A 56,795-nucleotide genomic window follows, 5' to 3' on the forward strand; every position below is an offset into this window, starting at 1 on the left:
GGCGGCACGCGCAACATCGGCGGCAACACCCATTATCATGTCGACCTGGAAGGCGAGCTCGCCGACCTGCACGGCAAGGAAGCGGCGCTGCTCTTCACCTCGGGCTATGTGTCGAACGAAGCGACGCTCTCCACGCTGGCAAAGCTGCTGCCCGGCTGCGTCATCTTTTCCGATGAACTCAACCACGCGTCGATGATCGCGGGCATCCGTCATTCCGGATGCGAAAAGCGCGTGTTCCGCCACAATGACGTCGATCATCTGCGCGAACTGCTTGCCGCCGAAGATCCCGATGCGCCCAAGCTGATCGCCTTTGAAAGCGTGTATTCGATGGACGGCGACATCGCCCCCATCGCCGCCATCTGCGACCTGGCGGACGAATTTAACGCGCTCACCTATCTCGACGAAGTCCATGCAGTCGGCATGTATGGCGCGCGCGGTGGCGGCATTTCGGAACGCGACGAAGTGGCCGATCGCGTCACCATCATCGAAGGAACGCTGGGCAAGGCGTTCGGCGTCATGGGCGGCTATATTGCGGCCGACCAGATGATCGTCGACGTGATCCGCAGCTATGCGCCCGGCTTCATCTTCACCACATCCCTTTCGCCCGTGCTGGTCGCGGGCGTCCTGGCCAGCGTGCGCCATCTCAAGGGGTCCAGCGAGGAGCGTGAGGGGCAGCAGGCATCGGCCGCGCTCCTCAAGCAGTTGATGCGCGACGCGGGGCTGCCTGTCATGAACTCCGTCACCCATATCGTCCCGCTGATGGTGGGCGATCCGGTCAAGGCCAAGCGGATCAGCGACATCCTGCTCGCCGAATATGGCGCCTATGTTCAACCCATCAATTATCCCACCGTCTCCCGCGGCACCGAAAGGCTGCGCTTCACGCCAGGCCCCGCCCATACGGAAGAAATGATGCGCGACCTGGTCGGCGCACTGGTGGAAATCTGGGACCGGCTGGACCTGGAACTGCTGGAGCGCCAGGCGGCTTGAGATGCGTTGGAGTGGGTTGCGAGCTTTGGTGATCGAGCGCTTCGCTCCTGAAGTGCGTGGCCGACTGGATATCCAAAGCACGCGTTATGGCAATTGCAGCTGTGGCCATGCCTGGATGACCTTTGACGGCGAGGTCATTGCCAATTTCTGCACGCGCGCAAATTACATTGCGGGTGGCTATGAAGGTGGATCAGCCAGTCGCAATCCCATGTATCGCTCGCAATTTGCTGACTTTGGCGAGCTAAGTCGGCAGGATGCGTATCGCGCCTGCTGGGATTTCGTCCATGAACTCTCGATCGAACAAGCGATGCAGGATGATGATCCGCTGATCCAATCCCTGGCGATGGCTGATGGCCGGATCGGAACGCGACGACTTGAGCAGATTGATGGGAGCAAGTTACACCGACTGGCGGCCCATATCTTGGATATCCGTCGTCAGACAAGAGGCGTAAAGACCCGTAACGCTGCCTGAAGCCACTTAGCGGTGCCTACGCGCCCCATAATTAAACCCGGCTCAACCCGCCGCGCACCGCATAGCCGCGATAGAGCGGCCGGCTCTGCGCCACGCCGCCGACATCCTGCGCCAGCTGCTCGATCGCCGCGTGCAGGCCCGCGCGCGGCGACACATGGAACGCCCCCAGCCAGCCGAACAGCGCGCGCTTCCAAAATCGCGGCAGGCGCTCCTGCTGCCCGAAATCGACGATCTCCAGCTTGCCGCCCGGAGCAACGCATCGCGCTGCTTGCCGCAGCGCCGCTTCCCAATCCGGGATCATCGACAGCGCATAGCTGATGAACACCCGGTCAAAGGTCGCGCGCCCGAACAGCGTAAGCGCATCAAAGCCACGAGCGTCGCCCTGCGCCAGCGTGACGCGCTGCGCCATGCCTGCCTTCGCCACGCTGCCGCGCGCCGTGTCCAGCATCGCTTCCGATATGTCCACACCGTGTAATGCCGCCCGCGGCCACGCCTTACCCACTGCGATCAGGTTCCGCCCCGTGCCACAGCCGATTTCCAAAACCGTCCCGCCGTCCGGCACGGCGAGATCAGCGATCAACCGGTCCCGCCCCAGCAGATAATATTTGCGCGTCAGGTCATAGATATGCCGCTGGTAGCGATAGACCCCGTCCATCAGCCCCTTATGATCGTTCACACATCATCCCTCAGCACATAAAGATGAACGCCGCCATAGATGGCCGAACGATCACGCGCTGTGTAATCGCGCGAGGCGTCGGCGCGATACTGCCAGCGCCCCAGCACGTCGTCGCTGACACGGCCCGGCAGGATGCTCGGCTCACCCGCAGTGCGGAACAGAACCCGCGCCCCCGGCTTCGCCGTTCGCGTAATCTGCGCCCACAGCGCATTCAACTGGTCGTCATCCATCCAGTCCTGCGCATCGAGCAGGATATAGCGGTCGCAGGACGCTGCCGACTGGCTGGCGAGAAAATCGGTAAAGTTGACATGACGGACATCCACGCGCCCGGCCCGCGTCCGCACCGCCTCATGGTTTGCCGCCTGCAAATAGGGGGGCAACGGCCCTTCACCCCCTGCATAGCCGCGCCCGAAGGCCTGCACCGCGAAATAATTGTCCTTCAGATCAAAATCGCATGCCAGTTTCTTCAGGCGCGTCTTCAACACTGCGTCCATGCGCGCGTCCCCGGCAAGTGCCTCGAACTGCGCGGGCGGGATGCCAAGGCCGAACAGCGACGCCGGTTGACTGGTCAGCCAGCGCACAAAGCCCCTGTCGAAGATCGGCGCCAGTTCGCGCTCGAAAATTTCCAACTGCTCCTCACGCGTCCGCGCGTCCAGCATCCGCCGGGGATTGACGCCATGCAGCCGCGCCAGCAGATGCGCCGCGCCGATAAATCGGCCCAGCAAGCCGTGTTTGTAGATGCCACGGGCAAATCCGCCGATGCGCCGCCGGCCGATCAGGTCGCGCCCTTCCCAGTAACGCCGCGTTGCCTCGTCCAGCTGCGGCGCGACCAGTTCGCGATAGGCCGCCACATTGGCGCGATCGTCGGCTTGCGCGAAGAATCGATGGAAACTGGCATGATCGGGCAGCGTCCGCGCCGCCATCAGCTTCAGACGATTGAGCGCGATATGCGCGGTATTCAGGTCCACTGCCGTGATCTTCGCCGGGTCCGCGGTCAGATAGGACAGCACATTGCACCCGCCCGACGCGATCGTCACCACATGGTTGTCGGGCTGAATCGCCAGCGCCTCCATGTCCACCGCCGGATCCTCCCAGATCTGGGCATAGACCAGCCCGCGAAAGGCGAAGGTGAAGGCGCGTTCCAGCAAGCCCTGTTTCGACAGATGGCGATGCCTGTGCACCGCCTTGGTGATGGTCCTGTGGGCTGAAATGGCCATGATCGCGACTCCCCGCTGCGCGTTCCTATCCTCGCGCGATAGGGCAATGGCGTGTCGGCGACGTGACGCTGGCGTTACCATGCGGTGACTCGCCTTTCTGGTCGGGCTTGCGGAACCGCCATGCCCCTTCCCATCTTCTTGCCCCATGGCGCATTGGATCGAACCGCACCCGACAGGCATCTATGTCCGTCCCGCCGACGCGTGGATCGACCCATCGCTGCCGCAGGAGCGCGCGCTGGTGACGCATGGCCATGCCGATCATGCGCGCGGCGGCCATGGCCATGTCTGGGCGACGCGCGAGACACTGGCGATCATGGGCCTGCGCTATGGCACGGCCAGCGGGACTGCGGTCGATTATGGCGAAGACGTGCGGCTAGGCGGCGTGACGATCCGCTATGTCCCCGCCGGTCATGTGCTGGGATCGGCGCAGATCATCCTCGACCATGCCGGTGAGCGCGTGGTCGTGACCGGCGATTATAAGCGCCGCCCCGACCCTACCTGCCTACCCTTCGAACCCGTCCCCTGCGATATCTTCGTGACCGAAGCCACCTTCGGCCTGCCGGTGTTTCGCCATCCCGACACCGGCAGCGAGATGGATCGGCTGCTCGCCGCGCTCCACGCCAATCCCGACCGCTGCGTCCTCGTCGGCGCCTATGCGCTGGGCAAGGCGCAGCGCGTCATCGCCGAACTGCGCGGCCGCGGCCATCATGACGCCATTTACATCCATGGCGCGCTGGAGCGGATGTGCGCGCTTTACCAGGATTTTGGCGTCGAGTTGGGCGCATTGCACCCTGCCACCGGCGTTCCGGCCAAGGAGATGCGCGGGCATATCATCCTCTCGCCCCCATCCGCGCTCAACGATCGCTGGAGCCGCCGCCTGCCCGACCCTATCACCGCCATGGCGTCAGGGTGGATGCGGGTGCGCCAGCGCGCCCGGCAGAAGAATGTCGAATTGCCCCTCGTCATTTCCGACCATGCCGACTGGGACGAACTCACCGATACGATCCGGGAAGTCGCCCCCAACGAAACCTGGATCACCCATGGCCGCGAGGAAGCTCTGCTCCACTGGTGCATGACCCATCAGATGCGCGCCCGCGCACTCGCGCTGGTCGGCCGTGAAGACGAGGATGAAGGCTGATGCGCGCCTTCTCCCACCTCCTCGACGGCCTCGTCTACACCCGCTCGCGCAATGGCAAGCTTGGCCTGATCGCCACCTATCTGCGCGACGCGCCTGATCCCGATCGCGGCTGGGCGCTTGCCGCGCTTACTAGCAGCCTCGATCTCAAAACGGTCAAATCCTCCGCCATCAGCGAAATGATACGCGCCCGCACCGACCCCATTCTTTACGAAATGAGCCGCGACTATGTCGGCGACCTCGCCGAAACCGTTGCCCTCCTCTGGCCCAAACGCACCGACCAGCCTGCGGAACTGGATGATGGATCGCTCAGCCTCTCCGCCGTAATCGACCGCCTCCACAATGTCAGCCGCGCCGCCGCGCCCGACGCGCTCGCGCACATGATGGACCATCTTGATTCATCGGGCCGGTTCGCGCTCTTGAAACTGGCGACCGGAGGCCTGCGAGTCGGCATTTCGGCGCGGTTGGCCAAGACAGCCTTTGCCCAGGCCTTCGACCTTGACGTCGATGATGTCGAACAGGTCTGGCACGCCCTCTCCCCGCCCTATGCTGCCCTGTTCGATTGGGCCGAAGGCCGCGCCGGTCGCCCAGACCCGGAGGGCACGCCCTATTTCCGCCCGTTCATGCTCGCCCATCCGCTCGAGGCCGACAGCGTTGACCTCACCGACTATGCCGCCGAATGGAAATGGGACGGCATCCGTATCCAGATTGTGGGCACCGGCAGTGAGACCCGACTCTATTCCCGGGCCGGCGACGATATTTCCGGCAGCTTTCCCGAAATCGCCGCGGCCTTCACCGGCCAAGCCGTACTGGACGGCGAATTGCTGGTCAAAGGCGAGTTCCAAGGGGGTGAAGCCGCCAGCTTCAATGCACTGCAACAGCGCCTGGGACGCAAGGCCGTTACCACCAAGATGATGGAGGACTATCCCGCCTTCGTGCGCCTCTACGACCTGCTGATCGAAGGCGAGGACGACATTCGCGCGCTGCCCTGGCACCAGCGCCGCACGCGGCTGGAGGCATTCGCGCCCACGCTCGATCCACACCGCTTCGATCTGTCGCAAGTGATCGAGGCTGCGGACTTCGCCGCCCTCGCCAACATCCGCGCCGGTGCCCGCGATGCCGCGATCGAGGGGGTGATGCTCAAACGCCGCGACAGTCCCTATGTCGCCGGACGCAAGGCGGCGCTCTGGTATAAGTGGAAACGCGATCCGCTGACCGCCGACTGCGTCATGATGTACGCGCAGCGTGGCCACGGGAAACGCTCATCCTATTACTCGGATTACACTTTTGGATGCTGGACGCCCGACGGTGAATTGCTCCCCGTGGGCAAGGCCTATTCGGGATTCACCGACGAAGAACTGAAATGGCTCGACCGCTTCGTCCGCCAGAATACGGTCAATCGCTTCGGCCCGGTGCGGGAGGTGGAAAAGACGCTGGTGCTGGAGGTTGCGTTCGACAGCATCCACGACAGCAAGCGCCACAAGTCCGGCCTGGCCATGCGCTTCCCACGCATCGCCCGTATCCGCAAGGACAAGCCCGCGCATGAGGCGGATATGATTGAGGGGCTAAGAAAGCTGGTGGTCTAGAATCGGAAAGCGGCCGGCCCGCATGCAGTCGGGTCGGCCGCCTCCCTCACATCATCGGAACGGTCAGGGCATCAGCACCGTATCGATGACATGGATAACGCCGTTCGACTGATTGACATCTGCGATGGTCACCATCGATTTGCCGCCCTTGGCATCGGTCAGATAGACAGAATTGCCTTCCACCCATGCCGTCAGCGGTTCGCCCTGAACGGTCGTCAGCATCGCCTTGCCGCCATTGGCCTTGGCCTGCGCGATCAGGTCGGCCGCGTTCAGCTTGCCCGGCACGACATGATAGGTCAGGATCTTGGTCAGGTCGGCCTTGTTCTCAGGCTTCAGCAATGTGTCGACCGTGCCGGCGGGCAGCTTGGCAAAGGCCGCATTGGTCGGCGCGAACACGGTGAAGGGACCAGAGCCTTTCAGCGTATCGACAAGGCCAGCCGCTTTCACCGCCGCAACCAGCGTGGTGTGATCTTTCGAATTGACCGCGTTGTCGATGATATCTTTGGTCGGCGACATGGCCGCGCCCCCGACCATGGGGTTGGTCGCTGTCTGGGCCATTGCCCCGCCGCTGACGGATAGCAACGCGCCGGCCAGCGCGATCGTTAGGGTGGATACTTTCATGTCGTCATCCTTCCTCTGTCACTCCCCGTCATGCGAGGATGCTGATATTACGCGCCAGCCGGCGGGAGGATGCGCGACTGCCCCAAAGGACAGGCCGGATGGCGCGCCCAGGCGCATCTGACTTTGCGCTGTCATGCCCGCACCCTATATGGACGCTTTCGCGCGGGCACGCGCAGCAGGCATATGGAGACACAATTGAGCAAGGTTCTGGTCATCGGCGCGGGCGGCGTCGGTTCTGTCGCGGTCCACAAGATGGCGATGAACAGCGACATATTCAGCCATATCACGCTGGCCAGCCGCCGCATCGTCAGTTGCGAAAAGGTCGCCGAATCGGTGAAGGCGCGCACTGGAGTCACCATCGACGTGGCGCAGGTCGATGCCGACAATGTGGACGAGACGATCGCGCTCATTGAGAAGGTCCAGCCAAAACTCGTCGTGAACCTGGCCCTGCCCTATCAGGATCTGGCGATCATGGACGCCTGCCTCGCGACCAGGACCGACTATCTCGACACCGCCAATTACGAACCGCGCGACACCGCCAAGTTCGAATATAGCTGGCAGTGGGCCTATCAGGAGCGCTTCAAGGACGCCGGCATCATGGCGCTGCTGGGTTCGGGCTTCGACCCCGGCGTCACCAGCGTCTTCGCCAGCTACATCAAGAAGCATCTGCTCGACCGGATCGACACGCTCGACATATTGGACTGCAATGGCGGCGACCATGGCCAGCATTTTGCCACCAACTTCAATCCCGAGATCAACATCCGCGAGGTGACCGCGCCCTCGCGTCACTGGGCCAATGGCGAATGGGTCGAAGGCCCGGCGCTCAGCCACAAACAGGTCTTCGACTTCGACCAGGTCGGCGAGAAGAACATGTACCTCATGTATCATGAGGAACTGGAAAGCCTTGCCACCCACTATCCCGAAATCAAGCGCATCCGTTTCTGGATGACCTTTGGAGACGCGTATCTCAAACATCTCGAAGTGCTCCAGAATGTCGGCATGACCCGGATCGACCCGGTCATCTATAATGGCCAGGAAATCATCCCGCTCCAGTTTCTCAAGGCCGTGCTGCCCGAACCGTCGAGCCTGGGCTCGACCACCAAGGGCAAGACCAACATTGGCGACATCGCGACGGGTCAGAAGGACGGTCAGGAAAAGACCGTCTACGTCTATAATGTCTGCGATCATGAGGACGCCTATGCCGAAACCGGCAACCAGGCGGTCAGCTACACGACGGGCGTGCCCGCGATGATCGGCGCGGCCATGATGCTGACCGGCGCCTGGCGCGGAGAAGGCGTGTTCAACATCGAACAGTTCGATCCCGATCCCTTCATGGACATGCTGAACAAGCACGGCCTGCCCTGGCAGGTGAAGGAACTGGACGCGCCGCTCGACTTCTGACGATCCCACGCAGGATCGTCATCCCGGCGAAGGCTGGGATCTCGTGCGGCATCGCCGTGCCCTCTCGCCTGAGACCCCAGCCTCCGCTGGGGTGACGGAGTTATTGTTATGGAAACCCGCGCCGGCGATCCCGCCGCCTTTGCCCGCTTCGACCTCTATCGCGTCCCCTCGCCCGCCTTTGTGGTGGACGAGGCCGCGATCCGCCGCAACCTTTCGATCCTGCGCGACATTGGTGATCGCGGTGGCATCAAAGTGCTGGGCGCGCTCAAGGCTTTTTCCATGTGGTCGCTCGGGCCCGTCATCGGCGAATATCTTGACGGCGTCTGCGCCTCGGGCATCTATGAAGCGCGCCTCGGCCGAGAGGAATATCGTGGTGAGGTCGCGACCTATTGCGCCGCCTACAAGCCCGATGATCTCGCCGAAATTCTGCGCATTTCCGATCATGTCATCTTCAACAGCCCCGGCCAGATCGCACGCCTGCAGCCGGTCATCGACGCTGCACGCAAGGACGGTGTGAACTTCGACATCGGCCTGCGCCTGAACCCGCTCCATGCCGAAGGCGAAGTGCCCAAATATGACCCCTCGCAGCCGCATAGTCGGCTCGGCTTTCCGGTCGACCAGTTGCGGCCGGAGCATCTGGAAGGCGTGGATGGCCTCCACATCCACAATCTGTGCGAACAGGATTTCCTCCCGCTCCAGCGCACCTGGGCAGCGATCGAATCGCGCGTCATGCCCCACGTTGCCAATCTTAAATGGCTGAATTTTGGCGGCGGCCACCATGTTACCCGCGCCGACTACCAGATCGACGACCTCGTCGCCTTTCTTCAGACCATCAAGGCGCAGACCGGGCTCGATCTCTATATCGAACCCGGAGAGGCGATGGCGCTGGACGCGGGCATATTGGTCGGCGAAATCCTGGACGTCATCGACAATGGCATGCCCGTCGCTATCACCGACATCAGCGCCACCTGCCACATGCCCGACGTGATCGAAGCGCCCTATCGCCCCGCCATGTTGCATGAGGACAGCAACGGTCCCGTGACCCGGCTCGGCGGCCCGTCCTGTCTGGCGGGGGACATCATTGGCGACTATCGAGTCCCCGGTGGCGCAGAGCCGGGCGCGCGTATCGCCTTCCTGGATCAGGCCCATTATTCGATGGTGAAGACCAACACCTTCAACGGCGTGCCCCTGCCATCCATCTGGCTTTGGAACAGCGACACGGACGAACTCAAGGAAATCCGGTCCTTTTCCTACGCTGATTTCAAGGCCCGTCTCTCCTGAGGCACGGCTGACGGCAAGCCACGCAACAAAATTTCCACCGATGCTTTACAGAGGGGAGCCCGCCGCATATATCGGCCGTCCGCTGCCCCATGGGACTTCCACCGCAAGGCAGCTTTTTTACTGCCAACGACTACACTGGAGGTCCCTTGAATTGCACAAGCATCCTAGCGCGCTGGGGGTAGCGACCACCCTCAAACCGGCAGCACCGGTAACGCTGATTCGCCCCGAAGCCGCTGCTCGGGCCGCCCGCTTCTTTGCCGAGAAGTTTCCGGGTCGCTCACTTTATGCGGTTAAGGCGAATCCGTCTCCTGATCTGATCCGCACTCTGTTCGCATCGGGCATCACGCATTTCGACGTGGCCTCGATCGCTGAGGTGCGTCTGGTTGCCGAAGCGCTTGCCGGGCAGGATGGCGCGAAGCTGTGCTTCATGCATCCCGTCAAGGCAGAGGAAGCCATTGCCGAAGCCTATCATGTTCATGGCGTGCGCACCTTCTCGCTCGACACGATCGACGAGCTGGACAAGATCATGCGCGCGACTGGCCATGCGACCGATCTGGAATTGTGCGTTCGCCTGCGCGTGTCGTCGGAACATGCCGAACTCAGCCTGGCATCCAAATTCGGCGCTGAACTGGGCGAAACCCGCGAACTGCTGATGGCCACGCGTCAGGCCGCCGATGCGCTCGGCATATGCTTCCATGTCGGTAGCCAGGCGATGAGCCCGCAGGCCTATAGCGACGCCATCGAACGCGTACGCGCGGCGATCGTCGATGCGGCCGTCACGGTCGACATCATCGACGTAGGCGGCGGCTTCCCTTCGGTTTATCCTGGCATGGAGCCTGTGTCGCTGGAGCGCTATTTCGACGCCATCCACCGCGGTTTCGAAAGCCTGCCGATCAGCTATTCTGCGGAACTGTGGTGCGAACCCGGCCGCGCGCTGTCGGCCGAATATAGCTCGGTCGTGGTGCGCGTCGAGCGTCGCCGCAGCAATGAGCTCTACATCAATGACGGCGCCTATGGCGCGCTGTTCGATGCGGCGCATATCGGCTGGCGCTTTCCGGTCGAACTGCTGCGCGAAGAAGCAAGCTTGGAATCGCTGGAGGGCTTTTCCTTTTACGGCCCGACCTGCGACGATATGGACCATATGGTCGGCCCCTTCATGCTCCCTTCGGATGTAAAGGCCGGCGACTATATCGAAATCGGTATGCTCGGCGCCTATGGCGCGGCCATGCGCACCGGGTTCAACGGCTTTACTTCGGAATCGACGATCGAGGTCGAGGATGAGCCGATGGCGAGCCTTTACGCGGAAAACTCGCTGCCCCGCAGGCGCGCGAATGTGGTGAAGCTCGGCTCTTCGCTCTAAGCGACAAGAAAAGGCCCCGCTGGCAGATGCTAGCGGGGCCTTTCTCTATTTACGGAAGATGCCGACCAGTTCGACATGGGTCGACCAGCGGAACTGGCCCACCGGCCTGACGCTTTCCAGCCGATAGCCCGCTGCCGTCAGATGCGCCGCATCCCGCGCAAAGCTGGCAGGGTTGCAGGACACATAGGCGATTGTCGGCACATCCGCCTGCGCCAACTGCAACACCTGCTCCCGCGCACCCGCGCGCGGGGGATCGAGAATGACGGCGGCAAAGCGATTTAGCTCCTCGGGTGTCAATGGCCGCCGAAACAGGTCGCGATGATCGGCGGCCAGCCGCCGTTGCGCCCGGCCCGCCGCCATCTTGAGCTGAAGAATCACATCACGCGCGGCCTCCCCCGCATAGACGGGCCGCCCTTCGCCAGCAGCCAGAGCAAAGGTGCCAAGTCCGCAAAACAGGTCTGCGACCGCGCCTGTTGCCGGCAAAGCAGCGCGCACTGCATCGGTCAAGGCCGCCTCCCCGTCTGGCGTCGCCTGGAGGAATGAAAAAGGCGGAAACGCCACCGGCACACCGCCGAAGCTGATTGTTGCCGCGTCCGGCTCCCAGCGTGTCTGCGGCCCGTCCCCCTCGTCGATCGTCAGCCGCGCCAATCCATGCATCCGGGCAAAATCGCCCAGCCCTTCGTCCGCCGCCAGCCCCTCGACCCGCACGCCCTCCAGCAGCAGGTCAACGCCCTGATCGATCAGGGACATCTTCACATGCGCCGCCCGCTTGTCCGGCAGGATCAGCGCCAGCAAGGATCGCAGAGGTTCCACCAGCGCAAACAATCTGGGGTCGAGCACAGCGCACATCTGAAGGTCGATCAGGCGATGACTGCCCTCCTCGGCGAAGCCGATCGTCACGCGCTTGCCCGCCCTTGCCGCGCGCAGCGATGCGCGCCGCCGCGTCATCGGCGGAGACAGGTGCGGCGGCAGCACCGCGGCCGCCGTCACGCCCTGACCTGCCAATGCGCCGACCACCCGCGCGATCACGAAATCGGCATAGCTTTCCTCGTCCAGATGCTGGAGCTGGCAGCCCCCGCAGGCCGGAAAGTGGGTGCAGGGCGGTTGCGCATGATGGACACCAAAGACGACAGTTCCATCGGGCAGCACCCGGTCGCCCGGCGCTGCCAGGGGCACATGCCGCCCGTCGCAGGTGACGCCATCACCGCGCGCGGCAATCCGGATGATGCTGTCGGCTTCGCTGTCTGTCTTGCTATCGGTCACAATCGCGCGGCGATAGCCGCTGGCAGCGCGTCAAGCAAATCATCCGCGACAAAGGCCGGTCGGCAGCGTCGCGCCGCATCGCCGTGCAGCCAAACCGCCTGACAGGCGGCACGGAATGGATCGCCCGTCACCGCCAGCCGCCCGGCCGCCAGCCCCGCCAGCACATCGCCTGTCCCGGCGGTCGATAGCCAGCTCGACGCACCCACCGCGACCGCCACGCGACCATCAGGCGCGGCCACGACGCTATCCGCGCCCTTGTAGACGATGATGGCTCCAGAGCTGTTGGCCGCAGCGCGGGCACGATCAATCTTGCTGCCTGACAACTGTCCAAACATGCGCCCGAACTCACCTTCATGCGGCGTCAGGATCGCACCGGACGGAATGGACGGCATATGTTCCTCGGCAAGCAATGTCAGCGCATCGGCATCGATCACCATAGGATGTCCGCTCTCCAGCGCCGCTTCCAGACGCGCCCGCGCATCAGCGCCAAGGCCCAGGCCCGGCCCCACCAAGAGCGCGGCAATCCGCCGATCGTCCAGTTCGCTCGCCAGAGCCTCAGGTTGCGCAACGTGCCGATCGATGATGGCATGAAGCCCGCCAGCCGGCCCATCGGCAGCCAAAAGTCGCACCGCGCCCGCGCCAGAACGCGCCGCCGCCTCGCTCGCCAACAGGCTCGCCCCCGCCATGCCGCCGCCGATGACGGCCACCAGACCCCGACTATATTTATGCGCGGTAACGGCCGGAACGGTAAGATCAGGCGCGCCCAGGCGCTCGACCTGACTGGCTAGCGGAATGTGGAGCGGCGCCAAAACCAGTCGCCCGCACCGCTCAGCCGCCGGTTGCAACAGATGCGCCGGCTTCCAGGCTGCCAATGCGATCGTGACGCCAAACCGCGGTACATCCGACAGCAACGTGCCACAGTCGGTCCCCACTCCGCTTGGCAGGTCGACCGCATAGGAAGCCACTGCACTCTCCACCAGCGCGCCCAACCTCTGCGCTACCGCGCCGTCCAGCCCGCGGCTCAAGCCAATGCCGAACAGGGCGTCCACCACCTGCGTCGCGGGCGCGGTGGTCATCACATCTTCGACCGGCCCATCCCATGCCGCCCGCGCCCGTCGCGCGGACTCGGTGCCGCTCTCGCTTAAGGCCGCCACACGCACGGGAACGCCGCGCTCGCGCAGCAACCGCGCAACGACAAAGCCATCGCCGCCATTATTGCCCGGACCGCACAGGACCAACAGGTCGCGCCGGTGTCCTGCACGCCAAATGATCTGCGCGACCGCCTTCCCGGCGCATTCCATCAGCGCATAAGGATCGACACCCCTATCGAAAGCCGCCTGCTCTGCCGCTCGCATTTGCGCTGCCGTCAGGACAGACGCGTGGCTCATTGCGCCGGACCGGCGATCTTCACCGGCAGCCGATAGCGATCGTCGCCCACGCTGGCTTCAAGCATATGGTCGCCAACTATGCGCAACTGCACAGCTTCCGCGCCATCGGCCTCCTTCAGTCCGCGCCCATCGGCGAGGACGCGGAATCGGCGAAAACCACCATCCGGGTGACGGATCGTCAGCAGGTCGCCATCGCGCTCCAGCGTGCAATCGGGCGACCAATCCTGCGCTCCTCCAATGCTGCACACCGGCGTGTCATCGCCCTGCGCCGTCGCCGCCTCCTGCTCAGCAGCCGTCCGATCGCCGCTACAGGCCGCAAGCAGCGGCAGCAGACAAAGGCCGGGGAACAGACGCGTCATATCAACCGACCCCGGCATTCCAGCAGCACCGGCCCGATCAGGTCCGCAAATCGCTTCTGGCCGGCGGCGTCCGCCACAAGGTCCTGCCGCATCTCGATCCCAAGATAGGGAATGCCATTGGCTTCGGCATGGCGGTTCATCGTGGCGTTGAGCAATCGACCCGAATAGGGCAACTGGTCGCCAACGATCAGTCCGGCCGCCTCCAGCATGGGAATCGCCATGCGGGCGGCGCGATCATCCTCATTATACAATATGCCGATGTCCCAAGGACGTTTCTGCGCCGGATCGCTCTCCAGTATCGGCGTAAAACTGTGCAGCGACAGGATGAAGGGCGACGTCATCCCATCCAGCAGCACGCCGATGGCGTGATGGTAAGGATGATAGAAACGGATCATCCGTTCCGCCAGGTCCGCGTTGCGATTGCCCGGAATGGCATGGCCATCGCTCATCACCGGTAACAAACCGGCCGCATCCTCTTCCCGGTTGAGGTCGATCACCAGGCGCGACACACCGGCCAACAGGGCGGTGCAGCGCAATTGTTCGGCCAGCAACCCGCTCACTTCCGCCACACCAATATCGATGGCGATATGCTTGCGCAGCAAAGCCGGGTCCACGCCGAGGTCAATATCCTCCGGCACATGCGCTGACGCATGATCAGCGACGATCAAAAGGTCAGTCGGCCCGCCGTCGATGCGGGTGAAGGCTTGCGTCATGCGCTTCTGATCCGTGTTTCCATTATCCACCATTCCGGCCGATCGGCGCCGATCGCCGCAGCGGCCCGGCCCATCGCTATGTCATCATCAAACAGCGCAAAGCAGGTTGCGCCTGACCCCGACATACGCGCTAAGGTGAGCCCCGCCTGTCCATTCAGCATCGCCAACACATCGGCAATGGCGGGCGCCAGCGCAATTGCCGGCTCTTCCAGATCATTGCGTCCCTGCGTGACCAGACGCTCTATGCTGTCAGCCGACAACGGGCCGCGATCCTGCCGGTCCCAGCCCGCAAAAACCGCAGCGGTGGAAACCGCCACACCCGGATTGACCATCAGCATCGGCCGACCTTCCAAACCGGCCACGCCATGGCGCGCCAGTTCCTCGCCACGCCCGCTCACCATCTGTGTCACGCTGGCGACGCAGGCCGGGACGTCCGACCCCAGATCCAGAGCCAGCGCAGCCAGTTCCGCCGGTTCGACCCGTACGTCCCACAGCCGCACCAGCAGGCGCAGCGTCGCGGCCGCATCGGCCGAGCCACCGCCGATCCCCGAAGCGACGGGCAGCATCTTGGTCAGACGCAACCGTGCGCCACGCTCGGTGCCCAGATAATCCTGCAAAGCCTTGGCGGCACGTATGACCAGATTGCGCGGCCCCGCATCCAGCGCGGTGGCGAACGGCCCGTCGATCACCAGATCGATTGCGCCATCGTCAACCGCTTCGCCTTCCAGCCGATCGCCATGATCGGCAAAGACGAACAGACTTTCGAGCGCATGATAGCCATCGTCCCGTCGCCTGCGCACATGCAGAGCGACATTGACCTTGGCATAAGCGGTTTCGACCAGAAGATCGGCTGGAGCCTCCAGATCAGGGTGCGGCATATTCGGGCTTCAATCCCTCGCGGGCCTTAGCGGCCAGCCGCTCGGCAACATCGCCTTCGGCAAAGATGGCCGCCGCGTTCCACGCATAGCGCGCTTCATACCGACGCCCCGCGCTCCACAACGCGTCGCCCAGATGCTCGTTTACCGTGGGGTCGTCTGGTGCGCCCGCCGCCGCGCGTTCCAGCACAGGGACGGCCGCTGTCACATTCCCTGTCACATATTGCGCCCAGCCCAGAGAGTCCGTGATGGACGCGTCCTGCGGTTTCAAGGCACTGGCGCGCTTGAGCAGCGTCAGCGCCTGATCCACATTCTGCCGCCGCTCGATTTGTGCATAGCCCAGATAATTGAGGATGACAGGCTCGTTGGGCGCCAGTCTCGCCGCACGCTCCAGCACGGCGCGCGCGCCGTCCCACTGCTCGCCTTGTTCCAGCGCGCTGCCTTCAAACAACAGCAACGACCATGGCATGGTTTCATCGGTGTAGCCGGCCTGAGCGGCGCGGAATGCGGCGGCAGCCCCGGCGAAATCCTTTTCGTCGGCCAGCAACCGACCCAGCTGCACATGGCGCGCCGCATCCGCCCCAGGCTGCTGCGCCCGGCTGCGCGCCAGAACGATCGCGCCCGCGCGATCGCCCGCTTCGGCCAGCGCGACGATCAATTCCGCTTCGGCCAGCGGACCATACCATCTGTCGCCCGTGGATTTTCGGGCCTCCGCCACGCCAAAGGCCGGATAGCTTGCGGCGGTCAGCAGCCGGGCAGCGATGATGTGACCCTCCGCACTGGTCGGGTCGGCAAAGGTCGCAATTCGCGCGAGCCGCATGCCAAGCGCCACGCCCGCCTCATCCGTTGCTATGTCCGCCGCCAAACGCGCCACCAGCCGCGCATAGCCTTGTGCGGGGGATAGCAGCGCCCGTTTGCCCTTGGGATATTTCCCGCGCTTCAGATCTGATCGCGCCACCGCGAAATCCGCCGAGCCATCCGGCAACATCGCCAACGCTTCATCACGAAAGCCCCGAGCTGCGAACTGGCCGGCAAAATTGAGACGCAGTGCAGCGCCGTCGTTCCCGCCCCGCAAGGCCAGGGCCCGCCGGGCGGCTGGCATGGCCGTCTCCAGATCGCCACGGCTGATAGCCTGCAACGCAACATGCTCGTCAACATAACGCCGCGCCAGATTGGCGAACGGATCAGCGTCGGAAATGACCGGCGGCGCGGCGCGACCTTCGCCCTGCGCGATCCAGCTGCGGATCATCGGCGCCAGAAAAGCGAAATTACCCTCCTGTTCCAGCCTGTCCGTCGCGCGGGCCGCCGCCGTCCAGTCCCGTCGCTCCAGCGCCTCGCCAATCCACAAGAGCGTCCCGTCGCGCGGCAATATCCCTTCTGAATCCAGCATGGTCGCTGCGCGCACCGACAGGTCCTGGTCCCCGCTTTCCAGCGCCTGTGCGAAGGAACGACGTGCGATGGCGATGCTATCAGGGTCCAGCGTCATCGCCGCCCGATAATTGGCCACTGCCGCCTGTAAAGCGCCATCTCCATCGGCCAGCCGCGCTTGCGCATAAGCGTGAAGCGCGCTGTCAGGATCGACGGCCGCGCCAGCGACCGCCGGCATGGCCAGCAGCAAGGCGGGGATGAGGCGCTTACATATTGGGATAATTCGGCCCTCCGCCACCTTCCGGTACGACCCAATTGATGTTCTGGGTCGGGTCCTTGATATCGCACGTCTTGCAGTGAACGCAATTCTGCGCGTTGATCTGGAAACGGGGATCACCCTCTTCCTCGCCGACCACTTCATAGACGCCCGCCGGGCAGTAACGCTGCGCCGGCTCATCATACAGCGGCAGATTATAGCTGATCGGGATCGCCGGGTCCTTGAGCTGCAAGTGGACCGGCTGGTCCTCCTCATGATTGGTATTGCTCAGAAACACTGACGACAGCCGGTCGAAGCTGATGACGCCATCGGGCTTGGGATAGGCGATTGCCGCGCACTGTTCCTTGCGCCAGATTTTCGCATGATCAGGCTTGTGCTTCATGGTGAAGGGCAATCCGATCTTCAACGTGCGCATCCACATATCGATACCCGCAAGCAGCGTGCCGATTGTGTTGCCGAACTTTGCAAGCAGCGGTTCGGCATTCTTGACCAGCTGCAATTCGGTCGCGATCCAGCTGGTCCGTACGCGATCATCATAGTCGGACAGAATGTCGCCCGTGCGCTCTTGCCGGATTGCTTCGAACGCGGTTTCAGCCGCCAGCATGCCGGACTTCATCGCCGTGTGCGTGCCCTTGATCCGGGGCACGTTGACGAAACCGGCGGAACAGCCAATCAGCGCGCCGCCAGGGAACGCCAATTTGGGAATGGATTGCCAGCCGCCTTCATTAATGACGCGCGCACCATAGGACACGCGACGGCCGCCTTCCAGAAACTGCCGGATATCCGGGTGCTGTTTCCACCGCTGAAACTCTTCGAACGGATAGAGATGGGGGTTGCGATAGCCCAGGCCGACGACGAAGCCGAGCGCGACCTGCCCGTTGGCCTGATGATAGAGGAACCCGCCGCCATAGGCATCGGTCAAAGGCCATCCCTGGCTGTGGATGACAAGGCCCGGCTGGTGCTTGCCGGGATCGATATCCCACAATTCCTTCATGCCAAGGCCATAGACCTGCGGTTCGCATTCTGCATCCAGCGCGAACTGCCGCTTCAATATCTTGGTCAGATGGCCGCGCGCGCCTTCAGCGAAGAAGGTATATTTGGCATGAAGCTCCAGGCCCGGCTGATAATCGGGTTTGCGATTGCCTTCCCGATCGATCCCCATGTCACCGGTTGCCACACCCTTCACGCTGCCATCCTCATGATAAAGGATTTCGGCGGCGGCAAAGCCGGGGAAGATTTCGACACCAAGCCCTTCTGCCTGCTCCGCCAGCCAGCGACACAAATTGCCCAGCGACCCGGTATAGGTGCCCTTATTGTGCATCCAGCCCGGCGTCATGAGATGTGGCATGGTGATCTTGCCGTTTCTCGTCAGAAACCAGTGCCTGTTGTCCGTCACCGGCGTATCGGCCAGGCTGCATCCCTGCTCTCGCCAGTCGGGCAGAAGCTCATCCAGAGCCTTGGGATCAATGACCGCGCCGGACAGGATATGGGCGCCGATTTCGGAGCCCTTCTCAAGAACGCATACCGCCAGTTCGTCGCCCGCTTCACTGGCAAGTTGCTTCAATCGAATCGCTGCTGACAGGCCAGCCGGCCCGCCGCCCACGATCACGACGTCATAGGGCATCGATTCCCGTTCGCTCATTCATCCCTCCTTGGCGCGACCGGCGGGCTGCACCCCGGCTGTCCGATCACCGCATTAGTCCAACAGTTTGTCATCCCAGGCGATGAAGCAGCTTGACCCCCTCGTCAACCTCTGGCCCTAGATGACGGCGATGCGGGGAATAATACAGGATGATGGCCAAATTGCCGCCCAGGCCTATCTGACCTGGTGGCAATCGGCCGGCGTGGACAGCGCCGTAGCGGAAGCGCCGATCAATTGGCTGCGCCCTGCTGTTGCGCCGGTTTCCGGTCATTCGGCAAGCCGCCCTACGTCCGTTGTTACTAACCAAAAGCCCAAAGAGCTCGAATCGTTCCAACGCTGGCTCCAGGACGATTCCGCGCATCCCGAACATCATTGGCCGGGCCGCGCCATTCTCCCTGCCGGATCGGTCGATGCCCCGTTGATGATCGTGACTGACATGCCCGATCCCGCCGATCTGGATGCCGGAACGCTACTGGCCGATCGCGCTGGGGGGCTGTGCGACGCCATGTTGCGCGCGATCGGATTGGATCGCGCGGACGTCTATGTCGCCTCCCTGTTTTTTCGTCGCCCGCCCGGCGGCATGGTGGAAGCGGCCGACCTGGCAGCCGCTGCAGATCGTATGCGCACACATGTTCATCTGGCCCGGCCTCGCCGTCTGCTGCTGCTGGGCGACAGGACGGTCCGTGCGCTGATGCCGGTGAGCGGTGAAGTGCAGCCGGATAGTTTACGCAACTTTAATCATGATGGCGGCATCGTGCCCGCTGTCGCCACATTCCACCCGCGCCTTCTGCTCAGCCAGCCCGCGGCAAAGGCGGAATGCTGGCGCGCCCTGCAAAGCCTGATCGAGGAAAACCGTCCGTGATTCGAGCCGCGACCCGCCTGTCTTGTCTTGCCATGCTTGCCGCAGCGGGGATCGCGGCCGCGCCCGCCCGCGCCGAAACCGCCGACGTACTGCCGGATATGAAGACGATCGGCGCGGCCGCGTCGCCCTTTGACCTGCGCGATGGCGACAAGGCTCGTTACAGCGCGATCTTCGGCGCGCTGAAGGGCGAACGCTGGGCTGAGGCCAAGGCGATGATCCTGGCGCTGGACCCGCAGGACGCGGTGCGCCCGGTCGCTCTGTCGGAACTCTATCTTGCCCGCAATTCCCCGCGCGTGGAACTGTTCGATCTGCTGGATCTCATCAACAAGGCGGCCTGGCTGCCCAGAGCCGATCAGTTGTCTCGCCTCGCCCAAAAACGCGGCGCGACGATCCTGCCCGCACTTCCCCAGATCCAGAAAATGGTCTGGCTTGGCTCGGCGCCCCGCCGCCAATATGTCGCGGCCGTCAAGACCGACATGCTGGCGCAGGCGCTGACCGGCAAGATTCAGGGCTTCATCAATGCCGATGATCCGATGGGCGCCGAAGGCTTGTTGTCGACCGGGGAGGCGGGCTTGTCGCCGGAAGGCCTGACCGAAGTACGGCAGCGCGTGGCCTGGGCCTATTATATTGAAAATGACGATAGTAACGCCCGTCGTATGGCCGCCCGCGCGCTCGAAACGCGGACCGGCGGTGATTGGACGGTGCAGGCGCACTGGACCACTGGCCTTGCCGCGTGGCGCCAGAATGACTGCCGCGCGGCCGCGCCGGCCTTCGCCAATGTCGCCGCGCTGGCCGGCAATAGCGACATGCGCGCCGCCGGGGCCTATTGGGCGTCGCGCGCCTATATGGTTTGCGGCGAAGCAGAAAAGGTCGAGAATTATCTGAAACTTGCCGCCCGCTCGGATGAAACCTTCTATGGGCTTCTGGCGCGGGAGTCGCTGGGCATGCCGCTGGGCGGAGCGCCCCTCGCCGCCCGCTTTGGCAGCAGCGAATGGCAAAAGCTCAAGGACAGCCCCAATGCCCGTGCAGCGATCGCATTGGCTGCGATCGGACAGCAGGACGAAGCGGACGAGTTGCTGCGCTATCAGGCAAAACTGGGCGGCGCAGACCAATATGATGCCTTGCTGCGCCTTGCCAGCACGCTCAACCTGCCCGCGACCCAGCTATGGTTGGCGCATAACGGCCCTGCTGGCACGCAGCCCGGTAGCTTCGCCCGCTTCCCCGCGCCCGACTGGCGTCCCGATGGCGGATGGCGGGTCGATCCGTCGCTGATCTACGCCCACACGCTTCAGGAATCCGGTTTTCGCACCAATGTCGTCAGCAGCGCCGGCGCGCGCGGCCTGATGCAGGTGCGTCCCGGCACGGCAGGCGATGTTGGCCTGACCGACGCCGCGCAGCTCTTTGTTCCCTCCACCAACATGGAATTTGGCCAGCGTTATCTGGAGAGCCTCCGCGACATGAGCGCGACCGGTGGCCTGCTGCCCAAGGTGATGGCCGCCTATAATGCCGGGCCGCAACCGGTCGAGCGGTGGAACACGCAGGTGCACGACAAGGGCGATCCCCTGCTGTTCATGGAATCGCTGCCCTATTATGAAACCCGCGCTTATGTGAACATCGTCATGCGCAATTACTGGATGTACCAGATCCAGGCAAAGGGCGCCGCCGAGTGTCTGACCGGCATGGCGCAGGGCCTGTGGCCGACCTTTCCGACAGCCAATGGCATGAAGCTCGTGCGCCTCAGCAAAGCCGATGGGCAAGGAAGCATTGGCGGCGGCACCGACTGATGCCGATCGACGACAGCCGGCCTTTCGTGCCGGTCCGCATCGCCGTGCTGACCGTGTCCGACACGCGCGGCCCGGCCGACGACCGTTCGGGCGATACGCTGGTCGAGCGGCTGGAAACGGCGGGGCATGTCCTGGCCGCCCGCTATATCGAGCGCGATGACAGGGCCGCCATCGTCGCACGGCTGCACGCCTGGATCGACGATCCCCAGATCGACGTCATCCTGACGACCGGCGGTACGGGCGTTACCGGCCGCGATGTGACGCCCGAAGCACTGCGCCAGGTGCAGGACAAGGAAATACCAGGGTTTGGCGAGCTATTTCGCTGGTTGAGCTTCCAGACCATCGGCACATCAACCATTCAGTCACGGGCCACGGCATGCGTTGCGCGGGGCACCTATATCTTCGCCCTGCCCGGCTCAACCGGCGCGGTGAAGGACGCGTGGGACGGCATTCTCGTCAGCCAACTCGACAGCCGGTTTCGTCCCTGCAACTTCGTCGAACTGATGCCGCGCCTGACTGAGCAGTGACGGCACGGCATCTTCGCGCCATCCGCCCAACCGGCCTCTCGACTCTGTGCCTCCCTGCCGACTAAGGCAAAGGTCATGACAAGCATCGGAATCTTTGGAGCAGGCGGCCGCATGGGCCGCGCGATCGCCGCCGCAGCAACGGACGCAGGCCTTTCCATCGCCGGAGGCACCGACCGCACGGCCGACGGCGAAATCACGCCGGGCGTCGCCATGTCAGACGATCCGCTCGCACTGGCTGCGCGATCCGACATCCTCATCGACTTTTCCGCGCCCGCTGCCTTGTCTGCCCATCTCGAGGCCTGCATCACGGCGCATAAGCCCATCCTGATTGGCACGACCGGTCTTGATGCGACCCACCACGCCCTGATCGACGAGGCGGCGGCGAATATCCCCGTGCTCCAGACCGGCAACACCTCGCTTGGCGTCAACCTGCTCGCGGCGCTTGTGGAACAGGCGGCGGCCGGCCTGGGTGAGGACTGGGACATCGAAATTGTCGAGATGCATCACCGCCACAAGGTCGATGCGCCGTCCGGCACGGCGCTGTTGCTGGGAGAGGCAGCAGCGCGCGGTCGCGGCATCGTGCTGGCCGATCATAGCGAGCGCGGGCGCGATGGCATTACGGGGCCACGCACGCCCGGAACAATTGGCTTTGCCGCGCTGCGTGGTGGATCCGTGGCGGGCGATCATCAGGTCATCTTTGCCGCTGAAGGCGAGCGGATAGAAATAGGCCATCGCGCGGAAAATCGCACCATCTTCGCTCGCGGCGCTGTGAAGGGCGCGCTCTGGCTCGCCGGCCAGCCTGCCGGTCGCTACGACATGAAAGCCGTGCTGGGTCTCTAAATGAACAAGACGCAGATTTTCGACTTTTTCAGCCGCCTTGCCGACGCCAATCCCGCCCCGCAGACCGAGCTGGACTATGGCAATGACTATCAGCTTCTCGTGGCGGTGGTGTTGTCGGCACAGGCAACCGATGTCGGCGTCAACAAGGCGACCCGCGCCCTGTTTCGTGAAATCCATACGCCTCAGCAGATGATAGACCTGGGCGAGGACGGCCTTAAACAGCATATCAAGACGATCGGCCTGTTCAATGCGAAGGCGAAGAATGTCATTGCGCTGTCAGCCATTTTGGTGCGCGATTTCGGCGGACAGGTGCCGCAGGATCGCGATACGCTCACGACCCTGCCCGGTGTCGGGCGAAAGACCGCCAACGTCGTTGTGAACACGGCCTTTGGTCAGGAAGCCTTTGCCGTCGATACCCATATCTTCCGCGTCGGCAACCGCACCGGCCTTGCGCCCGGGAAAACTGTGTTGGCCGTCGAGCAGAAACTCGACAAACGCGTGCCCGCCCCCTTTCGCCGCGACGCGCATCACTGGCTGATCCTGCATGGCCGTTATGTGTGCAAGGCGCGGCGGCCGGAATGCTGGCATTGTATTGTGGCGGACCTGTGTCGCTACAAACCCAAGACGCCTCCGCCCGCATCCGCAGCGGGAACCCGCGGCAGCCGCGCCCGTTCTCGTGCCGTTCAGGAGCCTCCTGCCAAATAATGACGGAAGACCCTGCCCCGCGCCGTCGATCCGGCGGGAGATGAGGAGAAAGATGATGGCCGTCAGCACCCCGATCCGTCTATTGTCGGCTTTTGCCGTTATCGCGCTCGCGCAGCCGGCGATCGCCAAGGATAAGCCTGACCCCTATGTCGCCAAGGGCGAACCGGTCGATTGCATCAACATCCGCTCGATCCGCTCATCCCGTGTGCGGGACGACCGCACGATCGACTTTGAGGTCAGCAACCGGAAAATCTACCGCAACACGCTGCCCAACAGTTGTCCCAGCCTCGGTTTCGAAAAACGTTTTTCGTATCGCACCAGTATATCCCAGCTTTGTTCTGTCGATATCATCACCGTGCTTTGGAATGTCGGCCCGGGCCTGCAACCGGGCGCAAGCTGCGGACTGGGCAAATTCCAGCCGATGGAAAAGCCTGCAAAATAAGCTGCCATCAGGCGATTTGATGCTGGCACAGCGCGCCGGGCTTTGCTAAGCGCCGCTCCTGACCTGCGTCACGCACCCATAGCTCAGCTGGATAGAGCGTTGCCCTCCGAAGGCAAAGGCCAGTGGTTCGAATCCACTTGGGTGCACCATTATTTCAATCACTTAGCCGACCCGAACGAAGCCAACACAGCCACGGGTGTGCGGTAATATGCATGCTATTATCAATTTCGGCGGTTGAAAGCATCAAGTGCCTCCCCTCGAAAATCGGGATGGTGATGGCTGTAACGCTCCGTCGTCCGCGCATCGGAGTGGTCAAGCCAACCACCGATCTGGAACAGAGGCACCCCCTTGCGCGTGAACCGGGTGCCGCAGGTGGCGCGCTTGTCATAGCGGGGGCGATGGGTCGCCACTGCTTGACCTTTCTTTGTGTCAGCTGACAGATTCCCCAGAAGAATGCTCCAGACTGCTCCACAGCGCGATCAGTCGAACAGGTTGAGCGGTATCGCGTCCCCCATGGCTCGATAACCGGCGGGCGATGGATGCAGCGCATCGCCATCGTCATAGGCCGGTAGCAATCGCTCCGGCTTGGCCGGATCCCGCATCACCCGGTCGAAATCGACCACTGCATCGAAATGCCCGGGCGTCCTGATCCATGCATTGACCGCCTGCCTGTCGGCTTCGTTGTCGCGGTTTGCGTGGTAATAACCATTGCCGACGAACGGCATGATCGTTCCACCGATCACCTTGACGCCCTTGGCGTGGGCGCGCGCGATGATCTGGCGATAGGCGCCGATGATCCGTGTGACATGCGAGTCATGCTCCGCCTGACTGACCGGAGCCTCAAGCGTCAGCGTTCCCAGGTCATTGATTCCTTCCAGTACGATCAGATGCGTAACCCCCGGTTGCGCCAGCACGTCACGGTCCAGCCGCGCCAGCGCGTTGGGGCCGAGCCCGTCATTGAGCAGTCGGTTGCCGCCAATCCCCTGATTGACGATGGCGATGCCGGGCCGCTGCGGATCCGCCTGGAGCCGCTTCGCCAGCACATCCGTCCAGCGGTCATTACCGTTCGTTGTCGATCCCTTGCCATCGGTGATCGAGTCGCCAAGCGCCACGATCAGCCGGGACGGCGCGCAGCGCTCGACCTCCAGCGCCGCAAGATTGAACCAGTGATCGAAATGCGCCGCGCCCGCCATTGTCGCATCGCTCAAATGATCGCCCGGCATATGCCAGGATGTGGCGCGCGAACCGGGATGCGATGTTTGTTCCGGCTCACCATCATAGTGGAGCGAGATCGCGATCGTCTCCAGCGCCTTGGCAGGCATATCGACCGGATCAGACAAATAGTCCGCACCGGCCGGGATGATCACCGCAGCCCGCCCGTCAAACCGCAGTGGCATCGATGTTGCGGCATCGATAGTCGGCGATCCCGAAGATTGCGCACGGGCGATGCTGGCACCGGAGATCCGCAACGGTCTGGTCCCGGCAACATTGGAAAACCGCACCCGTATCCGGTTCCCATCCACCGATGGCCGTACGATCTGACGCAAGGTCTGGTCCCGCAATGTGCCCGACGGCAATTCCGCGTCGCCGGTTGGGCGGAATTGCGAGGATGCCCAGGCGGAAACCCAGTCAGCCGAACAGTCCCTGGCGTGCGCGATCGGAGTCGCCGACAGCGCGAGCGGCAGGAGAAGGGCGGACCAACGGTTCATCTTCAAGCTTTCAAAACCATCATGAAACGACGACCGGAGCCGCATCTTTCTCACTCCGCAATTTCGCCAGAGCAGCGCGCGCGCCATGGGTTTCCAGGACGCTCAACCACTTCGTCAACGTCTCTCTCCACGCAGCATGCTCGGCCAGCTTCGGCGGTACGATGGCACCCAGCGCAAGGATGGCGTCGACCCGCCCGCGACTATCGCTTGCGCCGGACAGCGACTCAGCGATGGGACGGGCCAGCGGATCATCCACGACATGCCCTGCGCCTTGATCGTCAACACCCGCCTGCCAGCGAATCCAGGCGGCGACCGCCAGCGACAGGGCGGCGACACCCTGTCCCTCTTCCAACCTGGCCGCGATCGGTGCCAGCAGCCGCTGCGGCAACTTCTGGCTGCCGTCCATGGCGATCTGTCGCGTTCGATGTCGCAACGTCGGATTGTCAAAGCGCGCCATCAGGTCGCGACGATAGGCCGCGACATCCAGTTCGGGCGGCGGCGTCAGGGTTGCTTCCGCCTCATCCCACAAAGCCTCGACGAAGGCGCGCGCCTCAGGCAACGTCAGCACTTCGTGAACATGATCGATACCAGCAAGCCCGCCTAGATAAGCAATGCCGCTATGCGCCCCGTTCAAAAGGCGCAGCTTCGCCTCTTCCCAGGGCGCGACCGCGGCTGTCACCTGCACGCCGGCCCCAAATGTCGGGCGCGGACCGCAAAACCAGTCTTGTATCACCCATTGCAAAAAGGGTTCGGTCTTGACCATTGCCTGGTCTTCCACACCCAGACGCCTGCCAAGTGCGGCAACATCGTCCGCCGTCGTCGCTGGCACGATCCTGTCCACCATCGTTTCGGGGAACGCGCCTTCCGCTGCGATCCAGTCCGCCAGCGCAGTGTCATGCCTCCGCGCCAGGTCCAGGACCGCCCCGCGCAGCCGCTGCCCATTATGCGGCAAATTGTCGCAACTGATCGCGGTAAAGGGCGTGAGCCCTTCCTTCTTGCGCCGCGCCAGGGCCGCAACCAAATAGCCCGGCGCGGTCTGCGGAGCCTTCAAGGACACCAGATCAGCCGCGACCTGGGCATCCCCCTCAATCAGGCCTCCTGTGGCTGGATCGAGCTTGTAGCCCTTCTCCGTCACGGTCAGCGTGACGATATGCGTATCCGGCGCTGTCAGCGCCGCCAGCAACGCTTCGGGGTCCTCTGGCGCGACGATTACCTGGCGGACTGCGCCGATGACCTGCGCCCGATCCGCCGAACCGTCGCGCACCAGCATGGTGTAGAGGCCGTCCTGCGGGGCCATCTGGTCCCGCACGGCGGGCGAACGCAGAGATGCCGCGATGATGCCCCAGCGCAAATCACCGGCATTGAGCGACTCTTCGAAAATGGCCGCCTGATGCGCGCGATGAAATGCGCCGATGCCCAGATGGACGACGCCCGCCCGCACCGCCGCGCGGTCATAGGAAGGACGCCGCACATCACGTGGCAGGGATTTCAGATGATGCCGAGACAGTCGCGTCACAGCTTATACGCCTGCTTCGGCAGATCATAGGCCAGCGCGCGCGCAAGCTCGAATGCCTCATCCTCTTCCAGACGATGTTCGGCGACCAGTTGAGCCAGCCAACCGCAATCCATCCGCCGCGCAACGTCATGCCGTGCCGGGATCGACAGAAAGGCGCGCGTGTCGTCATTGAACCCAACGCTATTGTAGAATCCGGCGGTTTCGGTCATCCGTTCGCGAAAGCGGCGCATGCCTTCTGGGCTGTCGTGGAACCACCAGGGCGGCCCCAGACGCAAGGCGGGATAATGACCCGCCAGCGGCGCCAGTTCGCGCGAGTAGACGTCCTCGTCCAATGTGAAGAGAATGAGGGTGAGGCGCGGATCATTGCCATAAAGGTCCAGCAAAGGCTTCAGGGAGGTCACGAACTCGCCGGCAGTTGGAATGTCCGCGCCCTTGTCCTTGCCGAACCGCGCGCGCACTGCGTCATTATGGTTCCGATGCACGCCGGGATGCAATTGCATCACCATGCCGTCTTCGGTCGACATGCGCGCCATCTCAACCAGCATATGTCCCCGGAACAGTTCGGCATCCCGGGCGCTCACTGGCCCACTGACCACTTTGGCGAACAAGGCTTCGGCCTCCTGCTGGGGCAGGTTAACAGTGAAGGCGCTCGGATGGCCGTGGTCGGTCGACGTCGCACCCGCCGCGCGGAAATCGGCGCGTCTTTTTTCGTGCGCGCGCAGATAGCCTGCATAGCCGACATCCTCTCCCGCCATCGCGCAAAAGCGCTGCACATTGTCGATGAACCTGGGATCGTCGGGATCGAGCACCGGATCGGGACGGTAGGCGGTCACGACCTTGCCGTTCCAGCCCGACTCCCGGATCGCGCGATGATGATCGAGCGGGTCAAGCGGCCCCTCGGTCGTTGCAATCACCTCGATATTATAGCGCTCGAACAGCGCGCGCGGCCGGAAGGCATCGGTCGCAAGGGCGGCATCTATCACGTCATAATAATGATCGGCCGTCGCCGCCTCCAGACGAACATCTATGCCAAAGGCCTCAGCGAAAACCCAGTCGAGCCACAGCCGCGACGGCGTTCCGCGAAACAGGTGATAGCGTTCGGCAAAGCGTCGCCAGATCGCCCGCGGATCGTTTGCTGTGGGGCTGCCATCCATGGTGGCTATGCCCAGATCCTCCAGCGGGACGCCCTGGCTGTACAGCATGCGAAACACATAATGGTCCGGTATGATCAGCAATTCGGCCGGATTGGCGAAGGGCCGGTCATAGGCAAACCATCGTGGGTCCGTGTGGCCGTGCGGGCTGATGATCGGCAGGTCCTTGACCGACCCATAAAGCCGCCTTGCGATGTCCCGCGTCGCCGGATCGGACGGAAACAGGCGGTCGGGATGCAGACGCAAAATTTTGGTCAAGCTGAAGCTCCTTGGCCAGGCGTGACATCGGTGACAACGACCTGATAACGCGGGATTATGATATGGATGGTGAAAAGGGCGACCAGATAGGCGCAGGATGCGACCAGGAAGATTGGGCCGTAGCTGCCAACCGTTTCCAGGATGATGCCCGCAAATTTTGCCATCAGCATGCCGCCGATCGCACCTGCCAGCCCGCCTAGACCGACCACGGACCCCGCCATCCAGCGAGGGAAAACGTCCCCCGGCAGGGCATAGAGATTGGCCGAAAACCCTTGATGCCCTGCGCAGGCGAGGCCGATCAATCCCACCGCGACCCACATGCTGGGCGCCTGTGCGGCAAAGGCGATCGGTACGGCGCAAAGCGCGGCGAGGAACATTGCCGCCTTGCGCGAGCGATTGACGCTCCAGCCCCGACCCATGAACCGCGAGGACGCCCAACCGCCCGCCACCGATCCGACATCCGCCAGCAGGTAGACGGCGATCAAAGGCGGACCGAAGTCCAGCATCTTGACGCCATATTGCTTGTTGAAGAAGTCAGGCAGCCAGAAAAGAAAGGTCCACCAGACCGGGTCGATCAGAAAACGCCCCGCCATATAGGCCCAGGTTTGCCGGTGCCGGAACAGGGTCACCCATTTGACCGGCCGCTGTTCCTCGACAGGGTCGGTTTCGATCCAGGCCAGTTCCTCTGCCGTTAGCCCCTTCTTCTCGCGCGGTCGGCGATAAAAGCCGAGCCATGCCGCCAGCCAGATAACCGTGAGCAATCCTGTCAGAATGAAGGCCCACCGCCAACCCAGCGTCACCGCGATGACCGGCACCACAAGCGGTGTCAGGATCGCGCCGACATTGGACCCCGCGTTGAAGATGCCGATGGCCAGCGCCCGCTCCTTCTTCGGGAACCACTCGTTGGTCGCGGCAATAGCGGCGGGAAAGGTGCCCGCTTCGCCGATCGCCAGCGGAATGCGTGCCAGCAACATACCCGCCGTCGAGGTAAAGAAGATGTGCGCGACATGTCCGATGGTCCAGAGCGAGACCGCAAGCGCATAACCAGCGCGCGCGCCTATGCGGTCGATGAGGCGCCCGAACGCCACATAGGCAATGCCGTAGCCGGCCTGGAACCAGATGGCGAGATCGGCATACCCGCTCTCACTCCAGCCGTAACGCGCCTGTAGATCGGGCTTCAGCGTCGGCAGAACCAGCCGGTCGATATAGCTCAGGACGACCGCCGCGAAGAGCAGCGCGCAAACGATCCAGCGGACTTTCCCTGATGGCTTGGGCATGGTGGCCATCTCACTCTCCTCAGGCGGCGCGATAATCGTAAGAGCGAAGGGTGCGGGCAGCGTGCAGGCTGCCCGCCCCCAACCAGCCTTGGTGGATCACCAATTGAACATGGTCCCGTCCTCCAGCCGGTTCACCGGCAGGAACGCGCGCTTATATTCGTATCCTGCCGCCAGTTCCTCGTCGATATCGACGCCCAGGCCCGGCTGGTCGCCCGGATGCATCATGCCGTCTGCGAACGCGTAGGCATGGGGGAAGACCGCGTCCGTTTCCGGCGTATGGCGCATATATTCCTGGATGCCGAAATTGGGCACGCTGAGGTCGAAATGCAGGGCGGCGGCCATGCACACCGGCGACAGGTCGGTCGCGCCATGACAGCCGGTACGGATCTGGTACAAATCGGCCAGCGCCGCAATGCGCCGCAAGTGCGTGATGCCGCCGGCATGGACTACCGTCGCGCGAATATAGTCGATCAGCTGATTCTGGATCAGGTCCTTGGCGTCCCAGATCGAATTGAAGATCTCGCCTACCGCCAGCGGCGCCGTGGTATGCTGGCGGATCAGACGGAACGCTTCCTGATTTTCGGCAGGCGTCGCATCCTCCAGCCAGAAGGGGCGATAGGGTTCCAGGTCCTTGCCCAGCCGTCCCGCCTCGATCGGTGTCAGGCGGTGATGGATGTCGTGCAGCAGGTGCACGTCCCATCCCAAAGCCTCGCGCGCCGCCTTGAACAACTCGGGCACGATCCGCAGATATTTTGACGTGTTCCAGATATTCTCGGTCGGCAGGTCCGCGTCGGCTGGCTCGTAGAAATATTTGTCCTTGCTGACGCCATAAGTGCTGGCCATGCCCGGTACGCCGCATTGCAGGCGGATCGCCTTATAGCCTTGTGCCTGATAATCCAAGGCGACCTTGACGGTGTCCTCGATCGTGGTGCCGTTGGCATGGCCATAGACCATCACGCCCTCGCGGCTCGCCCCGCCCAGCAATTGATAAACCGGCAGCCCGGCAATCTTGCCCTTGATGTCCCATAGCGCCATATCGACCGCCGCGATCGCGGTCATGGTGACAGGGCCCCGCCGCCAATAGGCGCCCTTGTAGAGATATTGCCACAGATCCTCGATCCGATGCGCATCGCGGCCGATCAGGCAGGGAATGACATGATCCGTCAGATAGCTGGCGACCGCCAGTTCGCGACCGTTCAGCGTTGCGTCGCCAAGGCCATAGACGCCCTCATCGGTCATGATCTTGAGCGTGACGAAATTGCGGCCAGGACAGGTGATGATGACCTTGGCGTCGATGATCTTGGGCATGAGGGCAGTCCTGTTCAGATGATTTCGAGCGTGACGGATTGGAGGGTTTCGCTGTCCGGCCCGACCATGATGTCGAAAAGGCCCGGTTCGACCACTTCCTCCATATCGAGATTCCAGAGCGAAAAGGCGTCTGGGCCAAGGAGGATACGCACCGTCCTGGTTTCGCCGGGAGCCAGGGTAACGCGCTCAAAGCCCTTCAATTCCTTGATCGGGCGGGTGACGCTCGCCGTCTGGTCGCGGACATAGATCTGAACGACCTCGTCGCCCTGGCGGTCGCCGGCGTTGCGCACATCGACCTCAACCGCGACACTCCCCCCCGTGCCGATCCTCTCGGAGGAAAGCCTTGGCGTCCCAATATCAAAGCGGGTGTAGCTAAGGCCAAATCCGAATGGGAAGAGCGGCGATATATCCTCGAACACATAGCCGCGCCGCGCGCTTGGCTTGCGATTGTAGAAAATGGGCACCTGTCCCGCATCGCGCGCCACGGTGACGGGCAATTTGGCCCCCGGGTTGACGTCCCCGAACAGGATGTCCGCCATCGCGGTGCCGCCCTCCTGTCCCGGATACCAGCATTCCAGCAAGGCATTGCAGCCATCCACGACTGCCGGGTAGCTTGGCGGGCGGCCGTTGATCGCGCAGACGATCACGGGTTTGCCGGTAGCCTTCATTGCGGCGAACAAGTCATTCTGCTCGCCCACCAGGTCCAGGCTCGTGCGATCACCCAGATGGTTTTTCGCAAACCCTTCACGGCTTGTCTGTTCGGTGTCGCCGATCGCCAGGATGATGACATCCGCACCCGTCGCGACCTCGACCGCCTCGGCGATCAACGCACGATTTTTCTTCGGATCTGCCAGCAGCACCTCGTCCACGGACCGGTCTTCGCTTTGCGTGATGAAAACGCCCTGCGCGTGAACCACCTCTGTCTTTCCAGCGAGCTTGGCTCTGACGCCATCCAGCAGAGACACCGTTTGCCGCGGGATGGAAGAATAGCCGCCCAGACGTGCAATGGCCGCATTCGGCCCGATGACGGCAACGCGCCGATGCGCTCCGGCGGTCAGCGGCAATGTCCCGTCATTCTTCAGGAGGGCAATGGACCGATGTGCAGCCTTTAGCGCCAGCGCGCGCGCTTCTGCGTTGCCGGTCAATGTGTCCCAGTCCCGTCGCGGCCAGGGATTTTCAAACAGGCCTGCGCGGACCTTGAGCGTCAACATGCGCCGTGCGGCAAGATCGACGGCCTCAAGCGGCACTTTCCCGCTGCGAACCTGCTCGACCAAGGTGCGAAAACCGATGCCGTCGGGCAGTTCACAATCGACGCCAGCGCGCAACGCCGCTCTCGCCGCTGCTTCCAGATCAGGCTGGACATGATGGATGGTGTCGAGTTCCGGTACGGCGCCATAGTCGCTCACAACCGCGCCGTCGAAATGCCATTCGCCGCGCAATATGTCGCCCAGCAACCACCTGTTCTGGTGCGAGGGCACACCGTCTATCTCGTTATAGCTGGGCATCACCGCGGCAATGCCGGTGCGCTTCACCACCGCGCGGAAAGGCGGGAAGAAATTTTCGCGCAGTTCGCGCTCGCTGACCGGCGCCGGCGCGATATTCTCGCCGCTCTGCGGCTGGCCATGCCCCGTCATATGCTTGAGCGTCGCCATCACCTTGTCAGGCCCGATCTGCTTGCTTTCGCCTTGCAGGCCCAGCACCGCCGCCACGCCCATTTCGCCGCACAGATAAGGATCCTCGCCAAACGTCTCCTCGATCCGCCCCCAGCGCGGATCGCGGGCAATGTCCACCACCGGCGACAGTGCCAGATGGACGCCGCGCGCCCGGACTTCACGCGCAATCACGGCCTGAACCTCGCGCATCAGGTCCCGGTCGAAGCTGCCCGCCATGCCGATAGCCATGGGGAACATGGTGGCGTCGGTCGCCATATAGCCATGCAGCGATTCTTCATGAAACAGCACCGGAATGCCCAGGCGGGTTTTCTCGATCGTCCATGTTTGCACGGCTTCGATGAAGTCGACCGTGTCGCGGGGCGTGCGCCAGCGCGCGCCGACACCCCCGGCCTGCGTCGATCCGTTCGGCGCGCCCCGTCGGTCAGACGGTCGCGTGATCTGGCCGAAACCGGCGGGATAGGCTTCACTTGCCTTGGTCGGGGAGAAGGTCAGATCGTCCATCACTTCAGCCTTCGTGGCCCAAAGCGCGATGATCTGGCCGACCTTTTCCTCCAGCGTCATCCGGCTCAAAAGATCGCTTACGCGCAGGTCTACCGGCGCACCCGCATCCTTATAGAGCGGCCCCCTCTTTTTGGCCGCAGACGCGGGGACGGCCGCAAGCAGGGATGTGGACGCCATCAGCCCCAGTGCCTGCCGGCGTGCGAAACCGGCGCTCATGGCGTCACCGTCAGGGTGGTGGACTGCAAGGCGACCGAACTGTTTCCGGTCATGATCTCGAACTCGCCCGGTTCGACCACTCGGTGCATCTTGTCGTTCCACATCTGAAGGCTCTCGGGCGTGATGGTGAAGCGCACCGTGCGCACCTCTCCGGGTTTGAGGGACACACGCTCAAATCCCTTCAATTCCTTGATGGGTCGCGTGACGGAACTTACCTTGTCATGGATATAGAGCTGGACAACCTCGTCGCCTTCGCGCGCGCCATCGTTGCGGACATCGACGGTCACGCTGGTGGTGCCGCCCGGCCCGATGCTGGACTGCGCGAGACGCGGCGGGGACAAGGTGAAGTTCGTATAGCTAAGGCCAAAGCCAAAGGGATAAAGCGGCGCATTCGTGTCGAACAGATAGCCGCGGCCCGCGCTTGGCTTCACATTGTAGAAGGCCGGCAATTGCCCGACCGAACGCGGCACTGTGACCGGCAACTTGCCGCCCGGATTGACGTCGCCAAACAATATGTCGGCGACCGCATGACCGCCCTGCTCGCCCAGATACCAGCCCTCCAGCAGGGCATTGGCTTCTTCGCTGACCTTGACCGTGGAAGCGGGCCGACCGTTGATGAGCACGACAGTGATTGGCTTGCCTAGCGTCTTAAGGGCGTCGAACAGTTCCTGCTGCTCCCCGACCAGATCCAGACTGGGCCGGTCGCCCAGATGATTGGCGGCCCAGCCCTCCCGGCTCGATTGCTCGGTATCGCCCAGCGTCAGCACGATGCGATCGACATTCCGGGCGGCCTCCACCGCCTGCGCGATCAAACGGCGATTCTCCGCCGGGTCGGCCTTGTCCACCTTGTCCGCCCACCAGTCGTCATCTTCCGTGATCTTTACGCCCTGCGCAAAGACGATGCGTGCGCGATCGCCAACCCTGGCCTTGATGCCGTCCAGAATGGAAACGACATGCGGCGGCTGTCCGTAATAGCCGCCCAGCCGCGCCACCGCCGCGCTTGGCCCGATGACCGCGATCGACCCTTCCACCTTCAAAGGCAGCATGCCGTCATTCTTCAGCAATGTGATCGACCGCTGCGCCGCGGTGCGAGCTAGCGCGCGCGCCTCCGCGTCATTGGTAAGCGCTACTGCCTGCGCCGCATCTGCATAGGGATGCTCGAACAGGCCAGCGCGGAACTTCAATTCCAGCATGCGCCGCACGGCCTTATCGACTTGCGCCTCGCTGACCTTGCCCGCGCGGACCTGATCGCCGAGCGTGGCATAGGACAATCCTTCAGGCAGGTCCGCGTCCACCCCCGCGTCCAGAGCCCGCCGCGCGGCCTCATCCAGACTGCCCGCGACATGGTGGATGTTCATCAACTGATCGACACCCGAATAATCGGACACAACCGCGCCACGAAAGCCCCATTCCCCGCGCAGCACATCGTCCAGCAGCCAGCGGTTCATGTGGCTTGGCACGCCATCAATCTCATTATAGCTGGCCATCACCGCGTTGATGCCGGTGCGCTTCACCACTTGCTCGAACGGCGGAAAGAAATTTTCGCGCAGTTCGCGTTCCGAAATCGGGGCAGGCCCAACATTGGTGCCACTCTCCGGCTGGCCATGGCCGGTGAGATGCTTGAGGGTCGCGAATACCTTTCCGGAGCGCAAGTCATGCGACCGACCCTCGCCCTGTAACCCCTCCACCGCCGCGACTCCCATTTCGCCGACCAGATAGGGGTCCTCGCCATAGGTTTCCTCGATCCGCCCCCAGCGTGGGTCGCGCGCGATGTCGACCACGGGCGACAGCACCATCGGCACGCCCCGAACGCGGATTTCGCGCGCGATCACGCTGTTCACCTGCTGCACCAGATGCGGGTCCCAGGACGACGCGAGCGCGATCGATTGCGGGAAGCTGGTAGCGCCCACCGCAGCGTAACCATGCAAACCTTCTTCATGGAACAGGATCGGAATGCCCAGGCGGGTCTGCGTCATCGCCCATTTTTGCAAAGCGTTGACCAGCGCAACGGTCTGGCGGGGGTCGCGACCCCGGGCAACGCGTGGACTGACCGCGCCTTTGGCGTCGGACGGCCGCGTGAAATGACCCAAACCATTGGGATAGCGCGCCGCGAGCCTTGCAGGATCGAGCTGCAAATGATCGTCAAAAATCTGGGTCTTGCTTTCCCACACAGTGGTGATTTGGGCGATCTTCTCGTCCAGCGACATACGCCCGATCAAGTCGTCGATCCGCGCTTCGACCGGTGCGGACGCATCCTTGTAGAGCGGCCGCTGATCCTGCGCCGCGCGCACGGATTCCATCGGCGCTAACGTCGACGCCATCCCGATCGCCAGCAAGGATGCAGCCCCCAAAATCTTGCAGCTACCGATCACCTGGCCCCTCTCCCCTTTTTGCCGCTCGACACGGTTTTCGCTTGCAGCCCATCAGCTGATAACGCTACCATCGCGGCAGAAACCCGGCTTGTCAATGCAGTTCCTGTCGCCGACACGCCAGTGGATAAGAGGAGAGGGAAAAGTGATGGCGCGCCTGTTCTGCTATATGATGGCCATGGTCATGGCGATGCTGGCTGTGCCCGTTCGGGCCGAAGACGGCTATGATCTGTGGCTGCGTTATGCCCCGGCGGAGCAGGCCCGCGCTGCGGACATCAGCGCCCACGCCCGCACCATCGTGCCTGTGGAAAATGGCTCGACCATGGAAGTCGCCACACGGGAATTGCAGCGTGCCGTTGCGCATATGACCGGAAGCGCGCCCACGCTCGCTACCACGCCGACCGCCGGAGCGCTCTGGCTGGCGACGCCTCGCTCAGCGCCCGGCATCCCATTATCGCTCAAGGGGCTTGGCGCGGAGGGCTATGCCATCCGGTCCATCGACCGGGGCGGTCAACCGGCGACGCTGATTGCCGCGAACAGCGACATCGGCTTGTTGCACGGCGCCTTCCACTGGCTGCGCCTTGCCCAGACGAACGCCCCGCTTGATCGGCTCGACATTCGCAGCGCGCCGCGCATCGGCCTGCGCCTTCTGAACCACTGGGACAATCTCGATGGTACGGTGGAGCGCGGTTATGCCGGCATGTCGATATGGGACTGGTGGCGTCTGCCGGACTATAAGGGTCCGCGCTATACCGACTATGCGCGCGCCAACGCCTCCATCGGCATCAACGGCACCGTGCTCAACAACGTGAACGCGAAGGCAGAGAGCCTGAGCGCGCCCTATATCGCCAAGGCGGCGGCCCTGGCAGACATATTCCGGCCTTACGGCATCAAGGTGTATCTGTCGGTCAAATGGACCGCCCCGATGGAACTCGACGGCCTGAAGACGGCCGATCCGCTGGACGCCCAGGTCGCCGCATGGTGGAAAGCCAAGGCCAGCGAGATATATCGGGCTATCCCCGATTTCGGCGGATTCCTGGTCAAAGCTAACAGCGAAGGCCAGCCTGGCCCTCAAGACTATGATCGTACCCATGCCGACGGGGCCAATATGCTGGCCGCCGCCGTGAAACCCCATGGCGGCATCGTGATGTGGCGCGCCTTCGTCTATGCGCACGATAATCCGGATGACCGGGCCAAGCAGGCCTATGATGATTTCAAGCCGCTCGACGGGCAATTTGCCGACAATGTGCTCGTGCAGGTCAAAAATGGCGCGATCGACTTTCAGCCGCGCGAGCCTTTCCATCCCCTGTTCGGCGCAATGCCCAAGACGCCGCTGATGATGGAATTCCAGATCACCAAGGAATATCTCGGCCAGTCTACCCACCTCACCTATCTTGGCCCGCTATTTGAAGAAGCGCTCGACGCGGACACCTATGCCAAGGGCAAGGGCTCTACGGTCGCGAAAGTCATCGACGGATCGCTGGACGGGCACAAGCTGACTGGCATCGCCGGCGTCGCCAATATCGGGGTCGACCGTGACTGGAGCGGCTCGATCTTCAACCAGGCGGACTGGTATGCCTTTGGCCGCCTTGCTTGGGATCCGGGCTTGTCTGCCAACGCCATAGCGCGCGAATGGACCGCCATGACATTTTCGCCCGACCCGCGTCTTGTCGATCCGGTCGTCGCCATGATGATGGGTTCGCGCGAGGCGGCGGTCGATTACATGACGCCGCTGGGCCTCGCCCATGTCATGGCCACCGGGCATCATTATGGCCCGGCGCCCTGGGTTTCGGATCTGGCCCGCCCGGAATGGAACCCCGTCTATTATCACAAGGCGGACGCGGACGGGATCGGCTTTGACCGGACCAAGAGCGGCAGTAATGCAATCGCCCAATATGCACCCGTCATAGCGCGGCGCCTCGCGAACCCAGCCACGACGCCGGAAAGCGAATTGCTCTGGTTCCATCATCTGCCGTGGGACTATCGCCTCAAGTCCGGCGAGACACTCTGGAACGGCCTTGTGCATCGTTATGATCACGGCGTCGCCTACGTGGCCGGCATGCAGCGGACTTGGGAGGGCCTTCGTCCGCTGGTCGATGCGAAACGCTTTGCCCAGACCGAAGCCTTCCTGGCGATCCAGCATCGGGAGGCGCAATGGTGGCGCGACGCCAGCATCGCCTATTTTCAATCGATCAATCACCTCCCGCTACCGGCAGATGACATGGCCCCGGCGCATGACCTGGACTGGTACAAGGCACGGAGTTTCCCGTACGCGCCGGGCCATCATTGATTTTTCGATTCTACAAAGGGAGCGGTTGTCGTTACCAAGGCTCAATATAATATTTCACGAAAGCCGCCGCCGTTGACCGACACCCGCTCTTCCCGCCGCCAGCGCAATGCTCCTACGATCAACGACGTCGCGCGACATGCCGGTGTTTCGCCGATGACGGTGTCGCGCGTGATCAATGGCGAACAGGTTGTTCGGCCGGAAACGCGCGCCAAGGTTGAAGCCGCAATTGCCGCCATGAATTATGCGCCCAGTGCAGCGGCGCGAATGCTGGCTGGCGGCGATGAAATTCGTGTCGGGCTTCTCTATTCCAACCCTTCCTCCTCCTATCTTAGCGAATTTCTGGTCGGCAGCCTGGATCAGGCCAGCCGCAGCGGCATCGACCTGGTGGTGGAAAAATGGGACGAGGAAACCGCAATCGCTGACGTCGTGGCGCATCTGGAGCGCGGGCGCATCGATGGCGTGATCCTGCCACCGCCGCTGTGCGACCATGATGACATGGTCCAGGCGCTGGGCCGAGCCGGGATCCCGGCGGTGGCGGTCGCAACCGGCCGCCCGCCGTCCGATCTTGCCGCGGTCAGCATCGACGACCGGCAGGCCGCCTATGAAATGACCCGCCATCTTATTGCGTTAGGGCATGCGCGCATTGGTTTCATCAAGGGCAACCCCAACCAGAGCGCCAGCACGCGCCGGTTCGAAGGCTATGTCCAGGCGCTTGGCGAGGCCGGCCTGCCGGTAGAGGACGAACTCATCGCGCAAGGCTATTTCACCTATCGTTCGGGCCTGGACGCCGCAGAACATATCCTGTCGCTGGCAGAGCCTCCGACCGCCATCTTCGCCAGCAATGACGACATGGCTGCTGCGACGGTCGCAATAGCGCATCGTTCGGGTCTTGACGTGCCGGGCGATCTAACGGTCTGCGGCTTCGACGATACCTCGCTCGCCACCACCATCTGGCCGGAACTAACCACGATCCGCCAGCCGATCAGCGCCATGGCGCGGGCTGCGGTTGAAGTGCTGGTTCGGCAGCTTAAGACCCGCCGCAGCCCATCGGTCGAGGCGGCAGCGCATCTGGTGCTCGATCACGATCTTGTTCGTCGCCAATCCGACGCCGCGCCCCGATCGCGCCCGAGACAACGTCCGGCGCCCTGAGTTGGGCGGAGAGTTCACGCGTTTCCATTAAAGAATGTTGCAAGTCGGAGGAGCGCCGGTTCAAAGCGTCGCTTCGATCGCGCGCGCCGCCAGGTCAGGATCGTCCGCCAGACTGATCGGACGGCCAACCACCAGGATCGACGCCCCATTATCGAGCGCTTGGCGCGGCGTGACGGCTCGCTTCTGATCACCCATTGCGCCACCTGCAGGACGAACGCCTGGCACGACAAAAAATCCGTCGGCCCAGGCCTTCTTCGCCATTGTCACCTCCTCGCCGGAACAGACGATGCCATCCAACCCTGCGTCCTGCGCCAGATCAGCCAGGCGCCGGACCTGATCAGCCGCGTTTGCAGCCACGCCGATATCGCTCAGGTCGCCATCGTCCAGGCTGGTCAGTACGGTTACGGCCACCACCTTGGTATTGACGCCTGCCGCAGCCTTTGCGTCCTCCAGCATGGCGCGGCCGCCGGCGGCGTGGACGGTCAGAATCGCCGGCTCCAGCATGTGCAGCGCTTGCACCGCCTTGGCGACCGTGTTGGGAATGTCGTGCAGCTTGAGATCGAGGAAGATCGGCAGGCCAAACTTGGTCATCTCATGCACACCATGATGCCCATTGGCGCAGAAAAATTCGAGCCCAAGCTTCAGCCCGCCCACATGATGCCGCACTTGACCGGCCAGATGCTGTGCCTTTGCAAGATCGGGCGTATCGATGGCGACGTAAACGGGACTGGTCATGCAGGGCCTGTCGAACTGGAGGTGGAGGGCAATGGATCGTCCTGCGACAATGTCGGCGGCGGCGCGCCGGGATCAGGCGCTGCCGGTACCGGTTCGGAGGCTGGCGTCATGCCCGCAGGAGCCGGCGCCGTCGCCATGGCGGCGAGGGCCCGCTCGGTATTGCTGAGCCGACGTTTCAGCCGCCAGCGCGTCGCCCGGGCCATTATCCAGAAGGGCAAGGCGCCCAGCAGGAACGCTCCGATCAGCAGCACCGGCAGCTTGGTTTCCATGACCAGATCACCCCACAGCCGCACCGTGACCGGAACATAGTTCGCCATGCAAAAGAAGGCGAGCGCCACAGCTATGACGACCCAGAAAGCGGTCCGCAGAAATTGCATTGGCGTTTACCCTCACTGCCCATTTGGGGTAGCTTAGGCGATCCCGCCGGATTTCGGAAGCGCCTGATCGCTCTTGTCGATTGCGATGATCATATGCAGGCTCGCCGTATCGCCGGGGTCCAGCATTGTCATGCCACCGCGGTTAATCGCGTCGGGCATGTGGCTGACGGGCTCCAGGCAGAAGAACGCGGCACCCGGTGGCCGATAAACATGAAGCCACTGCGCGCCGACGGCGCTGATCCTCATCCCGATGCCATCGCCGCGCTGCACGGTCGCGGTGCCATCCCAGCCCCCATAGACATTGTCGATCAGACTGTCGCCCAACACCCGCGCCGCGCTCGACCAATCGCCCAACATATCCGCCGGCGCCTCATCCTGCGGCAGCATGTCCGGGGACGAAAGCCAGACTGTGTCTGCGGCAAAATGCAGCATCGTCTCTTTGTCGGCCGCAAAATAGGGATGGAAACCGAGACCGGCGGGCATCGGGCGGTCGCTCTCGTTGAACAGCGACAGCGAAAGCGACAATTGCGCCGGGGTCAGCCGCACCTCCTGTCTCGCCCGATAGCGCCAAGGCCATCCGGCATCGCCGCCATGGTCATGCACCATCAGAACATGGTCCGCAGCTGTCGTCTTCGCCGTCCAGTTCGTCTGCCAGCCAAAGCCATGAATGCTATGCGGATGATCGCCGAAGTTGCGGGGCAGCCAATAGTCTTCGCCATCGACGGTGAAGCGACCGTCGGCAATCCGGTTGGCGTAGGGCACGAGCGGAAAGCACGCCATCGCCAGTGGATCCGTCGTTCCTTCCGGAGCCTTTCGCAACAGGTCGACGCCATCCAGCGCCAGGCCGGTAAGCGACCCGCCGATCGCGGGCGACAGCACTGCCTCCAGCGCCCCCGCCCGCAATGTGATGATCTGCGTGTTCAGCCGACCATATCCTCTAGCTCACGGCCTTTGGTTTCGTTGACCATCGCCCGCACGAAGAAGAAGGAAATCAGCGCGAAGAAGGCATAGCCGACATAGGCGACGGCAAGCCCCGGCCACACCACCAGCGAGGGAAAACTGACCGACACCAATGCATTGGCGATCCACTGCGCGAAACCCGCCACCGCCAGACCCGATCCGCGAATCTGGTTGGGGAACATTTCACCCAGCATGACCCACATGATCGGCCCCCAACTCATATTGAAGAAGATCACGTATAGATTGGCGGCGACCAGCGCGAGGACACCATTATTGCCGGGCAGCGACACCGCGCCATCCGCGCCAGTGATCGCCGTCGAAAAGGCATAGGCGACCGTCGCCAACGTCACGGCCATGCCCGCCGATCCGATCAGCAGCAGCGGCTTGCGGCCAATCCGGTCGACCATCGCGATGGTGGCGAGGCAGGCGCCAATCGAAAGCACACCAGACAAGATGTTGGTCTGGAGCGCATAATCCTCCGAAAAGCCGACCGCTTCCCACAGGGTTGCGCCATAATAGAAAACGACATTGATACCGACCAATTGCTGGAATACGGCAAGGCCAATGCCGGTCCACACGATCGGACGCACCTTGCCGCTGGTCTTGTCGATCAGGTCGCTAAGCGTTGGCCGGTGATGGTCCGCGGCCAGACTGGCGCGAATCTCGGCCACCTTGCGGGTCGCTTCCGCTTCGCCGAACAGGCGGGTGAGCACGGCATGCGCGCGATCATCCAGTCCACGCGCGACAAGGTAGCGGGGGCTTTCTGGAATGATGAGCAGAGCGAGAAAGTAGATGGCGGCAGGAATAGCCTGCAACCAGAACATCCAGCGCCAGGCGGGAAAGCCCATCCAGAGTTCGGCCGTCGATCCGCCGGCATAGCGTGCCAGCACGAAATTCGCGACGAACGCCCCGGTCAGGCCGGAAATGATCATGACCTGTTGGACCGAGGACAAGCGCCCGCGAATGGCGGCCGGCGTGACTTCGGAAATATAAACCGGCGAAATGACGCTGGCGGCACCGACACCCAGGCCGCCGACGATACGGGCAATGATGAAGACCGCCGAAGATCCGGCCGCACCGGCGAGCAGCGCGCTTGCCAGGAACAGGATCGCGGAAAGCATCATGACGCCGCGTCGGCCAATGATGTCAGCCATGCGTCCCGCGCCAAACGCACCGATCGAAGAGCCGACGAGGATCGCGCCCACATTGACGCCAATGCCCAGGCTGCCCAGATCAAAGGCACTTTCCAGCCCTTTTTGCGTACCGTTGATGACGCCGCTGTCATAGCCGAACATGAACCCACCGATCGTCGCGACCGCGACGATGGCGACAATGAAGGCCATATTGACCTTCGCCGCACTCCCCTCACTCATCATCCTGTCCTTCCCGCTCTTCTATATCGTTGCTATCTGACCCGGCAGCCCGGCAACACCGGGATCGAAGACAAAGAGATCACCCGCCAGAGGCTGATTTGTCAACGCTGTCACGTCCAGCCCCTTGCGCGCCGTGGTCGCATAGGCGGTGCGAAGTTCCTCACCGCCAAAGGCGATCTTCGTCACATTCGCGACCGGGAAGCGGACTTCGCGCATCAGCTTTCCGGCCGGATCGTAGCGGCGCACCGCCCAGCCGCCGAACATGCCAGTCCAAAGGCAGCCTTCGGCGTCCACGGTCGGACCGTCAGGATAGCCGGCCCCTTCCTCTATCTGTGCAAACAGAACGGGCTCCCCGACATTGCCATCCGCGGCGACATCGGCGCGCCATATGCGTTTGCCCAGCGTGTCGGTATGATAAACAATACGGCCATCCGGAGAAAAGGCAGGGCCATTGGTGATAGAGACCGCCGGCAGGTTTACTTGTTTGCACGCATCGCCGAAAAAGCGGTAGAAATAACCGCTCGACTGCGCTTCGGCATCATCCATGGTTCCGAACCAGAGGGCTCCATCGGGTGCGACACAGGCGTCATTCTGTCGGTTCCCCGGCATATGGCCCTCGGGCGCGTGGATGGCGGCGAAACTGGCATCCGCGGGATTGAACCGGTGCACGCCCGATTGCAGCCCGACAGCGAACAGGCCGTCAGCCGTTGGCAGGATCCAGCCGATCTGGCCGGGCGTCGTCCAGCTGCGCGCGACCTCCCGGGCCGGGTCATAGCAATGAATGCGATGCGCCTTGATATCCACGAACCAGAGCGCACCGTCGCGCGCGACCCAGACCGGCCCTTCGCCCAATGTTGCGCCGATCGACAAAATGCTGCGGGGCGCAGAGGTCGTCATGTCAGCGCCACCCGGCATCGATGAAATAGTCATGGCCTGTGCAGTAGCGTGCGTCGTCCGACGCGAGGAACATTGCCAGGGCGGCGACATCGGCAGGCAGGATGCGACCATCCAGGCACTGTGCTGCGACGATTTCCGCCTCTCCTTCCGGCGTGTACCACTTCTCCTGCCGCGGGGTCTTTACGTTGCCGGGAATGATGGTGTTGACCCGAATGTTATCGCGACCAAGATCGCGCGCCAGACTGCGGGTCAGCCCCTCGATGGCGGCTTTCGCGGTCTGATAAAGCGTGAGTTCGGGGAGCGCGAGGTGCCAGCTGATCGAGCCGAAGTTGAGGATGACGCCGCCGCCAGCGCGCTTCATCGCGGGCGCAGCCGCCTGCGCAGCGAAAAACAGATGCCGCAGGTTCACCGCCATGCGATCATCCCAATAAGCAGGGGTCACGTCCTCGATGCCATGACGATCGTCATTGGCGGCGTTGTTGACGAGGATGTCGATACCGCCGAGTTGCTGTTCGACGGCAGCCATCATCGCCTGAACTTTCTCAATGTCGCGCAGATCAACCTCATAGAATTGAGGCACGAAATCGCTCCCCGTCAGGCGCGCCACAAGCGCCTCGCTTTCGGTCGCCGCGATGTCGCAGAAGGCGACATGAGCACCCTGTCCGGCAAAGGCTTCGACCAGCCCTTCACCGATACCGCTGCCGCCGCCGGAAATGAAAACCCTTTTGCCCTTCAGGCTGGGGTAGATGGCGCGGCTCATGCAGGGTCTTTCTGTTGCGTGTTCAGTAAGCCGCGGGCGGCAAGATTGGTCATCAGGGCAATGACGCCAAAGTCCCAGGCCGCAGCGTCCTTCGACGTCACAACCTCGTTCACCAGCTTGCCCAAGCGCGGTGTAGAAATGGCAACACGATCGCCTACTTTGTGCGTAAATCCCCGGCCGGGTTCGTCCCTGTCCTGAACCGGCGCGAACAGCGTGCCCAGAAACAACGCGAAGCCATCAGGATATTGATGTTCGGACAAGGTCTGCCGAACCAGCTCCAGCGGATCACGGCTGATCTGGTTCATGCTGCTGGCGCCTTCCAACCGATACCCTTCGGGCCCGTCAATGGTAAGTTCGACTTCCGCGTTGCGGACATCGTCGATCGTGAAATCCTCATCGAACAGTCGGATAAGCGGTCCAAGCGCACAGGAGGCGTTATTATCCTTCGCCTTGCCCAGCAACAATGCCGATCGCCCCTCAAAATCACGCAGGTTGACGTCGTTGCCCAAGGTGGCGCCAATGGCCGCGCCGGCAGCGTTCACCAGCAACACGATTTCCGGTTCAGGATTGTTCCAGGTGGAATCCGACCGGATGCCGATTGGGGCGCCGGGACCCACCGACGACAAAATCGGGGCTTTGGTGAACACCTCGGCGTCGGGGCCGATTGCGACTTCCAGATATTGCGACCAAAGTCCGTCTTCAATCAACGCCGCCTTGAGCGCGGCGGCCTCCGCAGTGCCGGGCACGACATTGCGGATCGAGCCCCCCACCCTGTCTTCCAGCCGTGCGCGGATTTCGCTGGCGGCGGCGGCATCCCCGCGCGCCCGTTCCTCGATCACGCGCTCCAGCGCCGATACCGCGAAGGTGACGCCGCATGCCTTGACGCATTGCAGGTCGACCGGACTGAGAAGGGGCGTGGACAAGCTGTCGAGCGACCCGATGCGCCGACCTGAGTTAGAGGGCAGTGGCAGCATATCAGCCAGCTGCGCGACTGTCGGGGCGACGCTGCTCATGTCATAGGCAATGCCGTCGCGCACAAGGATCGGGCTTGGACCTTCTGCGGTCTGCACGCGGCCAAAAAACATGCCCTTACGCCAGTCACTCGGCAGAAAATCGAGCAAGGAAACAGCCCCCGACATTAGCACCTCTCCACAAAACCCGCATCATTGTTGATAGCGCTACCACCACAATTTCGGGGACTTTGTCAAGGGCTGTTGCATGTGTTGGGATTTTGTAGGGCGATAATCGCAGGCCGCTGAACTTTCGTTCCGGGCCGAGCAGCTTGGCGCATCATGGGTCGGTGACAGGAAAAGCGGGACGCGGTTGGTGGGCATCGGGCCGTTAGCGGGCGTTGCGACGCTGCTTTAGGCGCGGTCAGCCGTGAACCGGATAGGACGGCGAAGGGCGGCATGGCCTTCGTTCCATGCCGCCCCCTGGTGCGACCCGTTTGGGTATCATTCCGCCCTTCGTGACTGGCGGGAATCCTCTGTGTCAGGCGCCTGCGCTGAGATAGGTGATCAGTTCGGCCTTGCTGACCATCATGCTTTTGTCCGCGTCGGCCGAGGTGAAGGCGCCGTTTGCCCAGGCCGTGACCTGATCAGCGGGCAGTTGCTGCCCGGTGGCCTTCATCTCCTGGCTTTTGAGCGTCACCATCCAGCGGGAAAATTCCGACTGGTCGAGCTGGCCGTCGCTGTTGGCGTCATAGGCCGGAAATTCGCTATCGACGATCGACGCTACGGAGGTTGCGGGTGCCGGCTGAGTTGCAGGCTGGGCGGGCATCGCCGCGGAGGGGGCTGCCGGCGCGGCTGGCTGCGATGCGGCGCCCGGCGTCATCGCCTGCTGCGCCAATGCCGGTGTCGCGATCGCCAGAGCGGTTGTGAACAAAATCGTCCGGATCATGCTGATCTCCTGTTATTCAATATTCCCGGACCAGCAGCGGCGCGGCAGGTCCGTCCAATAGTGAACAAATAATAGCTCAACAGGCCGAGATGTTCCTGAATTTCTATTCATATTCCGCCATTCGACCAGCAAAATCTTTCGATTCATCTGTTTCATCACACGCAATGTTCGGCGCTGGCGAAAGACCATGGGCATAGGCGCGCCGATTTGCCCGCGGCGGGCGACGCTGCTAGGGGGCGCGGCACATTTCCTTTCCGTTTCCAGCCAGACAGGATTCGCCCATGATCCCCCGCTATTCCCGCCCGCAGATGACCGCCCTCTGGGAGCCGGAAGCCCGCTTCAAAATCTGGTTCGAGATCGAGGCGCATGCGACCGAGAAGCTGGGCGAGCTGGGCGTGGTGCCGCCGTCGGCCGCCAAGGCGCTGTGGGACTGGTGGGCGACCAACCCGGCGATCGACGTGGACGCGATCGACGCGATCGAGGCCGTGACCAAGCATGACGTCATCGCCTTCCTGACCTGGGTCGCCGAGCAGGTCGGCGACGAAGCCCGCTTCATGCACCAGGGCATGACCAGTTCGGACGTGCTCGACACGTGCCTGGCGGTGCAGCTGACCCGCGCCGCCGATATCTTGATCGAGGATCTCGACCGGCTGCTGGACGTCATCAAGCGCCGCGCCTTCGAGCATAAGCTGACCCCGACGATCGGCCGCAGCCATGGCATCCATGCCGAGCCGGTGACGTTTGGCCTCAAAATGGCGGAAGCCTATGCCGAATTCAGCCGCTGCCGCACGCGGCTGATCGCGGCGCGGGCCGAAGTCGCCACCTGCGCCATTTCCGGCGCGGTCGGCACCTTCGCCAATATCGACCCGCGCGTCGAGGAACATGTGGCCGAGCAGCTGGGCCTGGCCATCGAACCCGTGTCGACGCAGGTCATCCCGCGTGACCGCCATGCGATGTTCTTTGCGACGCTGGGCGTCATCGCATCGTCGATCGAGCGGCTGGCGGTCGAAGTCCGCCACCTGCAACGCACCGAAGTGCTGGAGGCGGAGGAATATTTCTCGCCGGGGCAGAAGGGGTCGAGCGCGATGCCGCACAAGCGCAACCCGGTGCTGACCGAAAACCTCACCGGCCTCGCCCGCATGGTGCGCGCCTATGCCCTGCCCGCGATGGAGAATGTCGCGCTGTGGCATGAGCGGGACATCAGCCATTCGTCGGTCGAACGCTATATCGGCCCGGACGCAACCATCACGCTGGACTTCGCGCTCGGCCGCCTGACCGGGGTGATCGACAAGCTGCTGGTGTACCCTGAGCGGATGATGAAGAATCTCGACAAGATGGGCGGCCTTGTCCACTCGCAGCGCGTGCTGCTGGCGCTGACGCAGGCGGGGGTCAGCCGCGAGGACAGCTATCGCTACGTCCAGCGCAACGCGATGAAAGTGTGGGAATCGGACGGGCAATTGTCGCTGATGGAGCTGCTCAAGGCCGACGCCGATGTCACCGCCGCCCTGTCGCCCGAACAGATCGAGGAGAAATTCAACCTCGATTATCATTTCCGCCAGGTCGATACGATTTTCGAGCGGGTGTTCGGCAAGGCCTGAACCCACAGCGCCCGGCGGCGCATTGCCGAGTCGCCGGGTGACTTTGACAGCAGAGCGAAGTTCACAGTGTCGTCGGCCTTTTTCGGCCCGAAGCGACCCTGACGCGACCGCGAAGCGACCATAAGGCGACCACGAAGCGACACCCTGCGCCGGGCGGTCGGGCGGCCTGTGGAGCGTCCGGAAAGCGTTGACGTGGGCGGGCGAATGCGTCATCCGGAAGGGTAAATCAGAAATAATCCTACATTGGTAGGGGGTGGGGGATGGGAATGCGCAGCGCTCCTATGCCGGGCCGATTACGATGGTGGCGTCAGCGGAAGCAAACTAGAGGCCATGGCCGTCCGCTCTGGGCCATTTTTTGCCGTTCCACTCAATCTGCCACGCTTCTAAATGCGGACGTTGGCCGGACACGGCCAGCATGGCTGTTGCACGGGCAGTATTCCGAGTGTTTGGTCATGCACCTGCTCGACCAATTACGATGCGTTGCTCTCTATCGCCTCAGTGGTATGTTACACGCTGTAACTTTGTCCGTTGCATTTACTACACCATTTTCGGCTAATAGCGTGACAAAACCCTCCCAAACTAGATCAGGATTTGGAGTGGGCCCAATCAGTATTTTAAATAATAGACTATTGATATCGGCGTTTTCTAAATTGTGCTCAGGCACATTCTTCATTGGTAAATAGAACACCTTCTGCACAATTCCATTCACACTGACTATCTTGCTCGGCGGGCTGTTGGGAACTGGATTGATTTGCGCCCGGTGTATGATCCGCCATTCATTCTCCTCCTCAAAGCCGGGATGTTTTGTAGATAGAATCATCACGTCGAGCGCATATTTGAGATTGAATTTTACTAAATCTGGATCAATTTTTCGTAGTAACTCTCTGTTCGTTATCATCGCCTCCACGATCGAGCAGAAACCTTCTACAAACTTGCTAGGACCACCATAGTCCACAGGAGCAATCGTTGCATCATACGCTGTCTGTGAGGTCATGAACGCTTCGGGATTCAAGAGGATGCAGACATTCGCGTCGCCACCGTAGGCGCGCCACATGCTGAGCTTTCCTTGGTGAAGTTCCCTGCCTTTATGGAGTGCTAGACTGAGCAGGTAGGTGCTGCGCTTGATTGCATACACCTCTTGATCTAACATTGTGAAAGCGTTGATGATATCAATGTGGATCGCGTTACAGGCATCTTTCAATCGGTCGGCCAACTGTTGGTTCGTCAACGTCAACCGCAGAAGCTGTTGCCCATATTCGATCTCACTGAAATCGTTCATTAGCATAGCATTACGAAGCCAGAGACAACGATCCTCATTTTTAGAGCTTATTATGTCCATTGCCACTTGCGCGCTGGTATAATGGGCAAACTTGATCCCCGGCTTTACCTCGCTCTCGCGCTCCTTTCCCCAACGGAAAAAAGTGTCAGTGAGGACGGATTCAGTCTGTTCGGGATCAAGCATGGAAACAGTTCTACCCATGTTGATCGACTTGCCTAGTGGCTCTGTCTTTCAGATTTGCTGCATAACGTGGTGTTCGGCAGAATGGCGGCTTCATAAGCCTTGCGTTCCGAACCAGACTTTTGCCTTTCGGCCAGTTTGCGCTGGCCCAGCATACCTTCCAAAGCTCCGACATCCTCGCTTGCCAAACTCTCGCGTCAGGCAAATGTGGCACACGCGTAACGTGACTGGCGCGCGCCCTGCCCCGCTATTCCAGGCCGCTCTTGCGCGCTTGCCCTACGAAGTTCAGCGCGGCGCGCGCGGTTTCGGCTATGGCGGCTTCGGCTTTCTTCGCGTCGATGGTCGGGCGGTCGAGATAGATGGCAAGGATATATTCCTCGCCCGTGGGCGACTTGACCAGCGCCACATCATTATAGGCGGTGCCGCAGCTGCCGGTCTTGCTGCCCGAGGTCCAGCCTTCGGGCAGGCCGGCCTTGATGCGCTTGTCGCCGGTGCTGCTGGCGTTGAACCAGGCGCGCAGGCGGTCGGCGCTCTCCGCTTTCAGGTCACGGAAGAACAGGCGCGCCATCAGGCCTGCCATGGCGGCGGGCGTGGTCGTGTCGCGCGGGTCGCCTTCCGCGTTTTCGTTGAGCGCGGGTTCAGTGCGATCGAGCCGGGTGACGTCATCGCCATGGACGCGCATGAAGGCGGTCAGCCCTTCCGGCCCGCCCAGCATCGGCAGCAGCAGATTGGCGGCGCTATTGTCGCTGACCTCCACCGCCGCGCGCGCCAGTTCCTCCATCGACATGCGGCCGCGCTTGAGGTTCTTCTTCACCACCGGCGCGTAATCGAGCACGTCGTCCTTGCCGAAGGGGATGGTCCCTTCCAGCCCGAACTTGCCGCCATCCGCGCCGGTCAGCACGGCGGCGGCCAGCGGCGCCTTGAAGGTCGAGCACATGGCGAACCGCTCGTCACGGTTGAAGCCCAGGAGCAGCGCGCCCTGCCGGTCGACCAGCGCGACGCCCAGGCGGCCGCCCGTCTCCTCCTCAATCTCCTTGGGATTGCGGACCTGCTCCAGCGCCGATTGCGGCACCAGATAGCGCGGCGCGGCGGGCATGAGAGTGTCGAGATTGCCGGTCGGCGCGGGCTCCTGCGACGGGGTCTTCTGCCGGTCGGCGGCGGAGGCGGGCGCGGCGAGCAGCGCCAGGGCGCCAAGAACGGTGACAATCTTCATGGGGCGGCCTTACATTCCCTGCATATTGTTGAATTCGCCCGGAATGCGGACGGTGAGGCTGTCCATCGCGGGATCGAGGACGATCTGGCAGGACAGGCGGCTGGTGCGCGTGGCGGCGGCGGCAAGATCGAGCATGTCCTCCTCATCCTCGCTGGCGCGGGGGAGCCGGGCGAAGTCGCCGGCGTCGACGATGACATGGCAGGTGGAGCAGGCCATCTGGCCCTCGCAGGTGCCTTCGAGCGGCTGGCCGGCCGCCTGCGCGACCTCCAGCAACACGGAACCCGCCGGCCCGTCGACCTCCTGCCGCCGCTCCCCGTCAGCGCTGATGAAGGTGACCCTGGTCATGATATGCGCTCCCTTGTCACGGCGCCGCTTGTGCGGCTGCCGCCTCATTCAACGCCCTTGCAGCCCTCTCCACCTCATCCGGCGTCGTGTAGCGGCCAAAGCCGATCCGCACCGATCCGCGCGCCTGAGCGTCCGTCAGCCCCAGCGCGCGCAGCACATGGCTAGGCCGCCCGGACCCGCTTGCGCAAGCGCTGCCGAGCGAAAAAGCAACATTGCGGCAATAAGACAACAGACGCGCGCCGTCGATTCCGTCACGCCGCAGGTTGAGATTGCCGGGGTAGCGGTGGGTGGCGCTGCCGTTGAGCGACCAGTCGGGAAGCAGGGTGCGGACGAGCGATGCGAGGCTTTCGACATGGGTGCGGTCGGCGTCCGCCCGCTCGCGCATCAGCCGGGCGGCAACGCCAAAGCCCGCGCACAGCGCCGGGGAAAGCGTGCCGGAGCGCAGCCCCGCTTCCTGCCCGCCGCCATGGAGGAGCGGTGCGGGCCGCACGCCATCGCGCAGCCAGAGCGCGCCCACCCCCTTTGGCCCGTGGATCTTGTGCGCGCTGATGGCGATCATGTCGCAGCCATCGGGCATGGGCACGCGGCCATAGCCCTGCACCGCGTCGCACAGGAACAGCGCGCCAGCCTCGCGCGCCAGTCTGGCAAGCGCCGCTGTCGGCTGGATCACGCCGATTTCGTTGTTGACCAGCATCGCGGCGACCAGCGCCACGCCGGGGCGAATGACGGCGCGGGCCGCGTCCATGTCCACAAGGCCGTCGCCATCGACCGGCAGGATCGTGACATCGCGCCCCTGCCGCCGCATCGCCTCTGCCGTATCGAGCACGGCGGCATGTTCGGTCGCGATGGTGACGATGCCGCCGGGCGGCGCACCCTGGATCGCGATGTTGAGCGCCTCGGTCGCGCCCGAGGTGAAGATCAGGCGGCCGCCGGGGGGCAGCAGGCGGGCAATCTCATCCCGCGCCACTTCGACCTGCGCGGCGGCGGCGCGGCCGGCGCGATGGGCGCTGTGCGGATTGGCGAACTGGTCGCGCAGCAGCGGGACCATGGCCTCGAACGCCTCGGGCGCGAGCGGCGTCGTCGCCTGATAATCGAGATAGATCATGACCGCGCCCGGTGCGCCATGGCGGTCCAGACGACAAGGAACCGGTCGACGTCGCCCTCGCTGGTCTGCGGGCCGAAGCTGACGCGGACCACTTCGCCGGCCTCTGCCTCGTCCCAGCCCATCGCGCCAAGGACATGGCTGGTCTTCAACGAGCCGGACGAACAGGCGCTGCCTGCGGACACAGAAATGCCCTGCATGTCGAACTGGATGAGCTGCGCGCGGGCCGACAGACCGGGCATGCGGTAGCTGGCGATGGTGGGGATGCGGGGCGCATCGCGCGCGACGATCGTGCCGCCCGCAGCTTCTATCCCGGCGTCAAGGCGTGCGCGCAAGGCGGCGGCGCGGGGCAGCCAGTTGCTTTGCGCGTCGAGGGCCGCGGCCATGGCGAGAATGGCGGGGAGATTTTCCGTGCCTGCGCGATAGCCCTGCTCCTGGCCGCCTGTTGCGTCGATCAGGGCGAGGTCGCGGATCAGCAGCGCACCGACGCCGGGGGGCCCCCCGAATTTATGCGCGCTGATCGCGATCATGTCGGCGTCGGGCAGCGACAGCTTGCCGGCGCTCTGGGCGCAGTCTGCGAAGAGAATCGCCTCGCCCCGCTCGATCCGGTCGAGCGGCTGGATCACGCCCGTCTCATTGTTGACATGCTGGATGGCGAGGATGGTCCCTCCTCCTTCGATCCGGGCGCAGACCCGGCCATCAGCGTCCACCGGCAGGCGATCCGCGCCCGCCGTCACGCGCAGCACGGCGTCATGCTCTACCGGCGAGGTCAGGATCCGGGCCGCCTTGGCGCGGGTGAGCGCGATGGCGATGGCTTCGCTCGCGCCCGACGTGAAGATGACAGGACCGTCCCACCCCAATGCGGCGGCGATGCGGGCGCGCGCATCCTCCAGCGCCGCGCGCGCGGCGCGGCCATCGGCATGGGGACTGGACGGGTTCGCCCAGGCGTCCAGCGCCGCGACCATGGCGGCGCGCGCCTGCGGCAGCATCGGGGTGGTGGCGGCGTGATCGAGATAAAGGCGGTCGGCGGCCAAGCGGCGTTACTCATTGATTGCGGAAATGGCGGCGGCTTCTATATAGGCGGTTTGCCGCGCCGCGCCAGCTTGGCCTGGCGTTTGCGCCGACCCTTTTCCCCGCTGTCCTGACCCTTGTCAAAGGAGCAGGCGGCCCAGAACGATAACAGGTGCCATGCCCGACGTCATTTTCCCCGGACCCGAAGGCCGTCTCGAAGGCCGTTTCAGCCCCCCGCCGCGCCCGCGCGCGCCGGTCGCGATGATCCTGCATCCCCATCCGCAGGGCGGCGGCACGATGAACGACCGGATCACCCAGGCGCTCTACAAGACATTCGTGAAGCGCGGCTTTGCCGTGCTGCGCTTCAACTTCCGTGGTGTTGGTCGCAGCCAGGGGACGTTCGACAATGGCGTAGGCGAATTGTCCGACGCGGCCGCCGCGCTCGACTGGGTGCAGAGCTTCCATCCCGAAGCGCAGACGACATGGATCGCCGGCTTTTCGTTCGGCGCGTGGATCGGGATGCAGTTGCTGATGCGCCGCCCGGAAATTCGGGGCTTCATCTCGGTCGCGCCGCCCGCTAACATGTATGATTTCTCGTTCCTGGCCCCCTGCCCGTCCAGCGGCATCATCGTGCAGGGCACGTCGGACGAAGTGGTGACGGCGAGCGCCGTACAGAAACTGGTCGACAAGCTGCGCACGCAAAAGGGCATCACCATCCATCATGACGAGATTCGCGGCGCCAATCACTTTTTCGAGCATGAGCTCGACCAGCTGATGAAGTCGGTCGACAATTATCTGGACATGCGCCTGTCGCCGGATTCGCCGATCCGCTGATCCGCCGGGCGAAGCCCGATACGCAAAAGGGCGCGATGGCCATGTGGCCGCCGCGCCCTTTTTGCTGCCCCGCGCTCCCCCCGAAGCGCCGGGCGCCAACGATCAGTTGGCCTTGCTCATGTCCACCTTTTCCACCCACTCGGGATAAAAGGTCGGCTCGCGGTTGGACCAGCCCGCGGCGGTCGCAGCGGCTTCGCTGATCGACTGAAGCAGTGTGCGGCGCTTGTCGGGGTGAAGGTGCGGCAGGCTGGCCGCCGCGCAGAAGGCGCCGGGAAGCCAGGGCCGCGATCCCGCGCCGAGCAGCCGTTCATACAGGAAGCGATAGGCCGAAAAGCTGCCGATACGATCCTGTCCGAGATCGAAGGCGGAAATCGTGACCAATGGGGCCATGAAGGGTTCAGCCTGTTCCAGGCCGCTGTCGTCAGGCACGCGCATCTTGATTTCGTCGAGACGCCCGTAGATGCGGGCTTGCGCCCGGATCGAGGCTTCCTCGACCAGGTCGCGCGACCATAGTTTCATCGCGTCGCGGCGACGAAGACCGATGTCAAGCGATCGACGGATATAGCGTTGCGTTGCAGACGGGAAACTCGCGAATTCGCGCAATTCCGCCAAGGTGACGGCGCCATCTGCTGGTCTTGCACTCGTGCCCATAGTCTTGCCCTCCGACTTGAAGTCGTACGACAGACTATGCGCCCTCCATGGTTACCGAAGGCTTAAGCGCCTATTCTGCCGCCGTTCATAAGGGATCAGATTTGGTTGTGCAGCGCAACATGAAAATCGGCGTTTGCGACAAATGGATGACGGTTGCGCCATTAGGGATCAGGCGACTGCGGCGACATCCTGCGTCAGCCAGGCAAAAGCCGTGTCCGCCCGGTCGAAAATTTGGAGATAGGACTGCGTCATTTCTCGTTGCACCTGCAGGCGCGCAAGCGCGCTGGCCGTGACGATGGCGATGCGTCGCGCCTGGGGGAAGCCGGCAAATTGGGTTCGGAACATGGCCAGAGCATTTTGCGGTTGAATGGCGCTTCGGCTCATATCCATCCGTAATAGATAGCCCGGATAGAATCCGTGACGGTCAAATTCGGTCCAGCAGGCGCGCGCGTAAGCCGCGACATCGTTCACGGTAAAATGGCGATGCCATGCCACGTCCATCAGGCGCAGGTCAGGACGAAACGTTAAGGCATAATGACAATCGGGCATTACGGCGAACTCCAGCTTCGCGCGTCAATGCCTTATAAATCTTAGCAAATGCCTTAAGCGTCGACCCGGCCCGCCAAAGCCGCGCCGATCATGCTGCGCCAGATCGCCACATCTCCGGCATTCGCCATTTGCGTATCAGGCTCTCGCAAGGTGTGGAGGATGGCATAGGCATCCTCCACATGATCGGGCCATGCCGCGTCGACCGCGCTCGACGCGTGGGCATCCTGCCCTTCGCCATTCAAGCTCAAATGGCGGCCAGCCAGAACCCGGGCAATCCGCTCCACGGCGGGCGTGCAGGATGTCGGCATCGAACGGGTCACTCCTCTCGTTATTTCTCTTGTCGTCGCATGATAGCATCAATATCCGCCACCGCCATCAATCCTCTTCGCGGTAGCCGGACGAGGGCACCGGATCGCCCTTGTCGCCCGAGCGCGCGGTCGAGGGCGGATCAGATGCATCCATCGAGTCCTTAAGCCCCTCGTCCAGCTTTTCGTCCGCGGTGATGATATGGTCCTGATGATCGGTTTCGCGATCGTCGCGCGCTTCCTCGCGGCTGTTGGGGCGAATGTCGGTCTTGTCGCTCATGTCACTCTCCTTCCGCGCGCCAATAGCGCGCTTTCACGGAGTCAACGATGGGTGGGAAGCGCGGTTCCGCTGTTGATCGTTCGACCAACATGCATCGCGGTTCGACCAGCTACCAGGGCATGGGGCGACAATTTGTGCCGAGAGCGATAGACAGGAACCATGACTTTGTTTCCCGAAGACGGCGACCGCGGCGTTTCCCCCGCGATCGCGCTCTATTCCATTCTGGGCTTCTGGCTGTTCTACACCATGCTGGTCAGCCTGCGCGCTGCGGTGGTAGGCTTTGAATCGCAGATGGAAATGGCCGCCCGCCGCATGGTGGTGGCGATCATCGGCATCATCATCACCTGGGTGCTCTATCTGGTGCTGCGCCGCTTCGATGCGCGGCCCCTGGCGCTGCGGATCGTCGCCGCCTTTTCGCTCGCCGCGCCCTTCGCGCTCGCGATGGCCGCGACCAACTATTATATGTTCAACGTCTATGACCCCACGATGTTCGCTGATGCCGAGATGCAGAAAAAGGCGGTCGAGGAAAATTATGCGCTGATCAGCATCGTCGAGGATGCGATCAGCCGCTTCTTCTTCCTGTCCGCATGGGCGGGCCTTTACCTTGCCCTTTCCTACGCCAGCGAAGCACGCCGGGTGGAGCGCCGCGCCGCCCGGCTCGAGCGCGCGGCGCAGCAGGCCGAATTGCGCTCGCTACGTTATCAGGTGAACCCGCATTTCCTGTTCAACACGCTCAATTCGCTCTCCTCGCTGGTGATGAAGGACCGGCGCGACGAGGCCGAGCAGATGATCATGTCGCTCAGCAATTTCTATCGCACCAGCCTGACCGGCGATCCGCTCGACGATGTGCCGCTGGCGGAGGAAGTGCATCTCCAGAAACTCTATCTGGATATTGAGGGGGTGCGTTTCCCCGACCGTCTGAAGACGGTGATCGACATTCCGCCGACGCTGCTGACCGCCTGCGTTCCGGGCCTGATCCTGCAACCGGTGGTCGAAAATGCCATCAAATATGGCGTGTCGCGCACATCCCGGCCCGTGGAGATCCGGATCACCGCACGCGAGGATGGCGACCTGATGCACATCAACGTCACCGACGATGGCCCCAATCCGCCCGGCGACGCGGACGGCGGCAACGGCATCGGCCTCGCCAATGTGCGCGACCGGCTGAGCGCCCGCTTTGGCGATAGCGGGCGGATCGTCTATGGTCCGCGCGAGGCGGGCGGCTTTGCCGTGCTGCTGACCCTTCCCA

The 56,795-nt window shown here is 63.1% G+C and carries 53 protein-coding genes and 1 tRNA gene (1 of these 54 only partly in view); 19 read left to right on the forward strand and 35 right to left on the reverse strand.

Annotated features, from left to right (window positions below):
* A partial coding sequence (gene hemA, locus B2V90_RS03195; RefSeq protein WP_293919654.1) for a 5-aminolevulinate synthase occupies positions 1-987 on the forward strand: 987 nt, incomplete at its 5' end.
* Position 988: 1 nt separating this feature from the next.
* Complete coding sequence (locus tag B2V90_RS03200; RefSeq protein WP_266102985.1) at positions 989-1,459, forward strand: SF0329 family protein; 471 nt, start codon at positions 989-991, stop codon at positions 1,457-1,459.
* A 31-nt stretch (positions 1,460-1,490) separates the two neighbouring features.
* Here the strand turns inward: B2V90_RS03200 and B2V90_RS03205 are convergent, their stop codons facing one another.
* Positions 1,491-2,114, reverse strand: coding sequence for a class I SAM-dependent methyltransferase (locus tag B2V90_RS03205; protein ID WP_266102995.1), 624 nt, complete (start codon positions 2,112-2,114; stop codon positions 1,491-1,493).
* A gap of 17 nt (positions 2,115-2,131) precedes the next feature.
* The gene (locus B2V90_RS03210; protein WP_228220242.1) at positions 2,132-3,352 is read right to left on the reverse strand and encodes a DUF3419 family protein; all 1,221 of its coding nucleotides are present in this window, start codon (positions 3,350-3,352) and stop codon (positions 2,132-2,134) included.
* Positions 3,353-3,497: 145 nt separating this feature from the next.
* On the opposite strand from B2V90_RS03210, the gene B2V90_RS03215 reads away from it, so the two are divergent.
* Entirely contained in the window at positions 3,498-4,490 is a 993-nt protein-coding gene (locus B2V90_RS03215; protein ID WP_228220243.1) for a ligase-associated DNA damage response exonuclease, read from the forward strand.
* On the forward strand, positions 4,490-6,073 hold the full coding sequence (locus B2V90_RS03220) for a cisplatin damage response ATP-dependent DNA ligase (protein WP_228220244.1): 1,584 nt from the start codon (positions 4,490-4,492) through the stop codon (positions 6,071-6,073). The genes B2V90_RS03215 and B2V90_RS03220 overlap by 1 nt, the downstream gene beginning before the upstream one ends.
* Positions 6,074-6,136: 63 nt before the next feature.
* Here the strand turns inward: B2V90_RS03220 and B2V90_RS03225 are convergent, their stop codons facing one another.
* The gene (locus B2V90_RS03225; RefSeq protein ID WP_228220245.1) at positions 6,137-6,694 is read right to left on the reverse strand and encodes a fasciclin domain-containing protein; all 558 of its coding nucleotides are present in this window, start codon (positions 6,692-6,694) and stop codon (positions 6,137-6,139) included.
* A gap of 195 nt (positions 6,695-6,889) precedes the next feature.
* Here B2V90_RS03225 and B2V90_RS03230 point away from each other — a divergent pair, with 195 nt between their 5' ends.
* From B2V90_RS03230 to B2V90_RS03240, 3 genes are all read left to right on the forward strand, one after another.
* Positions 6,890-8,095, forward strand: a complete 1,206-nt coding sequence (locus B2V90_RS03230) for a saccharopine dehydrogenase family protein (RefSeq protein ID WP_228220246.1) — start codon at positions 6,890-6,892, stop codon at positions 8,093-8,095.
* A gap of 108 nt (positions 8,096-8,203) precedes the next feature.
* Positions 8,204-9,376 (forward strand): carboxynorspermidine decarboxylase, encoded by a 1,173-nt coding sequence (locus B2V90_RS03235; RefSeq protein WP_228220247.1) that lies wholly within the window; start codon positions 8,204-8,206, stop codon positions 9,374-9,376.
* Positions 9,377-9,527: 151 nt separating this feature from the next.
* On the forward strand, positions 9,528-10,736 hold the full coding sequence (locus B2V90_RS03240; RefSeq protein ID WP_228220248.1) for a type III PLP-dependent enzyme: 1,209 nt from the start codon (positions 9,528-9,530) through the stop codon (positions 10,734-10,736).
* A 45-nt stretch (positions 10,737-10,781) separates the two neighbouring features.
* On the opposite strand, the gene B2V90_RS03245 is transcribed toward B2V90_RS03240, so the two are convergent.
* Genes B2V90_RS03245 through B2V90_RS03275 form a run of 7 tightly spaced genes read right to left on the reverse strand, consistent with a single transcriptional unit; the run spans position 10,782 to position 18,621 of the window.
* Positions 10,782-11,999, reverse strand: a complete 1,218-nt coding sequence (locus tag B2V90_RS03245; protein ID WP_228220249.1) for a class I SAM-dependent RNA methyltransferase — start codon at positions 11,997-11,999, stop codon at positions 10,782-10,784.
* Positions 11,996-13,387 (reverse strand): NAD(P)H-hydrate dehydratase, encoded by a 1,392-nt coding sequence (locus B2V90_RS03250; protein ID WP_228220250.1) that lies wholly within the window; start codon positions 13,385-13,387, stop codon positions 11,996-11,998. The genes B2V90_RS03245 and B2V90_RS03250 overlap by 4 nt, the downstream gene beginning before the upstream one ends.
* Positions 13,384-13,746: a hypothetical protein gene (locus B2V90_RS03255; protein WP_228220251.1), complete on the reverse strand. Its 363-nt coding sequence runs from the start codon at positions 13,744-13,746 to the stop codon at positions 13,384-13,386. Before B2V90_RS03255 ends, B2V90_RS03250 begins: the two co-directional genes overlap by 4 nt.
* The gene (locus tag B2V90_RS03260; RefSeq protein WP_228220252.1) at positions 13,743-14,459 is read right to left on the reverse strand and encodes an N-formylglutamate amidohydrolase; all 717 of its coding nucleotides are present in this window, start codon (positions 14,457-14,459) and stop codon (positions 13,743-13,745) included. The genes B2V90_RS03255 and B2V90_RS03260 overlap by 4 nt, the downstream gene beginning before the upstream one ends.
* Entirely contained in the window at positions 14,456-15,337 is an 882-nt protein-coding gene (locus B2V90_RS03265) for a 4-(cytidine 5'-diphospho)-2-C-methyl-D-erythritol kinase (RefSeq protein WP_228220253.1), read from the reverse strand. The genes B2V90_RS03260 and B2V90_RS03265 overlap by 4 nt, the downstream gene beginning before the upstream one ends.
* Positions 15,324-16,940 (reverse strand): tetratricopeptide repeat protein, encoded by a 1,617-nt coding sequence (locus tag B2V90_RS03270; RefSeq protein ID WP_228220254.1) that lies wholly within the window; start codon positions 16,938-16,940, stop codon positions 15,324-15,326. The genes B2V90_RS03265 and B2V90_RS03270 overlap by 14 nt, the downstream gene beginning before the upstream one ends.
* A 28-nt stretch (positions 16,941-16,968) precedes the next feature.
* Positions 16,969-18,621 carry an electron transfer flavoprotein-ubiquinone oxidoreductase gene (locus B2V90_RS03275; protein ID WP_228220255.1) on the reverse strand — a complete coding sequence of 551 codons (1,653 nt, stop codon included), beginning with the start codon at positions 18,619-18,621 and terminating at the stop codon, positions 16,969-16,971.
* Positions 18,622-18,751: 130 nt separating this feature from the next.
* On the opposite strand from B2V90_RS03275, the gene B2V90_RS03280 reads away from it, so the two are divergent.
* The 7 genes from B2V90_RS03280 to B2V90_RS03310 all read left to right on the forward strand — a co-directional run bounded on the left by B2V90_RS03280 (position 18,752) and on the right by B2V90_RS03310 (position 23,930).
* A complete protein-coding gene (locus tag B2V90_RS03280; protein ID WP_228220256.1) occupies positions 18,752-19,483 on the forward strand; it encodes a uracil-DNA glycosylase family protein in 732 nt (243 codons plus the stop codon).
* Entirely contained in the window at positions 19,480-21,267 is a 1,788-nt protein-coding gene (locus B2V90_RS03285; RefSeq protein ID WP_228220257.1) for a lytic transglycosylase domain-containing protein, read from the forward strand. Before B2V90_RS03280 ends, B2V90_RS03285 begins: the two co-directional genes overlap by 4 nt.
* Positions 21,267-21,794, forward strand: coding sequence for a molybdenum cofactor biosynthesis protein B (gene moaB / locus B2V90_RS03290; RefSeq protein ID WP_009821504.1), 528 nt, complete (start codon positions 21,267-21,269; stop codon positions 21,792-21,794). The genes B2V90_RS03285 and moaB overlap by 1 nt, the downstream gene beginning before the upstream one ends.
* Positions 21,795-21,869: 75 nt before the next feature.
* The gene (gene dapB, locus B2V90_RS03295; RefSeq protein WP_293919660.1) at positions 21,870-22,634 is read left to right on the forward strand and encodes a 4-hydroxy-tetrahydrodipicolinate reductase; all 765 of its coding nucleotides are present in this window, start codon (positions 21,870-21,872) and stop codon (positions 22,632-22,634) included.
* Positions 22,635-23,339 (forward strand): endonuclease III, encoded by a 705-nt coding sequence (nth, locus tag B2V90_RS03300; RefSeq protein WP_228220259.1) that lies wholly within the window; start codon positions 22,635-22,637, stop codon positions 23,337-23,339.
* 55 nt (positions 23,340-23,394) lie between these two features.
* Positions 23,395-23,781 (forward strand): hypothetical protein, encoded by a 387-nt coding sequence (locus tag B2V90_RS03305; RefSeq protein ID WP_050763014.1) that lies wholly within the window; start codon positions 23,395-23,397, stop codon positions 23,779-23,781.
* Positions 23,782-23,853: 72 nt separating this feature from the next.
* Positions 23,854-23,930, forward strand: a tRNA-Arg gene (locus B2V90_RS03310).
* Positions 23,931-24,002: 72 nt separating this feature from the next.
* Here the strand turns inward: B2V90_RS03310 and B2V90_RS03315 are convergent.
* From B2V90_RS03315 to B2V90_RS03350, 8 genes are all read right to left on the reverse strand, one after another.
* Positions 24,003-24,191 (reverse strand): hypothetical protein, encoded by a 189-nt coding sequence (locus tag B2V90_RS03315; protein ID WP_228220263.1) that lies wholly within the window; start codon positions 24,189-24,191, stop codon positions 24,003-24,005.
* 69 nt (positions 24,192-24,260) lie between these two features.
* The gene (locus B2V90_RS03320; protein ID WP_228220264.1) at positions 24,261-25,490 is read right to left on the reverse strand and encodes an SGNH/GDSL hydrolase family protein; all 1,230 of its coding nucleotides are present in this window, start codon (positions 25,488-25,490) and stop codon (positions 24,261-24,263) included.
* 19 nt (positions 25,491-25,509) lie between these two features.
* Positions 25,510-27,006 (reverse strand): mannitol dehydrogenase family protein, encoded by a 1,497-nt coding sequence (locus B2V90_RS03325; protein WP_228220265.1) that lies wholly within the window; start codon positions 27,004-27,006, stop codon positions 25,510-25,512.
* Complete coding sequence (gene uxaC / locus B2V90_RS03330; protein ID WP_228220266.1) at positions 27,003-28,415, reverse strand: glucuronate isomerase; 1,413 nt, start codon at positions 28,413-28,415, stop codon at positions 27,003-27,005. The genes B2V90_RS03325 and uxaC overlap by 4 nt, the downstream gene beginning before the upstream one ends.
* Entirely contained in the window at positions 28,412-29,701 is a 1,290-nt protein-coding gene (locus tag B2V90_RS03335; protein ID WP_228220267.1) for an MFS transporter, read from the reverse strand. The genes uxaC and B2V90_RS03335 overlap by 4 nt, the downstream gene beginning before the upstream one ends.
* Before the next feature lie 87 nt (positions 29,702-29,788).
* Positions 29,789-31,000, reverse strand: a complete 1,212-nt coding sequence (manD, locus tag B2V90_RS03340; RefSeq protein WP_228220268.1) for a D-mannonate dehydratase ManD — start codon at positions 30,998-31,000, stop codon at positions 29,789-29,791.
* A gap of 14 nt (positions 31,001-31,014) precedes the next feature.
* Positions 31,015-33,390 carry a glycoside hydrolase family 3 N-terminal domain-containing protein gene (locus B2V90_RS03345; protein WP_228220269.1) on the reverse strand — a complete coding sequence of 792 codons (2,376 nt, stop codon included), beginning with the start codon at positions 33,388-33,390 and terminating at the stop codon, positions 31,015-31,017.
* The gene (locus B2V90_RS03350; protein ID WP_228220270.1) at positions 33,387-35,711 is read right to left on the reverse strand and encodes a glycoside hydrolase family 3 N-terminal domain-containing protein; all 2,325 of its coding nucleotides are present in this window, start codon (positions 35,709-35,711) and stop codon (positions 33,387-33,389) included. The genes B2V90_RS03345 and B2V90_RS03350 overlap by 4 nt, the downstream gene beginning before the upstream one ends.
* A 196-nt stretch (positions 35,712-35,907) precedes the next feature.
* Here B2V90_RS03350 and B2V90_RS03355 point away from each other — a divergent pair, with 196 nt between their 5' ends.
* Both B2V90_RS03355 and B2V90_RS03360 read left to right on the forward strand, forming a co-directional pair.
* Positions 35,908-38,049, forward strand: coding sequence for an alpha-glucuronidase family glycosyl hydrolase (locus B2V90_RS03355; protein WP_266102999.1), 2,142 nt, complete (start codon positions 35,908-35,910; stop codon positions 38,047-38,049).
* Positions 38,050-38,121: 72 nt separating this feature from the next.
* The gene (locus B2V90_RS03360; RefSeq protein WP_228220272.1) at positions 38,122-39,198 is read left to right on the forward strand and encodes a LacI family DNA-binding transcriptional regulator; all 1,077 of its coding nucleotides are present in this window, start codon (positions 38,122-38,124) and stop codon (positions 39,196-39,198) included.
* Between the two features lie 60 nt (positions 39,199-39,258).
* On the opposite strand, the gene pyrF is transcribed toward B2V90_RS03360, so the two are convergent.
* From pyrF to B2V90_RS03400, 8 genes are all read right to left on the reverse strand, one after another.
* The gene (gene pyrF, locus B2V90_RS03365; protein ID WP_228220273.1) at positions 39,259-39,933 is read right to left on the reverse strand and encodes an orotidine-5'-phosphate decarboxylase; all 675 of its coding nucleotides are present in this window, start codon (positions 39,931-39,933) and stop codon (positions 39,259-39,261) included.
* Positions 39,930-40,310, reverse strand: coding sequence for a lipopolysaccharide assembly protein LapA domain-containing protein (locus B2V90_RS03370; RefSeq protein ID WP_228220274.1), 381 nt, complete (start codon positions 40,308-40,310; stop codon positions 39,930-39,932). Before B2V90_RS03370 ends, pyrF begins: the two co-directional genes overlap by 4 nt.
* Before the next feature lie 33 nt (positions 40,311-40,343).
* On the reverse strand, positions 40,344-41,213 hold the full coding sequence (locus B2V90_RS03375; protein ID WP_228220275.1) for an aldose 1-epimerase: 870 nt from the start codon (positions 41,211-41,213) through the stop codon (positions 40,344-40,346).
* 17 nt (positions 41,214-41,230) lie between these two features.
* Positions 41,231-42,643 carry a sugar porter family MFS transporter gene (locus B2V90_RS03380; RefSeq protein WP_228220552.1) on the reverse strand — a complete coding sequence of 471 codons (1,413 nt, stop codon included), beginning with the start codon at positions 42,641-42,643 and terminating at the stop codon, positions 41,231-41,233.
* A gap of 21 nt (positions 42,644-42,664) precedes the next feature.
* Entirely contained in the window at positions 42,665-43,540 is an 876-nt protein-coding gene (locus B2V90_RS03385; protein ID WP_228220276.1) for an SMP-30/gluconolactonase/LRE family protein, read from the reverse strand.
* Position 43,541: 1 nt separating this feature from the next.
* Positions 43,542-44,300, reverse strand: coding sequence for an SDR family NAD(P)-dependent oxidoreductase (locus B2V90_RS03390; protein WP_009821483.1), 759 nt, complete (start codon positions 44,298-44,300; stop codon positions 43,542-43,544).
* Positions 44,297-45,439, reverse strand: coding sequence for a fumarylacetoacetate hydrolase family protein (locus B2V90_RS03395; protein ID WP_228220277.1), 1,143 nt, complete (start codon positions 45,437-45,439; stop codon positions 44,297-44,299). Before B2V90_RS03395 ends, B2V90_RS03390 begins: the two co-directional genes overlap by 4 nt.
* Positions 45,440-45,791: 352 nt before the next feature.
* Positions 45,792-46,199, reverse strand: a complete 408-nt coding sequence (locus B2V90_RS03400; protein ID WP_228220278.1) for an EF-hand domain-containing protein — start codon at positions 46,197-46,199, stop codon at positions 45,792-45,794.
* A gap of 281 nt (positions 46,200-46,480) precedes the next feature.
* Between B2V90_RS03400 and purB the strand changes: the two genes are divergently transcribed.
* Entirely contained in the window at positions 46,481-47,797 is a 1,317-nt protein-coding gene (gene purB, locus B2V90_RS03405) for an adenylosuccinate lyase (protein WP_228220279.1), read from the forward strand.
* A 487-nt stretch (positions 47,798-48,284) separates the two neighbouring features.
* On the opposite strand, the gene B2V90_RS03410 is transcribed toward purB, so the two are convergent.
* The 5 genes from B2V90_RS03410 to B2V90_RS03430 form a co-directional block, all read right to left on the reverse strand.
* Positions 48,285-49,259 (reverse strand): DUF2971 domain-containing protein, encoded by a 975-nt coding sequence (locus tag B2V90_RS03410; protein WP_228220280.1) that lies wholly within the window; start codon positions 49,257-49,259, stop codon positions 48,285-48,287.
* A 244-nt stretch (positions 49,260-49,503) separates the two neighbouring features.
* Entirely contained in the window at positions 49,504-50,469 is a 966-nt protein-coding gene (gene blaSGM / locus B2V90_RS03415; RefSeq protein ID WP_228220281.1) for an SGM family class A beta-lactamase, read from the reverse strand.
* A 9-nt stretch (positions 50,470-50,478) separates the two neighbouring features.
* Complete coding sequence (locus tag B2V90_RS03420) at positions 50,479-50,814, reverse strand: 2Fe-2S iron-sulfur cluster-binding protein (protein ID WP_037542650.1); 336 nt, start codon at positions 50,812-50,814, stop codon at positions 50,479-50,481.
* Between the two features lie 16 nt (positions 50,815-50,830).
* The gene (locus tag B2V90_RS03425; RefSeq protein WP_293919675.1) at positions 50,831-51,919 is read right to left on the reverse strand and encodes a cysteine desulfurase family protein; all 1,089 of its coding nucleotides are present in this window, start codon (positions 51,917-51,919) and stop codon (positions 50,831-50,833) included.
* A complete protein-coding gene (locus tag B2V90_RS03430) occupies positions 51,916-52,950 on the reverse strand; it encodes a cysteine desulfurase family protein (RefSeq protein ID WP_228220283.1) in 1,035 nt (344 codons plus the stop codon). Before B2V90_RS03430 ends, B2V90_RS03425 begins: the two co-directional genes overlap by 4 nt.
* Before the next feature lie 154 nt (positions 52,951-53,104).
* Here B2V90_RS03430 and B2V90_RS03435 point away from each other — a divergent pair, with 154 nt between their 5' ends.
* A complete protein-coding gene (locus tag B2V90_RS03435) occupies positions 53,105-53,761 on the forward strand; it encodes an alpha/beta hydrolase (RefSeq protein ID WP_009821471.1) in 657 nt (218 codons plus the stop codon).
* Between the two features lie 102 nt (positions 53,762-53,863).
* On the opposite strand, the gene B2V90_RS03440 is transcribed toward B2V90_RS03435, so the two are convergent.
* From B2V90_RS03440 to B2V90_RS03455, 4 genes are all read right to left on the reverse strand, one after another.
* A complete protein-coding gene (locus tag B2V90_RS03440; protein WP_228220284.1) occupies positions 53,864-54,412 on the reverse strand; it encodes a hypothetical protein in 549 nt (182 codons plus the stop codon).
* Positions 54,413-54,580: 168 nt separating this feature from the next.
* Positions 54,581-54,961, reverse strand: coding sequence for an STAS/SEC14 domain-containing protein (locus B2V90_RS03445; RefSeq protein WP_293919676.1), 381 nt, complete (start codon positions 54,959-54,961; stop codon positions 54,581-54,583).
* 53 nt (positions 54,962-55,014) lie between these two features.
* Positions 55,015-55,269, reverse strand: coding sequence for a hypothetical protein (locus tag B2V90_RS03450; protein ID WP_228220286.1), 255 nt, complete (start codon positions 55,267-55,269; stop codon positions 55,015-55,017).
* A gap of 67 nt (positions 55,270-55,336) precedes the next feature.
* A complete protein-coding gene (locus B2V90_RS03455) occupies positions 55,337-55,546 on the reverse strand; it encodes a hypothetical protein (protein WP_228220287.1) in 210 nt (69 codons plus the stop codon).
* A 159-nt stretch (positions 55,547-55,705) separates the two neighbouring features.
* On the opposite strand from B2V90_RS03455, the gene B2V90_RS03460 reads away from it, so the two are divergent.
* A protein-coding gene (locus tag B2V90_RS03460) for a sensor histidine kinase (protein WP_228220288.1) crosses the window boundary here: on the forward strand, positions 55,706-56,795 show its 5' portion. 20 nt of this gene lie beyond the right edge of the window; the window shows 1,090 of its 1,110 coding nt (coding positions 1-1,090); the start codon lies at positions 55,706-55,708; its stop codon lies beyond the right edge, outside the window.

The sequence above is a fragment of the Sphingobium sp. UBA5915 genome (assembly GCF_002431195.1).
In the GTDB taxonomy this organism is placed as follows: domain Bacteria; phylum Pseudomonadota; class Alphaproteobacteria; order Sphingomonadales; family Sphingomonadaceae; genus Sphingobium; species Sphingobium soli.

Bases quoted from the DNA above. Each gene is read 5' to 3' on its own strand.
- B2V90_RS03200 (WP_266102985.1), top strand. From the start codon at position 989: ATGCGTTGGAGTGGGTTGCGAGCTTTGGTGATCGAGCGCTTCGCTCCT.
- B2V90_RS03205 (WP_266102995.1), bottom strand. From the start codon at position 2,114: ATGGACGGGGTCTATCGCTACCAGCGGCATATCTATGACCTGACGCGC.
- B2V90_RS03210 (WP_228220242.1), bottom strand. From the start codon at position 3,352: ATGGCCATTTCAGCCCACAGGACCATCACCAAGGCGGTGCACAGGCAT.
- B2V90_RS03215 (WP_228220243.1), top strand. From the start codon at position 3,498: ATGGCGCATTGGATCGAACCGCACCCGACAGGCATCTATGTCCGTCCC.
- B2V90_RS03220 (WP_228220244.1), top strand. From the start codon at position 4,490: ATGCGCGCCTTCTCCCACCTCCTCGACGGCCTCGTCTACACCCGCTCG.
- B2V90_RS03225 (WP_228220245.1), bottom strand. From the start codon at position 6,694: ATGAAAGTATCCACCCTAACGATCGCGCTGGCCGGCGCGTTGCTATCC.
- B2V90_RS03235 (WP_228220247.1), top strand. From the start codon at position 8,204: ATGGAAACCCGCGCCGGCGATCCCGCCGCCTTTGCCCGCTTCGACCTC.
- B2V90_RS03250 (WP_228220250.1), bottom strand. From the start codon at position 13,387: ATGAGCCACGCGTCTGTCCTGACGGCAGCGCAAATGCGAGCGGCAGAG.
- B2V90_RS03255 (WP_228220251.1), bottom strand. From the start codon at position 13,746: ATGACGCGTCTGTTCCCCGGCCTTTGTCTGCTGCCGCTGCTTGCGGCC.
- B2V90_RS03260 (WP_228220252.1), bottom strand. From the start codon at position 14,459: ATGACGCAAGCCTTCACCCGCATCGACGGCGGGCCGACTGACCTTTTG.
- B2V90_RS03265 (WP_228220253.1), bottom strand. From the start codon at position 15,337: ATGCCGCACCCTGATCTGGAGGCTCCAGCCGATCTTCTGGTCGAAACC.
- B2V90_RS03270 (WP_228220254.1), bottom strand. From the start codon at position 16,940: ATGCCGGCGGTCGCTGGCGCGGCCGTCGATCCTGACAGCGCGCTTCAC.
- B2V90_RS03275 (WP_228220255.1), bottom strand. From the start codon at position 18,621: ATGAGCGAACGGGAATCGATGCCCTATGACGTCGTGATCGTGGGCGGC.
- B2V90_RS03280 (WP_228220256.1), top strand. From the start codon at position 18,752: ATGCGGGGAATAATACAGGATGATGGCCAAATTGCCGCCCAGGCCTAT.
- moaB (WP_009821504.1), top strand. From the start codon at position 21,267: ATGCCGATCGACGACAGCCGGCCTTTCGTGCCGGTCCGCATCGCCGTG.
- dapB (WP_293919660.1), top strand. From the start codon at position 21,870: ATGACAAGCATCGGAATCTTTGGAGCAGGCGGCCGCATGGGCCGCGCG.
- nth (WP_228220259.1), top strand. From the start codon at position 22,635: ATGAACAAGACGCAGATTTTCGACTTTTTCAGCCGCCTTGCCGACGCC.
- B2V90_RS03305 (WP_050763014.1), top strand. From the start codon at position 23,395: ATGGCCGTCAGCACCCCGATCCGTCTATTGTCGGCTTTTGCCGTTATC.
- B2V90_RS03320 (WP_228220264.1), bottom strand. From the start codon at position 25,490: ATGAACCGTTGGTCCGCCCTTCTCCTGCCGCTCGCGCTGTCGGCGACT.
- B2V90_RS03335 (WP_228220267.1), bottom strand. From the start codon at position 29,701: ATGGCCACCATGCCCAAGCCATCAGGGAAAGTCCGCTGGATCGTTTGC.
- manD (WP_228220268.1), bottom strand. From the start codon at position 31,000: ATGCCCAAGATCATCGACGCCAAGGTCATCATCACCTGTCCTGGCCGC.
- B2V90_RS03345 (WP_228220269.1), bottom strand. From the start codon at position 33,390: ATGAGCGCCGGTTTCGCACGCCGGCAGGCACTGGGGCTGATGGCGTCC.
- B2V90_RS03350 (WP_228220270.1), bottom strand. From the start codon at position 35,711: ATGGCGTCGACGTTAGCGCCGATGGAATCCGTGCGCGCGGCGCAGGAT.
- B2V90_RS03355 (WP_266102999.1), top strand. From the start codon at position 35,908: ATGGCGCGCCTGTTCTGCTATATGATGGCCATGGTCATGGCGATGCTG.
- pyrF (WP_228220273.1), bottom strand. From the start codon at position 39,933: ATGACCAGTCCCGTTTACGTCGCCATCGATACGCCCGATCTTGCAAAG.
- B2V90_RS03370 (WP_228220274.1), bottom strand. From the start codon at position 40,310: ATGCAATTTCTGCGGACCGCTTTCTGGGTCGTCATAGCTGTGGCGCTC.
- B2V90_RS03380 (WP_228220552.1), bottom strand. From the start codon at position 42,643: ATGAGTGAGGGGAGTGCGGCGAAGGTCAATATGGCCTTCATTGTCGCC.
- B2V90_RS03385 (WP_228220276.1), bottom strand. From the start codon at position 43,540: ATGACGACCTCTGCGCCCCGCAGCATTTTGTCGATCGGCGCAACATTG.
- B2V90_RS03390 (WP_009821483.1), bottom strand. From the start codon at position 44,300: ATGAGCCGCGCCATCTACCCCAGCCTGAAGGGCAAAAGGGTTTTCATT.
- B2V90_RS03395 (WP_228220277.1), bottom strand. From the start codon at position 45,439: ATGTCGGGGGCTGTTTCCTTGCTCGATTTTCTGCCGAGTGACTGGCGT.
- B2V90_RS03400 (WP_228220278.1), bottom strand. From the start codon at position 46,199: ATGATCCGGACGATTTTGTTCACAACCGCTCTGGCGATCGCGACACCG.
- purB (WP_228220279.1), top strand. From the start codon at position 46,481: ATGATCCCCCGCTATTCCCGCCCGCAGATGACCGCCCTCTGGGAGCCG.
- B2V90_RS03410 (WP_228220280.1), bottom strand. From the start codon at position 49,259: ATGCTTGATCCCGAACAGACTGAATCCGTCCTCACTGACACTTTTTTC.
- blaSGM (WP_228220281.1), bottom strand. From the start codon at position 50,469: ATGAAGATTGTCACCGTTCTTGGCGCCCTGGCGCTGCTCGCCGCGCCC.
- B2V90_RS03420 (WP_037542650.1), bottom strand. From the start codon at position 50,814: ATGACCAGGGTCACCTTCATCAGCGCTGACGGGGAGCGGCGGCAGGAG.
- B2V90_RS03425 (WP_293919675.1), bottom strand. From the start codon at position 51,919: ATGATCTATCTCGATTATCAGGCGACGACGCCGCTCGCGCCCGAGGCG.
- B2V90_RS03435 (WP_009821471.1), top strand. From the start codon at position 53,105: ATGCCCGACGTCATTTTCCCCGGACCCGAAGGCCGTCTCGAAGGCCGT.
- B2V90_RS03440 (WP_228220284.1), bottom strand. From the start codon at position 54,412: ATGGGCACGAGTGCAAGACCAGCAGATGGCGCCGTCACCTTGGCGGAA.
- B2V90_RS03445 (WP_293919676.1), bottom strand. From the start codon at position 54,961: ATGCCCGATTGTCATTATGCCTTAACGTTTCGTCCTGACCTGCGCCTG.
- B2V90_RS03450 (WP_228220286.1), bottom strand. From the start codon at position 55,269: ATGCCGACATCCTGCACGCCCGCCGTGGAGCGGATTGCCCGGGTTCTG.
- B2V90_RS03455 (WP_228220287.1), bottom strand. From the start codon at position 55,546: ATGAGCGACAAGACCGACATTCGCCCCAACAGCCGCGAGGAAGCGCGC.